Genomic DNA, 57,671 nt, shown 5'->3' with positions numbered 1-57,671 from the left:
ACTGTTGGTGTGACCTACGGCTGACGGGCAGCGCATCGACGTCGTGGGCGAATGTATTCGCGCGGCGCTGGCGGCTTGCGTCGGCGAGGTGCTCTTTGTGGCGCGGTTTGGCTGGCCAGCTGTTGTGCTCGTCGCCGCAGTGCGCGCGCAGCCTGTTGCGCATGCGGTCGGTGAACGCCGGCAGGCAGTAGCGATGCCACTCCTCGAGCGCGTCGCTGGTCAGCGCCAGGCCGGCCCTTCGGCGCTGGTCGGCCAGGACGGCGATCTCGTGGACCAGGTGCGGATGCACGGGCCAGCAGCTGGGAATGAGGCCGGAGACGTCCCAAGTGTACTCGCGGTTGAGCCAGATCACGACGTCCTCGAGCCACTCCCACAGGTCGTGACGCAACTCGGGGTCCAGGCAGGTGGCCGGCTCCCAGGGCCGCGGCAGCAGCGCGTGGTTCCCCAGCGCCTTCTTCTGTTCCTCGGTGCCGTTGATGGCGATGTGGAGCTCGCGGTAGGCGAGCCGGACGTGGTCGCCGGCGACGGGGAACGGTAAGACCATCAGTGTGGCCGCCGCCCGGCGGTCCTGCTGCTCGGTGGTCACAGTTCACTCCTTGTGTGGTCGTTCTCGTCGTCGACGAAGCCGAGGCGGCGGGCCTCGACGAGCGCGGCAGTGGCGCGGGCCTCGGGGGTGATGACCATGCGCCGGTCGTTGGTCAGGCGCTCTCGCAGCGCTCGCTGGTCGGCCAGGAGCCGTTCGCCGGCCTTGCCTTCTACGCAGCGGTGGAGCTTGGCGATGATCGGCTTGCCGTTCTCGGCGATCACCAGGGCTTGGCGCTCGGGCAGCTGGCGGACTTCCTCGGGCCGCATGATCGCGATGTCGTCGCCCTCGTAACCGCCGCCGCTGCCGCGGTGGGTGCGTCGACCGATCCGGACCTGGCCGAGGAGGTCGGAGATCTCCTGGTTGAAGGCGACGTCCTTGGAACCGCCGAACATCACCAGGGTGTTGGTGAGGCCGAGCAGCGCGCGAGCCTCGTGCTCGCCGAAGATGCTGGTCAGCTGGGGACGGGTCTGGGCGGCCCAGATGAACGAGAGCCCCAGGGCACGCTCGTTGGCCATCCGGGTGCGCAGCGTCGGAAGCGGTGCGGTCGAGGGCAGCTCGTCGAGCACCGAGACCAGGGGCGGGCACAGCCGGCCTCCCCACGGGGAGCTGTTGGCCAGCAGCAGCCCGGTGTCCAAGACGTGCTCTGCCACGGCGGTCATCAGCGGGCTGGCCGAGGCGTACGGGTCCTCGCGACCGAGCAGGTAGATGGTGCCGCGGCGGCGGATCACGTCGGCCAGGTCCGTGGCGGGATGGCCGGGGCTGGGGATGCACCGGCGACGGATGTCGGCTTGGAAGAACAGCGACACCGCCTGCTGCACCGTAGTGACGGTGTTGCCGGCGGTGCGGTCGTCGCCGTTCAGTGCCCCATGCAGGAGGCCGTGCCAGAAAGGCTCGGCATGCGGGTGTCGGCGCAGGATCTCCATCGGCTGGGTGGCTGCGGCGGGGTTCGCGACCCACAGCAGCACGTCCTCGAGTGTCTTGCCGGTCAGCGCCGCGGAGTGGAAGTAACCCTGCAGCACCTTTGCGGACTCGGCGGCGTAGAACCGTGCAGCGTCATCGCCGGCCCCGCCGGTGATCGCTCCCTTGACGGTGCCGGCGGTGAACGCCTTGGCGCGCCGCTCGGCCACCTTGGGGTCGACGCAGCCGGCGATCGGGTCCCAGATCAGCTCGTCGACGACGCCCTCGGCCAGGCCGAAGGGGTCGAGCACCACGCAGGGCCGGTTGTCGCGGGAGCGTTCGGTGAGGCTGAGCAGCAGGTCCTCGACCTTCGTCAGCGTCACCAGGGCGGCACCCGGGGCGCCGAGGAGCGCCGGGGTGAGCAGGTCGAGGGTCTTGCCGGATCCCTGCGGGCCGATCACGCCGGCGGTGCGGTCCCAGGGCACCCACAACTCGCCGCCTCGCGGCTCGTGCGCATTACCGATGCGCCAGCCCACGTCCCAGGTGTCGAACCGAAGCTTCATCGCGTCACCTCCGGGATCGTGTCCCCGCACGGAGCCAGGCACCGGCGGCAGATCACCTCGCGGCCCTGCCGCTCCTCCGCTCGCCGGCCGAGGACCGGGAAGGTGAGGTCGGACAGGAGGTCGCGCCCCTCCCCCACGAGCTCTACCGGTCCGGTGGACACGTAGTAGTGGCTCTCGACGAGGACGGGGTGGTGTCCGCGGCGGCGACAGATGATGCCGCCCAGCCGGCGGCGGCCGCGGCCTCGGAGGGTCGGGCGACCTCGCAGTGGGGTCTCGTTGCTCATCGGTGTTCCTTCGTTCGGCGGCCGTCCAGGAGCCACGGGCTGAGGCGGTGGCCCAGCTGCGGGCCGGGTTGTTCGGTGAGGTCGCAGGCTGCGCGCTGGACCGGTGCCGGTGCTCCGGGGGCGTGCTTGCCGTAGAGGTCCGGGCGGACGATGCCGGCGACCTTGCGGAGCCGGGTGACGCCGAGCAGCTTCTCTGCCTCGGCTGCGGTCGCCATGCCGCGCATGCGGCCCCGGCCCCAACGCTGGTAGGCCCAGACGCCGAGCCAGATCGTCGCCGCCAGCAGCGCGAGCTCGGTCAGAGCGAGGCTGCCCCAGACCAGGCCGCGGCCGGCCAGGTCGTCGGGAGCGGGGGTGGGCAGACCGGCTTCGGCGTTGCCGCCCAGAACGCCGGGCAGGCTGGTCCAGAAGGCGGTGCCGATGGGCGAGGGAAACGCGCCTGCGTTGGCGTCGGGCCAGGTCCATCCGGCTCCGGCGACCAGGTTGGCGACTGACCGGCCGAGCTGGATGCCGGCGACGATGACGAACAGGGTCGCCAGCGTCACCGCCAGGGGGACCTCCCAGGTCCACGGGTAGGGGTCTCGTCGTCGCTCGCGCTGCATCGGTCTGGCCACCTCCAGGCGGTCGTGGGTCGTAGGGCCTCGCTGGTCACCTATGTGCCGTCAAGGCTCCGGTGCGATCACACGGCCATCAGATTGGGCGGCTCGGGGGTGATGCGTTCTCTGTGAGCCAGGTCGAGGGGTCGACGTTGTCGGGGCCGTAGATGGAGCCGTTCTTGAGGTGGACCTCGAAGTGGAGGTGGCAGCCGGAGACGTTGCCCTCCTTGCCAACCTGCCCGATCGGCTCGCCGGCGGCGACCGTCTGGCCCCGGCTCACGGTGACGGTCTGCATGTGGGCGTACCAGGTGGCCAGGGACCCGGCGCCGGTGGTGACCTTGACCAGCTGAGGCCCAGCCCAGGAACGCTGAGTAGTGTCGATCTCGATGGTGCCGGCGTGGGCGGCGTAGACGGTGGTCCCGCAGGGTGCGGAGAAGTCGGTGCCGGTGTGCCACTTGGACCAGTAGGGACCGGTCTCGTGCCAGTTGTGGTTGTCGGTCCCGACGTACTGCGCGGGCACCGGATAGACGACCTCGTTGCAGGAGGCGCCCTCGAGGCCGACCGGCTGGACCGAGGCGCCGGGCTTGACGTTGATGTGGACGTGGTCGCGGTGGTTCTCGGTAGCGCTGCCGCGGTCCTCCATCGGCCGCCAGCCCTCGCCGGCGCGGGCAACCGACCAGATCCGCTGGTACCAGATGATGTAGTCGATGCCGAGCTTCTGGGCATTGGCCTTGGCGTAGGAGGCGAGACGGTCGCCCTGCGCGCGGCCCGCCGCGTTGAGCGGCACCATGAAGTCGGCCGCCAGACCGGCCGGGTGGCCGTTGGGGTCGGTAGCGCTCTCGCGGTAGCCGCCGACGGTCTTGATGTCGAACATGGGGCCGAGGATGTTGACCAGCTGGGTCAGCTGCGGCTTGACCGGGCCGAGGTTGTACTTGGCCTCAGCGGTGCCGGAGCCGACGGCGCACCCGGCGCTGCTGCCGGCGATGGTGGCGGTCACCAGCGGGTGGTCGGCGATCTTGCTGGCCTGGGTGCTGTTGTCGACCGCGGCGCTGGCCCAGGTGAGGTTCGCGCCGTAGACGTGGTCGATCGGCGCGTCCTTCTTCGGCTTCTTGCAGGGCTCGGCAGAACCGCCGAAGGCGTTGCTCAGCTCAGGGGTCAGTGCACAGTGCGAGGCGTTGCTGCCGTCCTCGCCGTCGTTGAAGTCGCCCAGGATCACCGCAGGGGTGCCCGTGCCGGCGAGTTCGGTCATCGTGGCCAGCTGGCGGCGCAGCGCCTCCTGGCGGTGCCCGGCGGCGTCACCTTGGGTGTTGGCCGGGTTGTGGACGCTCCAGACCCAGATCACCTGACCGGTGGTCGTCGAGGTCAGCTGCACCAGGGGCATGCGCACGTCCTTGCCGCCGAAGTAGGGGATGTCGACGAGGCGGGCATCGGTCTGCTCCCACTCGTTGCGGTCCCAGATGACCCGGTTCTGTGCCTTCCCGCTGGCCGGGTACATCCCCCACTTGGCCGCGTACTGGTTCTCCAGGGCCTTGGCCTGCGGGCCATGCACCTCCTGGAGGCCGGCGATGCTGACGCCGGCGTTCTCGATCGTGCGCATGGCCCCGGGCAGCCGCTTGTCCCAGGTGTCGTAGCCAGGCCGCTCCCCCGGCTTGTCGGTGTGGCCCGCGCCGAGCAGGTTGAGGGTGCCGACGGTGATCGGGTTGACGGTCTCGCCCTGGCAGTTGGCGGCGTTCGTGGTGGAGCCGTCAGCGCCGGCGTTGGGCAGGTCCGGCAGGTCGCCGCCGAGCAGATCGGTGATGTCGCCGGCGACGTCCTCCCACTGGGCGTAGGCGTCGGGGTAGCCCGAGATCTGGACGGCCTGCGCGGCCTGGGTGAGCGGCATGTCCTGCCAGCCGGGGATGTCGAGAAGGCCGGGGTTCCCGGTGTGCTGGGCCTGGCCAAAGAACGCTCGGGCCGCGAGGACGGGGTTGGTGATCTCGGCCCGGCTTCCCCAGCCGGCCGAGGGGCGCTGCTGGAACAGGCCGCCGGAGTCGCGGTCGCCGCCCGTGAGGTTGACCAGCTTGGACTCCTGGATCGCGGTGGCGATCGCGATCTGCAGCCCGTACCGGGGAATCTCGAGATCGCGGGCGACCTGGGCGATGGTGATCGCGTTGCGGGCCCGCTCGGCGGTCATGGTCGGGTAGTTGGACGCGAACCGTAGGCGCATCAGCTGGGCGAGCACGTCGCCGTCCGGCGGCTCGGCCTTCCGGGCGGTGTTCGCCGCGGGCACGATCCCGCCGGTCGTGGTGGTGGTCTCCGGGGTGGTCTCCGGGCCGGCGCCGTTCATCGCGATGCGAGCCGAGAGCCAGTGGTGGTCCGACACCATCGTGCCGTCCCAGCCCTGCTCGAGACGGGCGCCCTGGTGGTGCGGGAAGAAGATGAAGTCGACGCCGTGGTTGTGCCATCCGTAGCCGGCAGCCTTCATCTTCGCGGCCGCCGTCCAGGGGATGTCGGTGTAGGAGGCTTGAGTGTTCATGTCGCCGCCGATCAGCACCGGACCGTGGGCGGCGAGCGAGTTGCGCAGCTGCAGCAGGATGTCCATTCCGGCGCCGTACTGCTGGGGCCGGGTCAGCGGCGGGTTGCCGTGCTGCTTCGGCCAACGGTGCGGGTTGGTCATGTGGTGGGTGGAGACCACCGAGACCACGGAGCCGTCGGCGCGGCGCAGCATCACCCATGTCGCGAAGCGGTCCCACGTGACCGGGCGGCCGTCGTAGAAGGTCTTGTCGTCGTCGACGAGCTGGACCCGTCCGCCGTTCACCTTCGTCCAGGTCGAGCTCTTCCAGAGCACGACGTTGCCCATGGCCTGCTCGGCGCCGGTGCCGGCTGGTGCGGCCACCCGGAAGGCTGAGTAGCCCGGAGCGGCGGCTTCGATCTGCTCCAGGCTCCAGCCGCTGGCCTCGTTGAGGGTGACGAACTCGGGGTTCTTGGACAGGACCTTGGGCATGGAGGCCCGGAATCCGTCGAGGCCGGAGCGGCGCGGGATGTTGGCCTGGGCGAAGGTGATCTTGCCGTTGACCGGGCCGCCCACCGGGCCGTCGATGGCTCCGAGGTCACCGAGCTCGGTGGGCGCGGTGCCTTGGCTGCTCTGGGTGCGGCACTCGGCGGCCGCGGTGGTCGTCATCGCCACCATCAGCGTCACCAGGAACGGCAGCCCCATGAAGATGATCAGGACGGGCAGTCCCGCGAGGAGCAGCTTCTTCATGACAGGTCAGTCCCGAGATCGCGCGCGCTCAGGCGGCGGACTCGATGGCCTCGTTGGTGTAATAGAGCTTCTTCTCCAGCGGGTGGAGCGCCGTCTGGACCTTGTAGGTGGCGTCGCCGATGCACCACAGGGCGCGGCCCTTGTCCTGCATGGCCCACCCGGAGACGAGGTCCTGGGCGATCGGGCCGAGCCCGAGCATGGAGTCGAGCTCGCGGGCGACCCGGGGCTTCTGGGCGCCGAGGATCTTGATGTCGGCCAGCTCGAGGAGGTCCTTGGCGATCATCGCGGCCTGGGAGTCGGCGTCGCCGACCGAGAGCAGGTCGGAGGGCTTGTGGAGGTTGCAGAACTGGATGTCGCCGCCCTTGCCGGCCATGCCGCGTGAGAGCCGAAGGTCGGCGTCGAAGCTGGCCACCGCGGCGGTTCCGAGACGCATCTGCTTCCAGACCTCGTCACGGACCACGATGCGCAGGTCGCCGGGCTCGGCGATCTCCCTCAGACCGCGCCCCCAAGAGTTCATGCACAGCAGCGCGATGCCCACGGCCTCATCGCCGAGGCCGTCGAGCCGGGAGAGGCTGAACGACTGGATCGGGGCCTGCCAGTCGACCTCGATGTTGGTGAAGTCGTCGAACAGGCCAGCGAGGGTGCCGGTGACCAGCTCGCCGAGCGCGTTGCGCAGCAGCCGGGTATCGTCGAGGAACACGCGGGTGTTCGCGTACTCGCAGGCCCGGACGAGTTCCTCGGTGGGGTTGCGCAGCAGGTCCCACAGCCGCGGGATGGTGGTCTCGGCCAGGACGCTGTTGCCGGCGGCGTAGCCGGTGAGGATGGCCAGTGCGTTGCGCACGACGTCGCTCTCGTCGGGGCCGAACGGCACCCGGCGCTCGTCGTCGATCTTCATGCTGCCGACCAGGCCGCGGACGAGGACCAGCCACCGCTTGAAGATGATCGTGGCGCGACGCTGCGCCTCTTCGGCCGAGAGCTTCTCCCACCCGTCGCCGAGCGGCCCCTTGTCCAGCGGGTTGACCCGGGCCCAGAAGCCGGGGGCGATGACGAAGGGTTCGACACCGAGAGCGTGGCACAGCGACTCGTACTCGTCCTTGACGTCTCCGGTGACCAGGGTGCGGTAGCCGAACGGCATCATGCGGGTGCAGAACGCCTTGGTGGTGCCGGACTTGCCACTTCCCGGCTTGGCGAACTGGAAGATGTTGGGGTTGGTCGCAGGTACGTCGTCGCGCAGCACCCACCCGAACGGGTCGCAGTAGAAGCTGCCGCCGGAGAGCTGGTCGACGCCCATCTGGGCGCCTGTCGGGGGCAGGGCGGGAGCGGAGACGAAGGGCCAGAACACCGGGGCCTGGTCGCTGGTCATCCGCCAGGCCATCGCCGGGGCGGTGGCGGCGGCCCAGCCTCGGCCGCGGCGGGTGGCACCGCGGCGCGGCGCGTAGCGGAAGAGCCGGGGCTCCTTGGCCTCCGGGGCGAGCGTGGGGATCGTGGGCAGGTCGTGCCCGAAGTCGGAGAGAAGGGCAGCCATGTCGCGGCCGCCACGGCGGTTCCGGCGGGTGGTGGTCATCAGGCGTCTCCGCTCCGGGTCAGGCTCGTGCCGAGGGGGATGGTGGACGCGGCGAACCCGACGTCCTGGGCGAGGTCGAGGCGCAGCGGCGCGAACCCGGCGCGGCGGACCGAGGCGTCCAGGCGGCGTCCGAACTCGGTGATCCGCATCGACTTTGGGACGGTGACCGTGCATACGCCGTAGGGGCGGGTCAGCGAGTTGCCGCGGGCCAGCTTGGCGTCCAGGCCGCGGGCCTTGTGCGCTTCGTCGCGCTGCTTGGCGCGGGTCTTGCGGCCGAGCTTCTCGTTCATCCCCTCGGCCAGGTCGGCGGCCCATTCGGCGTTGCCGGACTGTCGGTCGGCCTTGGTCTGGGACACGATCGGGTACGCGACGACGAACGAACGCCGCTCGCCGAACTCGCTGGGGGTGAGGATGGGTGCCAGGGCGCCCATCGCGACGCCGCGGGTCGGGAGCTTGATGGTGGCGCTGACCGAGTTCCAGGCGTCGTGGCTGTAGTGCCGCACCGTGGCGTCGGCACCTGAGGGGCCGGCCATCGCCCACGGGACGTCGGCGTTGACGCTTGGGTCCTTCTCCCGCAGCGAGAGGGCCTCGACGATGCCGGCGCGGTCGCCGGGCGCGAATCCGGTCCGGCAGGCCAGCGCGAGCTCGGGGCTGGTGAGCCAGCGGACCTGAGTCATCCCCATCGGGCCGCGCAGCTGGGCCTCGATCTCGCCCATGAGCAGGTAGAGCTCGCGGCAGCGGCCCTCGAAGCCGCCCCCGGACTCTTTGGCCGACCGAGCGATCCTGGTCTCCGGGACGACGATCGTCACGAACGTCTCGGTGCGCACCGATGCCTGGGTGAGGCCGTGGGCCAGGTCGCTGTTGACGACCTCCGACAGCTCCGGGGCGTTGGGGCGGCGGTGGCGGTTGACCCACAGGTCGCGCTCGGCGCCGTCCTCGGGGACGGTGCGGACCATGAAGAGGATCTCGTCGACCTTCTCGGTGCGGCCGGCGACGTCGAGCAGTCCTGCCAGCGCGTCGCCGTAGCGGGCGCGCTCTTCGGTGTCCTTCATGCCGATGCCGGGGTGGACGACCGATGCAGTGACCGCCCAGGTCTTCATGGCGTGGTCCTCGATGATCGCGACGCGCTGCAGCTGCGAACCGTGCGGCGGGCCGTCGTGGATCTGGACGCCCTGGAGGACGCCGGGCAGGTCGGGGGTGTCGAGGTCCTCGGCGCGGCCCTGGGTGGCCTTGTTGCGGAACGAGGTCCAGCCGAACAGGCCGCCGACGGCGTACATCGTCGAGGCGAACACCCAGCCGGTGGCCGAGCGGCCGCGCACCGGGATCACGGTGATGGTCAGCAGGAACACCCAGACCAGGGCGAACAGGAACGCGGAGAACCACGCGGTACGGCTGATCGCCCAGAACGCCGGCAGGCTGGCTAGCGCCAGGAACATCAGCTGGCCTCCGGAGAGGCCGAAGAACCAGCCGATGCGGTCTCGCTGGTAGTCGGCGTAGGTGGTCATCGTCGGCTTCCTTCCTGGTCAATCGCGATGTCTTGGCGATCGGTGGGTGTCGGTCGGTGCTGGAGGTGGCGAGGTCGGCGCATCGGCTACACCGCCACCGGTGGGATGCCGCCAGCTGCCGCACCGGCGCCGCCGGCACCTCCGGCCGCCCCCCCACCACCCGCGGCCGGGGTCTTGGGAGCTGCGCCCGCTCCCCCGCCGCCGGAGCCACCACCCGAGCCGCCAGCGGGTCCGCCGCCAGTGGGCAGCGTCGGCGGGGTGGGCGGCACAGGAGGCGTGGGCGGGGTCGGCATCGACGAGTCGTCGTCCCCGCTGTTCTGCGAGCCGGGGTGCGTTCCGCCCAGGCCGCCGGACTGGTCGCCGCCGGACTGCCGGCCACCCATGCCGCTGAAGTCGGGGCCATAGGTGCTCTGGCCGACACCGGCCTGGTTGGTCTCGTCCGACATCAAGGAGGTCGCCTTGGCACCGGCGGAGTTGATCCAGCCCATGCCGGTCGACAGCGCCTGGCCGACCGGGCCGAAGCTGCCCAGGACGCCCTGTGTCGACTTGTTGAACCGGTCGCCGGTCGAGGCCTCGGCGCTCTGCTCGCCCGAGGAGCGACCGTTGGAGTCGGTGGTCGACGCGGCGGACGAGCCGCCGCCCGCGCCACCGCCGCCGAGCAGGCCCTGGAGGCCGCCCTGAATTGCCATGCCCTGGCGGAACGATGCGCCGCTGGGGGTGCCGGGGTCGACGAAGGCCAGGAGCTTGAACAGGGCCAGCGGGGCGACGACGCTGATCAGGATCGTCATCACGGCCGGCAGCGCGGTGCCGAAGGCCTTGGCCGTGTCCTCGGCCAGGTGCGCCGCGACGCCGTCGGCGAACTGCACGCCGATGCCCAGCACCATCACCATCAGCACCGGAGTGAACGCAGCGGCGTGGAACCATCGCAGCGACTTCCAGAACCAGGAGCGGGTGAACTCCGAGACCAGTCCGGCCGCTGAGAGTGGCCCCGTGGCGGTGAGCACCAGGAGCGAGGCCGCCCGGGCGAGGTAGACCAGGACGTGGCCGATGGCGGCCAGCCACAGGAAGATGCCGAGGAAGGCCAGCGCGGTGGCCACGCCGGCGTCGGTGATGTCGTCGACGCCGAGTCCCCCGAGCGGGTCCCAGTCGGGCCAGGTCTGCACCTTGAGCAGCGCCTTCATCAGCTCCTTGGTGAGGGCCCCGCAGGCGGCGACGATCATGACGCAGTAGCCGAACCAGCAGGCGCAGACGATGACGAACTGGCCGGCGCCGATGAAGGCCCGAGCAAGGCTCTTGCCCTCGCGTTTGAAGGCCGCGGCGCCGAGCTGGATCATCGCCAAGATGACCACCAGTGACAGCGCCAGCCACAGGGTGAAGGCGTAGACGTCCTTGCCCGGGCCGTCGGCGCTCAGGTCCGGGGTCAAGAACAGCTCGCTGAATGTGAGCACGATGCGCAGCACGAACAGGCCGGAGTTCCAGATCGCGAGCATGGCCGCGGTCCAGGCGTCGGCCGCGGCCTTGGCGATGACGTCGCCGATGGCCTCGAAAGGGTTGGGAATGTCGCCCAGACCGGGGATGCCACCGCCGAAGAGGTCGCCGACGTTGGGCAGCCCGGGGATTCCGGGCAGGCCGGGGACGCCCGGCAGCCCTGGCAACCCGCCGATGTTGCCGCAGATCGCGTCGAGGATCCCGCAGCCGTCCGGGAGCAGATCGCCGGCGCCGTCGACCACGTTGCCCGCGCCGTCGAGCACATTGCCAGCGCCGTTCTTGACGTCGTCGGCGGCGTCCTTGCCGCACTCGATCGGGTCCTTGCCGCAGTCGACGGCGTCGCCGCCGAGGTCGCACAGGGCGTCGGGCCCGGGGCAGCCCATCTTGACGTTGCGGGCCGGCAGCTTGCCGGTCGTCGCGACCGGGGCGAGGTTCGCCGAGCTGGCGGCCGGCTCGCTGGCCGCGGCGGCCGGCGACTGGAGGGTCAATGCAGCTCCGAGGAGCGTGGTGAGCACCAGGACCGCCAGGGCGACGATGCCCAATCGGCTCGCCCGGCCCACGGTGGTGCTCACTGGGGCGCTCCGTTGATCCGGATCCAGCCGGCCTTGTCGAACTCGGGGGTGCCGGGAGCCACGGCCTGCGCCTGGCCCGCCGAGACCAGGTGCTCGATGTCCGCCTCGCTGCCCTGGACCAGTCGCCAGTCACCGTCGAGCCACCGCATCAGCTGAGTGCCGGCGTAGAGGCTGTCCTTGACCTTGCCGTCGGCGGTGGTGAGTGTGACGTAGCTGAGCAGGTTCACCGCGTAGTAGCCGGTGTCCAGCTGCTCGAGGGTGTAGGCGACCGGGGTGACGGCGTAGGACGCGGGTGCGGGCACGTCGCCCTCCTTCGGGACGCCGGCCTGCTGGCGGCGCAGTGCGACCGCGGCGCGGGCGCGCTCCTCGAAGACAGCCTTATCCTCGGGGTTGGCGTAGAGGCCGGCGACGGTGACCGCCTGGTCGTAGTCGAACCCAAGCTGGGCCTTGGCCACTTCGACCTGCAGCGCCACGGCGCCCAGGTCTGTGGCCGGGAACCCGGTCGGGTAGCCGTCGATCTGGTCGGCGGCGGTGGGGATCACCACGCCGTCGGCCGGCGCGGCCTCCGGTGCGACCTGCTCGACCGAGGTGTTCTCGACCGTCTGGCTCGAGTTGTCGCCGCCGGTCGTGTCCGAGGTGCCGGAGTCGTCGGCCCGGCTGCGGGCACCGAGCCAGACGACGGTGGCCACCATGGAGGCGATCGCCACTAGGATGCCGATGCGCACCAGGGGGCTGCGCGAGTCGTCGTTGCCGGTCGTCAGGTTGTTCATCAGTGGTCCCCCTCGATGTGGTCAGGGTCAGTGGTGTCGTCGGTCGACCAGGTGCGCCAGCCGGCCTCGTGGGCCAGCTGGGTGCCGGGCCAGGTCGCGGGGGCAGGTGCGGGCGGGGCGCCGGGGGCGACCATCCAGCGGGCGCCGACCCACTGCATGCGCTCGCAGTGCGCGAAGGCGATCTGGCCTTCCTGCTTGTAGGAGGCGGTGACCTTCATCAGCACGCAGACGGTGGTCCAGTCGGGCCCGTCGGTTCCCTTCACGAGCGCGGCGGCCGGCTCGAGGGAGACCGAGGAGCTGGGGTCCTTGACCTCGCCCATTCCGGTGCTGGTCAGGAACGCCCGGACGCTGGCGGTGATCCACCATTCCTCCGCGCGGACCCCGCCCGGCAGTGCCCACGCGTTGTAGACCTCTGCGGCCGTGGTCAGGCTCATCGACTGCAGCACCGCGAGTTCGATCTGGGCGAGCTGGCCGATCGCGCCCTCGGGGGTGTGCGGGAACCCGGTCATCACGAACGCGGGTCCGTTCACGCCGCTACCGGCAGGGATCTTGATCGCGGGCGCCTCGGAGCTGATGGTCTCGGCCGGGAAGGCGGCGCTCTCGGGAACCGACAGCATCGGCTCGGCGGCGATCTCGTCGCGGTGCGCAGCACCCTGGGCCACCGTCGAGCGGTCGGTCTCGCCGGTGGCCACACCGATGTTCGCGCTGGCTTCCCCGCCGATGCCGGCGATGGCCAGGTAGACCGCGCAGCCGAGGCCACCGAGCAGGAGCGCAGCCACGACGACGGCGGCGACCAGGATCCCGAGCAGGCGGCGCCGGCCCCACTCCGTGGCGCCTTCGGCCTTCCTGGTGACTGCGCGCCGCATCAGATGCAGCCCTTGCCGAGGATCCCATTGAGCATGCCGGGCAGGACCAGGTAGGCGATCGCGCACGCGAACACCACCACCACCGAGATCACGCCGACCTTGGAGGCGTGCGGCAGGGAGAACACCCGGCCGGCGATGATCGCGCCGATGGCGATGATGATGCCGAGACCGAACAGGACGATCACGCCCCACAGCACGTAGCTGGTGATCTCGTTGGTGGGTCCGACGGCACCCGGCGGCGCCTTCGGGCAGACCTGGGCGGCCATCGGGAGGAGTGCGGTCATGACGTCCACGGGTGGACTTCCTTTCTGGGTTGCTGACCCCGGTTCGGGTCAGGAGCTTTCGCTGGTGTCGGCGGGCAGGTGTGCGGGCTCGAGCAGCTGGCGGGCTGCCGAGATCAGGGGGGCCGGGACGGGCCGGGAGTCCAGGCCGTTGACCGCGAGCTCGCGGTCCTCGGGGATCTCCACGCACCGGTCCGCATCCAGGGCACGACGTACGGCGGGTCCGCCGGCGTGCTCGAGGCCCCGGGCCCACTTCTTGCGGCGCGGCCCGCGCACGGCGAGGGCGACCTGCTCGGGCGGCCAGTGGTTCGCCAGCAGCTCCAGCGCGACCGAGGCGCGCCGCATCCCGGGGACGGTGGCGGTAGTGACCAGGACGACATGGTCGGCGGTGCGGACGGCCTCGGCGAGCCAGCAGTCGGTGGCCAGCAACTGGCCAGCCTCCCAGCCGACGTCGAGGATGGTCAGCTGGGTCTGGTTCTCGGCTGCGATCGGCAGCGGGACCTTGTCGACGCCGGCGAGGACCTCGCTGGCCCGCTCGAGCAGGACGTGGTCGCGCTTGCCCTGACGCCAGTCGGTCGGGTGCAGGCCGAGCTCGGCGGTGCTTGCTGCGGCGAGACCGGAGGCGGTGACCGAGCAGCACTCGATCACCCGGACCGGGCCGGCGGCGGCCAAGCCAGCAGCCAGAGCGACGGTGCTGGCTCCCACCGACCCGGCGCATCCGATCACGGCGATGGTGTGCTCGTCGTCGGCCGGTGACCAGTCGTCCGCGGCGGCGGTTCCGCGGCCGCGGGGTCCCTTGCCGACACCGACGCCCGCGCGGAACTCGCCAGCGTTCAGCGCGTTCCAGGCCCGCTTAAGCTCGTCGACGCCGACCGGGCGGCTCGAGGTCTGGGTACTCACTGGGCCTCCCCGATGCCGCCGCGGCGGAACTCGAGCGCGGCGCGGACCTCAGCCGGGGTCAGGCTGACCAGCTGCGCCTTGGCGGCCTGAACCTCGTGCAACTGGGCGACGCAGCCGGTGAGCTGCTCGATCGCCTCGACCTCGCGGCCGGCGATCGCGAACAGTTCGGCGATCTTCTCCGGCGTCCGGCTCTCGCCGTCGTCCTGGGTGTTTGTCATGGGCTTCACCACCTCCAGTCGCCTATGTGTCGTGGGGCGGTGGGAGCGATCACGGTTGCGCTCATTCGTCATGGCCGAACTTCCTCGGGGCGGCCGCGGCAAGGGCGCGCACGCTGCGCGAGCCGTGGCGACGGACGGTTGCCTCAGAGACCCCGACCCGGGGTGCGACCCGGCTGGACACCTCGTTACTGAGGAGGCCGCCGTAGCCGCGGGCGAGGTTGCGGGTCTCGACCCGGTCGGCCTCGTCGACCAGGCACAGCAGCAGGTAGCGGTCGGCCGGGCTGATCACCTGGTTCTCACACGCCCACGCCAGCAGCTCCAGCAGCTCCTCGGTGGCCGACGGCTCCTCCTGCTCCGGGCCGGCGTCGGCGAAGATCTCGGGTCGGTGGAACAGTGCGCCGGCAACCCGCTCGGTCGGCATCGCCGCGGCGCTCCACGCTCCCGCGTCACCGTCCGCCAAGTCGCCGGACGAGAAGGACTCCACGAGGGTGGTGTTCGCCCACGTGCGGTCGGCCCGGGAGACGTAGAAGAAGTCCCCGACCTCACGCAGGACACCGACGCGGGTGTTGATCAGGATGTTCGCGGCGACCTTGCGCAGCCGGCGCCACTTGAAGGTCCGGACCTCGATCCACAGCTGGGAGGCCACAAGCTCGTCGATCCGCTCCACGGCCGACCAGGAACCGGCCGCGACGGGCTGGCTGTCACGGAAGACCTCACGGGGTGGCAGGGTGCTCAGCCATCCGGCCAGCCGGCACGCACCGGGCAGCAGGCACTTGGCGAGCGCGGCCGCGGCGGCGATCTCGTCGCCCCCATCGGGAGCCGCCAACATGGCCAGCGCCAGGAGGACCTCGTCAGAGGCTGCGCTGTCCACCGAGGGCAGCCAAGCCCGGAGGTCGTCGAACTCCTCGACGACTCTAAGCCGTCGATCCGCGGCCACCCAGGCCGGCCACTTCTGGCGGGCCTGGTCGAGCAATTCGCTGTTGTCGTCGAGGCCGAGCTGGTCGCCCACACTCATCGCACTCGCTCCTTTCGTCCGTGGCTGTGCACGGCAGAAAGGTCGCGAGCCGGCGTCCCCGCATCCGTCCCCCCTAACCCCCGATTTGGAGGGGGGGACGCAGAGGGGGGACGCGCGTTTCCGCAGGTCAGAGGGCGTCCCCCCGAAAGTTGCAGGAACTTCTTGGCCACGGTGGCGCGAGGCCTATGTTGTCGAGATGCAGCGAACTTTGAACGAACGCAACGTTGTTCAAAGAACACCGGGCCGCTGGACTTAGGGCGGCACCAGCTACCGCGCGTGGCCGCGATGAAAGACCCGCATAGGGCCACGGTTGTCCGTGCTCACGTCTAGGATCCGGACGTACCGACGGGAGCCTGCGAGGAGTACGTCGAAGCCAATGGCACCACGCGAGACGGCGTCATCGAGCCGGTACCTCTACGAGCGGCTGACTGACAAACGATTCCAGGAGCTGTGCGGGGCACTCCTTGCGCACCTCTTCCCAAACGTCACCTGCTACCCGGTGGGTCAGGCCGATGGAGGTCGAGACGCCGTCCACAAGGACCCGACGACCGGCGATGCCATCTACCAGGTGAAGTGGACAAGTAAGCCCCTGCGCGATCCGGTCGCGTGGCTCGACTCCGCCATCAATCAGGAAGCGGAGAACATCAAGCAGCTCGTAAAGGACGGCGCCACCCGGTACTACCTCTTGACGTCGATCGCCGGGACCTCGGCGCGTAGCCGCGGCACGATGGACAAGCTCGACCAGCGGCTGGTCGCCCACAGCAAGACGTTCGGGGTCCCGATGCAGTGCTGGTGGCGTGCAGACATCGACGCCCGCGTCGACAGCGCGCCAACCAGTCTCAAGTGGACCTACCAAGAGATGCTCGCCGGCGTCGATGCCGTCCGGTACGTCATCGAAGCCGACGACATTGAGGCCAAGGACCAGGAACTGCGAGCACTGCTTCTCAAGCTGCTTAGCACCCAGTGGGTCGACGATGCCAAGGTGAAGTTCAAGCAGGTCGAGCTGGACTCCCACTTCTTGGCCGACCTCTTCATCGACGTCGAGGCGCTTCGCAGCGGCGAGGCTCGCCGCACCGCGGATCTCAACCCCGTCTCCCCGCCGGCTGAGGCACTCGGCGGAGCCGCCGCCTACCTGCTGGCGGCCAGACGTCCGCTGACGCTCGTCAGAGGCGAACCGGGCCAGGGCAAGTCGACCCTGGGCCAGTACCTCTGCCAGGTGCACCGGGCCGCATTCCTTCCCGAGGGCGAGTACCGACCCGGCCCCGCACCGGAGTTGACCACCGATAGCCCGCGTCTGCCGATCCGGGCAGATCTGCGCGACTACTCGACCTGGCTCTCAGGACGGGATCCATTCAGCGAGGGCAACAAGAAGGGCAAGGCGCCTCGCCCGGGCTCGATCGAGCAGTTCCTAGCAGACCTCATCACGACAAAGAGCGGGGGCCACAAGGCGACCCAAGCCGACGTCGACGACATCCTCCACCGGTTTCCGACGCTCGTAGTCCTGGACGGACTCGACGAGGTGGCGAGCCCGACGACGAGGGACCGGGTGGTGGCCGAGATCGACCGGTTTGCCTCACGCCTCGGCAACAGCGTCACCCCACCGCAACTCGTCGTCACGACGCGTCCTAATGCATCCGGCATGGCCGAGCCCACCCAGGACATGTTCGAGACCATCACCTTGTCGCGCCTATCCCCAAAGTTGCGGACGGCGTACCTCCGCCGATGGGCCGACGCCCAGAAGATCCGCGGACGGGACCGTCACGACCTGGAGCGGAACTTTCGCGAGCGCTCGGCAGAGCCCCACATCCTGCAGCTGGCCGACAACCCGATGCAGCTCTCGATCCTCTTGTACCTGATGCACATCCGCGGCAGTTCAGTGCCCGTAGGCCGCACAAATCTCTATCGGTCCTACATGGAGAAGTTCCTCGACCGCGAAGCAGCCAAGACTCCGGCCGTCGAGGAGTTCCGCGACGACCTTGAGGAAGTCACCTCGTTCCTCGGGTGGCGCCTGCAGAGCCAGGCGGAGGCCACCAAGTCCAACGGCCAGGTCGCGACGAAAGACCTGAAGAAGGGGATCCTCGACTACCTCTTCGGCGTCGAGAAGGACACAAGCCTGGTCGACGCGCTCTTCACCACTGTGACCGATCGCGTCTGGGCACTGACGAGCAAGGTGCAGGGGACGTTCGAGTTCGACGTCCAGCCCCTGCGTGAGTTCTTCGCAGCCCGCTTCCTGAACGAGTTCGCGGGCGCCGGGCTGCACGGCTTCGACCCCTCCGCGGTCCTACGGGAACTCGTGCGGCGCGCCTACTGGCTCAACACCGCACGGTTCTACGCGGGCTTCGCCAGGCCCAACGAGCTGGCAGGACTGGTCGAAGGCATCGCGGAGGAACTCGAATCGCAGACGACCCGGCACCGGCAGGTGCGGCTCGCGACGTGGACGCTCCTATCCGATGGCGTGTTCAGCGCCAAGCCACGAACGCAGCGCCAGGCGGTCGAACTCCTCAGCGACGACCTCAGCATCCGGCTCCTCACCTCGATCGCAAAGGCACCAGACGGACCGGCGCTATCAGCGGCGTGGGGCGGCGATGCGTACGCTTCGATCCTCAAGTCCCAAATCGAGAACGACCCCCACTCCCCTATCGCCGGGGACCGAGCGACGCTGATAGGGCAACTCGTCCCGCGGCATGACTTCGATGATTGGTGGCAGCCGCTTCTTCAAGCAGCTGCGACGCCGGAAGACCAACTGGCATGGTTGCGAATCGGTCGCGCCGCAGACGCACCCTCGCGGCTTCGCGCCCAACACATTGAGCGACTCGTTCTGCCTGATGACCATGCCGTGGTGACTGCCGCATACGCCGGAGTCGCGCCTCCAGACGCCAGCGACCTCGGGAAGCGTATGACCCAAGTTGTCCTGGATGGCCTGGCCCTCGACTACGCGATCCCGACCACCACCGAGGCCGGCGACCTTCTTCGCGCCGCCTCTCCGCATTCCCACCTCTACCGCATCCGAGAGTTCAACACCGACTACGGAGCCGGGCGAGCGCTACACCAGAATCACGAGACCGACAGCCAGCGTCAGGCGTCCTTTAAGCGACTTCGGGCACGCGACGCACGCTTCGGCAAGGTTCAGGCGGCCCGCCGGTTCAACAAGGGACAGGCCGGGTCCGTCGCGCCCTGGGGCAACACAGCCCGGGCACTGGCCGACATCTACGGCCCGTGCTGGTTGGCGGCAGAAATCGCGGTCATCGGGTCTGGGCTGCCGGACATGTTCACGGGAGCTGTTGACCAGACGAAAGGCACCGATCCCCTCGGGACGGCCGCTGACTATGGGCGGCTGGTGTGGGAAGTTCGGCGCAACCGAAGCAACGCAGACTGGTGGAAGACGGTCGTCGAGTCCTTCGACGACGACCTCTCTCGAGCGACCTGGGCACTGGCCCTCGTCGTGGCCGCCGACCAGACGGTCGTCCAGTCATCGCTCGCACTCCTTCATTCAGTCGTGACGACGCTGCCCGACGCGCGGCTTCATGCGCTGGTGTCCGGCTCGTCGAGGATCGGCGCGACCGGCCTCCTCCGCCGGCTCAACTCCGAACTCGTTCAGGCTGGCGCCGCTCTCTCCCCCCTCGTCGGCCTGCTGCTCGCGCAGCACTCCACCACGTTCGAGCAGCTCGACGAGCTGCCCATGTTCACGAACGAGGAGCTGTCCGACCTGGCCCGATTCGGCATTGGCGCCTGGCCTGCGCTCAATGCGAGCGCAGCACGCCTACGAACGAACCCGTCTGACGAGCTGCTTGACTGCCTGCGCCGGTTCGGAGCGTCCGCGCCCTTGTTGACGATGACCTTGCGGCGCGGAGATGAGGAGTACGCACGTTCGATCCTGGCGGACTCGAGCCACTTCCCTCAGTCGCTCGTACTGGCCGCCGAGCAGCTCGTCACAGCGTCACTGAGCGACGGACCGCTCGCAGATGTCGCCGCAAGCAAACACTGGTTCGAGCTATAGCGCATCGTGCCGCGAACTTGCTCGAGAGGCAGGACTTGCCCGGCTGAACCTTGAGACCAGGCGCGCCGATGAGGGGCGTTCGTCAGAATTCCGCGCCGGTACTTGGTCAATGTTCGCTGCATGTGCGCACTACGTCAGCGCCCCGCCTCCTCTTCCGTTCTCGCCGCGCCTGCCGCAGGCGTACGACTAATCGAGCGCCTCAAGTCGGACGGTTTTTCCGTACGGTTCGCGACCCTGCTGGCCTACCGTCGGGACCATGACCGAGAACGCCACCGATCACTTGCGCGACGACCATCTCGATGTCCGCGACCTGTCCTACGACTTCACGCGGACGCGCCAGATGTACGACCTGTTCAAGCAGTCTCTTTTCGATCCCGGCTTTGACTCTCCCGGCGACGCGCCGCTGCCGGATCGCCTCGAGCTCTACATGAAGAGCCGCGCGCGCGGCGCTGGCTACGTGGCGGACTTCGTCTACACGTCGCGAGACCTCCCGGTCCGGGTCTACGGGATCCTGGTCAACCGCGGCCGCGGACTGGAGATTGCCGAACTCGAGCTCTTCAAACTGACCTGGCGATACGAGGACGGCGGCGACGAGGAACGCGCCCCAACCGACCGCGATCCCGGCGCTGAGCCTGGCCAGCTCATCACGAGCGATCTCCTTCGCCGCATCCCGCTCGGCAAGATCGTCGCTCGCGCTCAGGCGACTCTCGCCCAAGACGACTGGCGTAGCGAGGGCGTCACCCAACTCGGCCTCGACGGCCGGCGAGACATCTCGGTAGAGGACCTCCTGCCCGAGGAACTCAGCGCATTGGAGACTGCGATGAGCTCCGCGGCAGGCAAGCGCCGCGGCCGACCAGCGCTACCGGACACGCTGCTCGAGGACGTAGCGCGCGCGTACCTTCAGGAAGCCGCCAACGGGCCGGGGCTAACGGGTCGGCTCGCCACGAAGTTCGGTCGTCCCAAGCCGACCGTGCGGGACTGGATCGGCACCGCACGACGGCGCGGCTTCCTCTCGCCGGGACAGCCAGGTCGGCGCGGCGCTGGCCCGGGTCCCCGCCTCGTCGACCGCCAGGAGGGCGGCACCCAGGTCACGTGACGGGCCAGCTGGCACCTCGAAGGCCACCGTCTAGGGCCGCGCGACTTCTTCCCATCCGTCTGCGCAGGCGAGCCACCCATGCTCTACTACTCGCGAGCCCCAGGTGACCCGAGACGCCTGGGGCGCTTTCACGTCCAGCAGCCGCAGCACGAGCATCGCAGCTCGGCGGGCCCGGTGCCTCCGGGCCGCGCTCGGGCAGCGAACGACACAGGTCCCCGTCCTGTTGTGAGGACGGGGACCTGTGTCGGTGATCCGCCCGGCTAGTACTGGGTCACTGGGTCAGCACCTGGGCCTCCCCGATGCGGATCGGGAGCGGCTCGGTGGCCAGGTCGAACTCGATGGTTCCGGACTGCCCGCCACCGGTCCACTCGACCACCCAGTGACTGGTCGCGGTGACCAGGTACGCACCCTCGGGCTGGTCGGTCGACATCTTCGCGTAGCGGTGCCCGCAGGTCGGGGAGTCCTGCTTGCCGTAGTGATCGGCGTACGGCGTCCCCTTGCCGGTGCAGGTCACCTTGGTGCCGTCGCCCATGTTCCACACGATGCTGGAGACGCTGGCGGTGGCGCTGACTGAGACCGGCCCTTCGCTGGCGGACGCGGTGATCGGTCCGAACGTGTCATCGGTCGGGCTATCGACCCACATCCACACCGGCAGACCAACCAGTCCGACCCGGTTGGGGCCGGGCTCGGGAACGATGCCGATCCTGATCGGATCCAGGTCCATCGACGCGATCGCGCGGTTGGCGAGAACCACCGGGTCGATCGTGACCGTGCCGTTCTGTATCCAGACCGGATCCCAGGAGGAGCCTGGGGGCGGCCAGTAGCAGATGTGCCACGCACCGTCCTCGTTGGTTTGTCCAGGGGGCGGCAGTGGGCCCTCCCCGCCCGGATCCCAGACGTCGCCGACCCAGCACTGATGGCTGCTGCTCCACACCGACCCGCCGGGGCCAGTGCACGGGATCTCCCTACCATCCGAGGTCGAGCAAGTCGACGAGCCGCCTGTGTCACCGCCGCCGCCGTCGTTGCCGCCATCCTCGTCGTCACAGACAACTTCGCCGGTCACCGGGTCGGCTGTGCAGTCAGCGCTCGCGGCGGAAGCGGTGACGAACACGATGACGAGCGACCCTGCCAACGCCACCACGAGAGCAATAAGTCTCCTCAGCATGGCTGATCCCAAAGCAGGTCCGAGTCGGAGACCTTCCACGCACCCTTGTCCTTGACGAGCGTGTACTCAACCGGGGCGGGGTTGCGGAGCGGGTTTCCGTTGGGGTCGGTGAAGTCCGGTTGCCGGATCGCCCCGTCGTTCTTCCAGGTGACCTTGGTCCGGTCCTCGCAGTCGATGATCAGAATCGAAGTCCCGCGATTCCGCGGCTCGTCGAGCGTGTGCGCGTACTCCCCGGTCACCGTGACGTTTTCATTCATCATGCTCGCGACGGTGTGCTGCAACTGCAGAAACGCCTCACCGGTCGCGACCGGATTGAGTGTCTTGAAGTTGATGTCCCGCTTCCGGTAAGCGAGGTCGCGTACCTCGAGGTACATCGCCAGCTGGGCCGCCGCTTTCTCCTCGGGAGTCTTCGGCGCCGGCGCAGTGCTCGTCGGGCTCGAGCTCGGCGTAGCGGTCGGCGTGTCCTCGGCCTCTGGGTCGGTGCCGTCGTCCGAGCAGCCCGTGAGGGTGAGGGCGAGGGCGAGGGCCACTCCCCCGAGTACGGAGTGGTGCTTCCTCATGTGGTGTCTCCTCCTGTGGTGGGCGGCGCCATGACTGATCGCTGGCTGACGTCGGTGGCGATGTGCTCGAGGTGTTCCTCGGCGGCGTCGACGAGCTCGGCGATAGGGCCGTTGTCGGCCGGGTCGATCCCGAACTTCTGGTCGGCGTTGAAGAGGGTGCGGATGGTGTCGCGCACGAACACGGCCCGGGCGACGCGGCGGGCATCGAGGTCGGGGCGGTTGCCGCCGGCCGCGACGTAGCGGCCGGTGAGTTCCTGGTCGAACGTTGTCATGTGCTGGTGCTCCCTTCCCGAGTCAGCTCGCCAGCCAGCCGTGGGTACTGATGATGGTCTTCGTACGCTCCGACAGTTCCAGCGGGGCGTCGCCGTCGTCGGACCGGTTGCAGATCTCCTCGCGGAGGATCCGGTCCGCCTCGAGCTGGTCGCCCTCGGCCCTCATGACGTGTGCCAGACACAGGCGAGTGCTCTCGCCGTCGGGGTCGGCCCGGTTGGCGACGTACGCCGCGGAGCGGGCCTTGACCAGGTCGCCGGCGGCGAGGGCCTCGGTGACGACGATGAGGGCGACATCGGCGATCCAGCCCGACGCCATGAGGTCGACGCGGTCGGGCTCGTTGACGAGCCAAGACCATCCCTCTTCCCGCAGCTGGCTGAACGGCTTCGCCTCGCCCACGAGCTCGAGCGCGGTGCAGAGGTCGGCGACGCCTTCCGCGCCGCCCCGGGCCTGCCCGCGCTTGCGCAGTCGGAGGAAGAGGTGGAGGTCGACCAGGAGGCCGTCGTCGACCTGGTAGACGTTGACGCCGCGGAGCTTGGTGGCAGGGGCCTTGTCGGCGTGGGGCAGGTGGGGCTCTCCAGTTGTGGGGTTGGTGCCCAACCATTCGCGGACGGTGTTGGTGTAGTCGCGCACCTTGCCGGGGGTGATCCCGAATGCCTCGCCGATCTCCTCTCGGGTGGCTCCGTGCTTGCGGTGCAGGGCCAAGTACGCGAGGAGCTCGGTGAAGTAGGGCTTGCGCTTGGCCAGGGCCTTGCCGTGGGTGCGCGCGGTGACCGGACCGAGCAGGCTGAGCCGTGGACGGTCGCAGTCGGTCGAGAACCAGTCGGCGATGTCCTGGTCGAGTGTGGGGTCGCTCTGCTCGACCTCGGCTCGGACGTGCTCGGGCACCTTCGGCGCCAGCGTCTCGAGGTCCTCCTGCACGATCGCGCTCTGCCGGATGTAGTCCTCGTCGTCGCCATCCAAGAGGGAGGACAGCGGCTCGTCGACGGTGTCCGCGGGGGTGTTGCGCGGCAGGGTGTACTCGCGGCGCAGTGCCCCGGACTGGTCGGTGTAGGCCTCCCAGCCGTCGGTGACGGTCTCGTCGACCGGCACGGGGACGTCCTCGGCGACCTCGCTCTGTGCGTAGACCAGGGCGCAGCCGCGGGCTTCGTCGCTGGTGAGGCCGACGGCGATGAGGTTGAGGCCGGCGTGCTCGAGGACGACGCGGCCGGTGTTCGTCATGTGCAGGACGGCGCCCGGTGTGTTGGGGCGTTCGCCGGCGACGACGATGGAGGTGGCGGACTGCCCGACGTGGTTGGTGACCAGCTGCAGCAGCTGCTCAAGGTCCTCGGGGTCTCCGGCCGCCGCGTCGAGCAACAGCATCCGGGCGGGCCAGGTGTCGTCGTCGACGCGGCCGGTGCGCGCCGTGGACGCGTCGGTGTCGTGTCGCTTCGCCCGGTCGACCGTGGTGACGGCGGCCGCTAGGGCTTCCGCGGTCGCGGGTGACCCGGCTGCTCCGGTCGGGTAGTAGCTGATCCGCTCGTCCATGGCGACGGCTTCCTCAGCCACGCCGATGCAGTCGACCTGCACGCGGCGCGACCACGGGTTGACGGCCAGCTGCGCGGCGAGGTGGCGGGCGAAGTCCCGGCCGTAGGTCGGGTCGCCGCTGATGGTGAGGGTGGACAGCTCCTCGCAGTTGAGCAACCACGTCTCGCCGGTGTCGCTCATGCCGATGGTGGCCAGGAGCGGGTAGGGCGGCTCGACGTTCCCTGTGTCGGGGCCGAGCTCGTCGACGGCGGTGTCCGTGCTGACGTGCCAGTGGGTCTGGTCCGGGCTGCCCACCCAGGGCGCCGGAACGGCGGCCGGCGCGCTCAGGTGCAGGGTCAGCTTGCCGTGCCCGAGCTCCACGGCGGCGAGCGGCGGCATCGTGGTGCCCTGCGCGCCGACGGCGGCCGCGAGGCGGCGCAGCGCCTCGTCCGCGAACTCCACGGTCGCCGCGGCCGCGGCACCGGTGGCGTTCAGGGTCATCTCGACCGGCGCGAGCTCCGGAGGCGGCGCGGCGATCGCGCGGCCGGGCGTCCGGTTCCGGTAGCCGGCGCGGCGGCGGGACCGCAGGGCCATGAGCAGCGCCCCGGACAGCAGGACGCCCCCGCCGGTCAGACCGGCGAGGACCCACGGCGCGTCGAGGATCGAGTCGTCAGCGTCGTCGACCTGGTCGACGTCGGCGGACGGCGCCGCCGGCTCCTCGGCTTGGGGCGGCGCGTCGGGCACGGCCGTCTCGGGTACCTCGGGCACCTCAGGCTCGTGGGCGACCGGCGGCTCCTCCTCGGCCAGCGGGTCGACGGGCCGCTGGTCCTCGGGGCTGGCGGGCGTCTCGGGCTCGACGTCGCGCGGCTGCTGGTGCCGGGTGTCGTCGTGACTGCCCCCCTGCTCGGCGCCGGGGATGTTGAGCTTCCAGCCGACGTCGATGACGTCGGGGTCGGTCAGCTGGGCCCCGCTGGGCTGGGTGATGCCGGTGGAGGCCTGGTAGATCTCGGGCCAGCGGTCGGCGTCGCCGAGCTGCTCTTGGGCGATCTCGCTGAGGGTGTCGGTGGGCTGCACCGTGTAGTCGTGCGCCGGTGCCCCGCCGTTGACCGCGGGCAGTTTGAGTACCCAACCGGGCTCGAGGAAGCTCGGCTGCGCGCCGAGGAGGTCGCGGTTGAGTTCGACGAGCTCCTTGTAGCGGGCACCGTCGCCGAAGTGGTCCTCGGCGATCGACCACAGGCTCTCCCCCGGCTTCACAGCGTGGTCGACGGTCTTGCGCTGGCGCTCCTGCTTCGTCTCGACCTTGACGTCCTGCTGGGCGGGTGCCTGGTCGGCGGCACCGGCGTTGACATGTCCCACCGTCACCGGCGCCGCGGCGGCCGTGGTGATCGTGGCTGTCTGGGCGGCGATGGGCGCGGCGATGAACAGCAGAGCGGCGAGGCCGATGAGTCCGCTTGCTGCAGCCTGCGGCCGGCCCAGGCCCGGCAGCCGGGGCGCCTGGACCTTGCGGAGCCGTGCGATGGCCTCCACGACCAGGCTCAGCGCCATGAAGGCCCACGCGACCCAGCCGATCACCTTGAACAGGCCGAGGACGAGGGTGCCGTCGTCGGGCGCCATGAGCGCATTCTTGATGCCGTCCAGGGTCGGGACGTGGTCCGGGATTGGGCTGGCACTGATCGCGAGGAATAGTGCGGGCAGCCCGAGGACGATGCCGAGTACGGCGACCAAGGCTGCGAGGCCGGTGAGCCGCTGGCCCAGGGTGGGATGGGTGGGCGTGGTCATCTCTCGATGCCTCCTTCGGCGCGGATGAGCCGCGCGGACGCCTCCCCGGTGACCTGCATCGTGTCCAGGCCGATGATCCCGAGGAACTTGCTGGTGTATGTGTCGGTGGTGGTGACGATCAGGGTGTCGCCGTCGACGACGCGGACGGTTCCCTCCACGCCGGCGGCGCGGAGATAGTCCATGGCGGCCGTCTTGGCGGCGGTGAGGTCGACGCGGAGGTCCTCGCCGCGGACTGCGGTCGAGCCCTGAACCTCCTGGGCGCCGGTGCGGGCGGCCTGGGCGGCAGCGCTGCGGGCTTGCTGCTGGGTGTGGACCTTGCCGCCGAGGTCGACGGCCATCCCGACGAGGATGATCATCGCCAGTGCTGCGGTAGCGAACCAGACGCTGATGGAGCCGCGCTCATCACGCGAGCGCCGCGTCGTGAGACTGCGGATGCGGGCGGTCATCATCGGCGCTCCCGGTAGGCGTCGACGGGGCTGCTGGCGGTGGCGGTGATCGTCCGGGTGCCGGGCAGGCCGGGGATGCTCAGGTCCGCCACGTCGACCTTGCAGGTCACGGTGGCGGTGACCTGGGCGGTGGTTCCCAGCGGGGCGTTGAAGGCCGCAGCGTTGATCGTGATGTTGGTGGTCGTGCACTGCAGGCCCTGGTCGTGCAGGCTGCTGGTGGCCGCGGACTTGCCGGAGGTGATGGCCTCGCTCTGGGTCCGCTCGATGGAGGCCGCTCGTGCCGCCTCGTAGGCGGCTGCGTCCACGGACTGCTTGGCGATCTCCACGCGGCCGCCGAGGATGATCATCGCCACGAACAGGCCGAAGGCCGGGACGCCGATCGCGGCCTCGATGGCCACCGACCCGCGCTCGTCCCGGCGCCGGCGGCGTGCGCTGGTCCGCCTCGTCTGCCTGGTCATTCGGTGAGCCTCTCGACCGGGACGCTGGCGCTCTGGGTGACGGTCACGTGCCAGCCGGGGATGACGCTCATGGACTTGCCCGTGACGGTGATCGTGGCGGTGGTCGTGGTCCGTGATCCGGAGACGCTGGTGGAGGTCATCACGTCGGAGCCTCCGGCGTCGTGGAGGAACGTGTTCGCCGTGGCCACACCGGCGTCGCGGGTGCCGGTCTCGCTGCCTGCCTCACGGGCGCCCTCCTGCGCGGCCGCGAGCGCTACCTGCTTCGCGTGGTAGTAAAGGGCGCCTTGGAGGCCGAGGAACATCAGCAGGAACAGCGCGGGCATCAGGAAGACCATCTGGATGGTCACTGACCCGCGCTCGTCCCGGCTGCGGCGGTGGAGGCTGGCGAACATGGCGGCCTACTTGATCTTGGCGGACTCGCTGGTCACGAAGAACTTGATGGCCGCGACGACGATGCCGACGATGACGATCACGGCGCCGGCCCACAGGACCTGCTCGATCGTGACGGAGCCGCGCTCGTTGCGCTGCCGGGTGACGCGGTCCTCGAGGGAGGCGAGCGAGGTCAGCGCCGCCATCTGGAGGGCGATGAAGAGCTTCAACATCGGGGTTCTTCCTTTCCTTGTTGTTCGGTTTGCGGTCTGGGTGACCCTGGTTCTTTGGGGTCGGTGTTAGGTCGGTCAGGTGGTGAAACGGAGCAGGGAGGGGGTGACGAGGATCGCCATGAAGACGATGCCGAGCAGGCTGGCTGGGATGTACATGCGCTCGGAGGTGGCGTTGGCCTTGCCGACCTCGGCGCTGAGCATCGCCGACCGGAGTGCGGCGGCGCGGGCCCGGAGGTTGTTGTAGATCTGGGCCCCGTCCTGGCCGGACTGCTGCATGATGTCGGCGAGGTCATCGAGCTCGGGGACGGCGAGCTCGTCGGCCAGGCTGTGCAGGGAGTCCCACGGTGCGCGGGTCATGTAGCGGGCGCGGCGCAGCTCGCTCTCGATGCGCTTGAAGACCCACTTGTCGCCGACCTCGGCTGCCGAGCGCAGCGCCTGCTGGCCGCTGGATCCGTCGCGGACACCGGTGGCGACCATGTCGATGTAGGCGCCGAGGGCCCGGTTGAACTCGATGCGGGCCTTCTTGGCGTCGTCGGTGGCGTTGTAGTTGGGCATGAACCAGAACAGGGCAGCCAGGGCCAGCGACCCGAGCGTGGAGATCGCGAACGGCAGGGGCAGCCCGATCAGCGAGAAGAAGGTGGCCAGCAGGGGCGGCATGACGAGGCCAAGGAGGGCCCAGACGACCTTCTCGCCGTGGAACCGGGTCTCGCTGATCTGCAGGATGGCCAGGTCCTTGCGGGGCGTGTGTGCCCACGCGCCGCCCGGGAGGTTCTTCATCGCCCACAGGCCGATCCGGTCGACGGCGGAGCCGGTGTCGGTGCCGGCCTCGTCGACGCCGGGGATGCCGCGGCGGGGCGCGACGCGGTCGGGCGAGAGCCGGTCCAGCGCGTCGACCAGGTCGGGGTCAGACGGCGCGAGGCGCCATACGAGCAGGGCGAGGGCCAGTCCGATGAGGGTGCCGCTGGCGAGCGCGAGCTGCAGGCCGGTCATGCCAGTGCTCCTTCCTTCTCGCCCGGTGCTGTGCGCTGGGCGGCGCGGTGGGCGTTGCGGGCCTGGAGGTCGAGGAACCGCGGGAGCGGCTTGGCAACCGCCATCCGGCGCATCCAGAGCAGAGTGGCTACGTACGCGGTGAGCAGGACGCCGAGGACCACCTGGCCCAGCGGGGTGCCGTAGGGCTCGATGTAGTCGCCGGTGAAGGCGAGGATGCCGAGCACACCAAGGGTGATGACGGTGACGGTGCGGGCGGTGGTGCGGGGCTTGGCCTGGTCGGCGGCGATCTGGCGTCGGGCGCGGACGTCGGCCGCGACGGTCTCGGCGAGGGCATCCAGTGCCTTCGACAGTCCGGCCTGTCCTCGCCCGCTGGCGGCCAGGATCAGCTGGCTGGCCACGACGTCGCCGGTGGAGTCGTTGAGGTCCTCGGCGAACGCGCGCAGAACGTCCTCGGTAGAGGAGGTGTTGTTCCACAGCCGCGAGACCATCAGCCCGACCTCGCGCCCGATCGGCTCCGGTGTCGACTGCAGCGACTTGATGAGCGCCGAGCGCAGCGACTGCCCGGCGGTCAGCTTGCCCGACAGCGACCGGGTCCACTCCTCGAGCGCCTCGAGCTTCTCGATGCTCGCGGCCGCCGGCGGGGGCGTCAGCAACAGCGGGATACCGACGATCCCGGCCGGGACGAGCACGATCGCGATCACCCAGCCGGTCACCAGCGCGACCAGGAGGCCAGCCACCGCCCCGCCGATCATCAGCATCCGGGTACGACGGTCGAGCCGGACGAACCAGCTGCCGAGCCATCCGAACGGGGTGGTGGTCCGGGCCGGCTTCGGCGGCTTGGGCGGCGCCGGGATCATCGCGTAGACCATGCCGATCAGGCCGATGACGATGAGGGCGCCGAACACGGCGGGCAGGAACCCCGATGACATTGGGCTCATGAGGTGGCCACACCCGGGTTGGCCTGGGACTCGGCCTTGTACACCTCGAGGTCGAACCCATGCCGCGCCAGCTCCTGGGCGAGGAAGTTGTCGAGCTTGCCGGTCGCGACGGCCTGGCCGAGCTGGTTAGGGGCGAAGATCGGGGTGGTGGCGTATCCCCTGGCGGCGTCGATGCTGGGCTGGACGACCAGGACCTCCTCGACCCAGCGCTGCTTGCGGAAGGTGCCGTCGGGATTGGCGACGACCTCCGAGCGCAGGTACATCACGATGTCGATCGCGGCGGCCAGCTTGCTGATTGCCAGCTCGCGGGTGACCTGGGGGCCTTTCTCCATGGCGCAGGAGACGAGCTTCTCGATCGTGTGCTCGGCACTGCGGGCGTGGGTGGTGCTGATCGAGCCCGGCCCGGACTCCATGGCCTTGAGCATGTTCCAGACCTCCGGGCCGCGGACCTCACCGACGATCTGGCGGGCGAGGTTGAACCGGAAGGAGTGGTGGATGGCCTCCTCGAGGCTGAACTCACCGGCCTGGCGGCCGTCGATGCCGACCTCGCCGGATCCGGGGCGGTGCTCCCACGCGTGGACGATCTTGTGGCGGTCGACGAGCTCGTGCAGGTGCAGCTCGAACTCGGTCTCGAAGGTGCCGATCATCTCCCAGGGCGGGATGCACGAGCACAGGGCCCGGACCCAAGTGGTCTTGCCGCTGCCTTGGACCCCGGAGACGACGATGCTCTTGCCCGCGCGCACGCAGGTTGCGACGAAGTCGGCCAGGACCGCGCTGCACGCCTTGCGGTCGTAGACCATCTCGTCCATCGACACCTCGCGCATGCTGTGGCGACGGATCACGACGGAGGTGTAGGCCATCACCCAGGAGCCGGCCGCGAGCCGCGCTCCCCCGGGCAGCCGGAGGTCCAGGTGCGGCCGGGCCTCGGTGAAGGGCCGGTTCTGCCGTGCGCCTAGGTCGGAGAGGAACTCGCGCAGTTCGTCCTCGGAGTCGGCGATCGGGGCGGCCTCCACAAGGGTGCCGTCGACCAGCTCCAGCCACACCGAGCAGACCGGGCCGCGGGCGATGACGATGATGTTCTCGACGTCCTCGCGCTCGACCAGGGGCTGCAGGCGGCCGAGCCCGAACAGGTCGGCGTGGAGGGCGGACTTGAGCGCCTTCTCCTGGTGCTTCGTCCACGGAGGCCGGCCGGTGGAGACCAGCGTCTCGGCCTCGGATTTGATGAGCTCCTCGATGACGTCGAGGCCCATCTGCTGGCGGTCTTCCTCGGTGACCCGGCCACCTTCCTTGTCGAGCCGGGCGGTCAGTCGCGACGAGATCTCAGCGCGGTATTGCGCGACCAGCTCCCAGTCCAGCTCGACTTCGCCGTCCGTGCCGCGGGTGTCGTGGTGCTCCTCCGGTGCGGGCGCCACAAGCGGGCGAAGGCTGAACTCCGAGCGGGCGCGGCCAGGCAGCTGGCCCTCGCCTTCGCTGGTCCAGGCGCCGGCGAAGATCGGCAGCGAGGTCGGGTCGTCGTCCTCGACGACCGGCGGGGGCGGCGGGGTGCCGTTGGAACCGCGTCCTCGGGCGAACGGCGAGGTCTGCTCACGGTTCGCGGCATGGCGGGCCTCAAGCCACTCGTCTGCGCGCAGCGGGTCGCGGCCGTTGGTCTCCGGGTGGTGTCCGTTGCTGCTCATGCGTTGCCTCCGTTCGTGGGAGCGAGGGCGGCCTGGTTGGCGCCGAGGATGGACTGGATTGCGGCGGTGCTGCCCCGGTAGCCGCGCCGCAGTCCGGAGGACTCGAACTTGCGTGGCTTGCGGGCGCCGTGGGAGTACACCTCAGCCACTTCGGGCTCCCAGTCCACGGAGGAGACCACGGGGATCTGGAGGGCCTTGGCGATGTGGCGGGGGGTGTAGGGGCGGACGCGGGCACCGGTGGGTACCGCGGGCCAGCGGCGCTCCTCGTTAACGAGCAGGACCCCGAGACGGGACAGCCCACCGACTGCGGCGAACTGTGCCCGCAGGGTCTTGGCCCAGCTGGTGGCGCCGGCCAGGGCCGGCAGCGAGCTGCGGGTAACGAGCAGCGTCAGCTCGGAGGCAGCGATCAGCGGCTGGGGCCAGCCGGCGAGGCCGAGTCGTCCGGCGTCGACGATGACGTCCTGGCCGTTGCGGTCGAGGGCGCGCAGTTGCTCGGTGAGCGGTTCCCACAGGGGCAGCAGGCTGGGTGCCTGCTCGTGGGCGCGGATGCCGGGTAGGAACCAGGCCGACCGCTCGGCCGGCGCCTCGGGGTCCAGCAGCAGCGTCTCACGGGGCAGTGCGTCCGCCAGCGTTCCCTCGCGCAGGGAGAGAGCGAGGTTGATCAGCCCGCCGGTGGGTTCCTGGGTTCCGTGGAAGTAGCCGGCGAAGACCGAGGAGGATCCGGTCGGGTCTGCGTCGACCAGGAGCACGGGTCGGTGCCAGTTGAGGGTGAGCCCGAGCGCCGTGGTGGACACGCCGGGCGAACCGCTCGCGGAGGCCAGGACGATCACCGCCATGCTTCAGCGCTCCCGGGCGTCCAGGACGAGTGCGACCCGTCCGGTGGCAGCCCGGGCAGCCAGGTCGGCCGCCTCGGCTTCGGGCACCGAGACGTCGACGACGGTCTCCCCCGTCTCCTCGACCCGGTTAACACCAATGACGGTGGCCTCGATGGTCACCGGCTCCCTGTCGGTGATCTCGCCCTGGTCGCCGGGCGTGGTGACGATCCGGACGAGGTCGCCGCCGTAGAGCGGCTCTGACGGCATCTGCGCGGGCGTGAGGCTGATGCCCACCAGGGACTCTCCCTCCCCCGGCACCAGGTTGTCGGCGACCGCCTGTTCGGTGAGCAGGGTGCCGGCCCACAGGTCGACGGCGGCGCGGGTGCCCTCGAGCTCGGCCTTCTGGCTGCCGGGGACCGGGGTCAACGCCGGGTCGACGCTGAGCCGCACGACGGCGAGGTCGCCGGCCTTGATGGTCTCGCCACGCTTGATGTCGTTGCTGACGACCAGGACCTCTTGGGTGTCGTTAACCGAGGTGAACGCGAACGCGGTCCCCAGGCCGCCGGCAGCGACAAGAGCCGCGCAGAGTGCGAGGACCCAACGCCTGCGACGGCGCCTCAGCCGTGGGAAGTGGTTGTGGTCGGGAGGTGCCTTGATGCTGGCGCCAACCTCGTCCCGTGCTTGTTGAGCAGTGTTCATCGACATGGATCCCCGAGTCCTCTCTTGTCTCGATCACCTACGTGTCAAGACGTGCCGGGAGCGGTCATCGCGAGCCCGACTCGATCGAAACACACTAGTGCATTTCTATCGAAAGAATCGTTATCCACAGCTGACCGATTCCGAGATGTCATCGCCCGAGTCCTGACCGGAAGTGGTTGCGTGGCCCAATCCCCCGTTGGGACTGAGCGCTCGCACGCACCGAACGTCCAGGTCCATGGGACCACAGATCATGCGGACTTTTCGGTAGGAATTTTCCCTTGTGGATTACGGACAAACTCAGGAGCCACCCGCTCGCGTGGGGCGCTAGACCTGCCCGCGCCGCAGGCGCTGCTGCCGGGCTTCTTGGAAGGCCGCGGCGACGACGTCAACTGTGTCCGCTAACCCACGCGCGAGGCTCTCAAGCTGCGTGGCTGCCGGGAGTCGGGTCCAACGGCCTTGCTCCCAGGCGTAGTAGGTCGGCACCGCCACGTTGACGGCCGCAGCCAGCTCGGCCACCGTCAGCCCGGCCTTCAAACGCAGTGCCCTGAGATCAGGAACCTCACCATCTATGTGAATGAGACGAAGGGTCGGGATGTCGAGGGTTCTAGCAAGCTTGACCAAGAAATCAGGCCTAGGAACCGACGCGCCCAACTCCCAACGAGATATGCGCTCCCCACCGGCCGCACCAACGAGACGCGCCAACTCATGCTGGGTCAGGCCCGCCTTCTCGCGGGCGGCGCGCAGCACTGAGGGGTCGAGTCCGGAAACCATCGCTGACAGACACTAGTCGCAGCATGCGGGGAGCCGCCGCCGCGAATCTCCTCATCATTGAACGACCCCCGATTCCGCCCGTCTCCGCAAGCCGTGTCGTCATGCGAATCATCGGGGTCGGCTGCAGGACGTGCGTCCCTGAAGGCGCAGAAGCACCGGGGTCAAGTCCGGGACCTCTTGGCTCGCCCTCGAGGAGTTCTCAACAGAGCACATACTCCCCCGTTGCTATACGCCACTTCTGACCTGCCCGCGAAGTCGATGGGCAAGGCGAAAGGTTTCGGTCCTCATGGGACGGTGAGCAAACTGTCGTTGTCGATCGCGAGCCCGACACTTTGGGCGAGGTCGCTCATGACCAACCAAACTTGGTGGGCGATACGGGTGACGACCTCATCCTGGGACTCGTCGTGGTGGTCGAGCCACCAAATGATGCCCGCATCGACCATGCCCATCAGCCCCGCCATGACGCCGTCGGGTGGTTCAACCTGGACGTCAGGGGTGCGCAAGTACGCCGAAGCTGCGGCCACCACCTCTCCCAGGAATCGCGTGCGCCCCAGCCGAGCCCGATGAGTTGCCTTGGTCTGCTGGCGGGCGGCCATGAATCGATACAGGTTCGGATTCTCTGCAGCCCACCTCACAGCGGCCGCGATCACACCTTCAATGATCGCTGGCGCGGTGCCGCTGTGCCGCATCGCGGGACGCACGGTCTCGATTAGCTGGGTAGCGGCAAATCGCAGCACCTCGCTCTCGAGGTCGTCCTTGCTGTCGAAGTGGCGATAGACGTGAGGTCTCGCCACTCCGGCTCGCTCGGCGATCTGGGCGGTGCCTACCCCAGCGCCATATTGCTCGATCGCACCAGCCGCGGCGACCACGATCTGCTCGCGTCGTGGGGCCCGGTGGGAGTCGTGCGCAGTCGATCGACGCACGACCGCCGTGTCCACCCACCTCGCGAGATCCACGGCCGCAATCTAACCCATCGCACTAGCGCGGGTACAACCTGTACCCGTAGGGTGGTACAGGTTGTACCCGGCACCCACGACCCCCTTTGGAGGAGCCATGCCCGGCCGCCGCTCGCCCTGGATGACCCAGGACCTCGACGACTTCCGCGATCTCGCCCGAACCTTCTGCGAGAAGGAGATCAAGCCCAACATCGACCGCTTCATCAAGAACAGGCGCGTCGACCGCGAGCTCTGGACACAGGCGGGCAAGCTCGGTCTGCTGTGCACGTCCATTCCGGAGGAGTACGGCGGCGGCGGCGGCAACTTCCATCACGAAGCGATCCTGATCGAGGAGCAGGCGCGCGTCGGCGACAGCAGTTGGGGTGCATCTCTGCACAGTGGCATCGTCGCGCACTACCTGCTGCACTACGGCACCGAGGAGCAGAAGCAGGAGTGGCTCCCCAAGATGGCATCCGGCGAGGTCGTCACCGCTATCGCGATGACCGAGCCCGGCACTGGGTCGGATCTGCAGGGAATCAAGACCCGTGCCATTCGCGATGGCGATGACTACGTCATCAATGGCGCCAAGACCTTCATTACCAACGGCTACCACGCGGATATGGTTCTGCTGGCCTGCAAGACCAATCCCGACGAAGCCGCGGCCGGCGTCTCACTGGTCATCGTGCCGACCAGCTCCGAGGGCTTCCGGCGCGGCCGGGTGCTCGACAAGATTGGCCTCAAGGGACAAGACACCTGCGAGCTGTTCTTCGACGACGTGCGCGTCCCCGCCAGCAACCTGCTCGGCGACGAGGAGGGTCAGGGCTTCATTCAGCTCATGATGCAGCTCCCGCAGGAGCGCCTTCTCGTCGCCATCAGTTGCGCCGCATCGATGGATCTGATGCTCGACCTCACGCATGAGTACACGTTGTCGCGCGAGGCGTTCGGCAAGCCGATCTTCGGGTTTCAAAACACGAAGTTCAAACTCGCCGAGGTTGCCACCGAGGCCCGCGTGACGCGCGCCTTCGTCGACGAATGCATCTTCCTGCATGTGGAGGGCAGGCTCGACATCCCGACCGCTGCAATGGCGAAGTATTGGGCTTCGGAGCGCGCTCAACAGGTGGCCGACACGTGCCTGCAACTCCACGGCGGCTACGGCTACATGGAGGAGTACCCGATTGCGCGGGCGTGGACCGACCTGCGGATCAGTCAGATCTACGCCGGCACCACCGAGATCATGAAGGAGATCATCGCCCGGTCTCTGCCCAAGCCCAGTTGACTTGGGTCTTGACTCGCGCGTTCGCAACGCCTCACCTGGGATCGGACGGTGTTTGCCGCGTCGGTGGCCGCAAGAGAATGGTGAGTGGAGGCCGTGCGGGGGTGTTTGCCAGCCTCCATCGGCCAGCGAAAGCCCGAGTTTTCGGGCCTCAAGCGCAGCGCACCCACCACAGTTGATGGACCCCGGACAGGCCCTTGAGGTCGGTCCGCGGTCCCGGCTTGAGGTCGAACTCCGATTCGGAATCCGCGACCTCGCCCAGGCAGCGGCGCAAGTCGTCCGACACGACGACTTGGCCGCCTGCGGCGTGTCCCGCCACCCGGGCAGCCATCGCCACGTTGCGGCCGAAATAGTCGCCGCCCCTGGCCACTACCGCGCCGACGTGGAGGCCGATTCGGTCCTTGACCTGCGTATGCCGCAGTTCGCTCGCGGTCAACGAGTCGAGCCTGCGCTGGATGTCGATCGCTGCTCGCACACCGTCGACCGGTTCGCGGAAGACGACCATGAAGCCGTCGCCCTGCGTCTTGACAACGTGGCCACGGTGACGACGTATCTGCTCGCGAACGATGCGGTCGTGATCCCCGAGCAGCCGCACCCACTCATCGTCGCCAAGCCGCTCGTTGTGAATGGTCGAGTCCTCGACGTCGGAGAAGAATATCGTGACGGTGCCGTCGGGTGCCGCGTTACGCAGGATCGTCGCACGGTCCTCGGTCACCCACCGGGTGATGTCCTCGATTGAGGAGACGAGAAGACCGCTGATTCCGCCTTCGCGGACACGGGTCGCAGTCTCAACCACCGCCTTCACCGCCATCCCTGTGACCCGGCGGCTGCGTGACCCGGTGCTCCCTACGAGTTCGCTCTCAAGGGCGGCAACCCGGCCTCGGGCCCTTCGCAGTTGTAGCCGCGATACGACTAGGGCGAGGAGTGTCAGCGTTAGCAGCCCGGTTAGACCGACGATGGCGGCAAGCTCGACGGGCACGGTACTCACCGATCCCAACGGGGGTGGCTGTGCCCGGCCAGGATCGTGACCCGAAGCCCGGCCGCGGCTGGCGTTCGCACTGACCGACTGCCGGTCGGCTCGACGAAGAGGCGGCCAACCACGCCCGTGTCGCATCCTGATTCCGCAACTGCTGCCCGCGCCGAGTTGTCCCGCGCTCGTCGGTACCTCATGACCCATTGCGCCGAAACCGACGCCTGGCGATCAGTCCGCACGCTGCCCGCCTTCCAGCTCCTCAACCATCTGCACCAGAGTGTCGGCGAGTCGTCGTGTTCCATCGCGGACCGCCTCCGGCTCAAGTCCGCGCTGTCTGAGGTCAGTCAGGTTTAGGGGGCGACCGACGTCGATGGTGACAATGGGCCGCTTGAGCAGCCGCGGGCGTCGGCTATAGGCGGGCAGGATGTCCTGAGCACCTCGCTGCGCCACCGGAATGAGGGGTGCGCCGGACTCGAGCGCCAGCCGCACAGCGCCTGTCTTCAGATTCAGCAGGCGGCCGTCAGGGTCTTTCGTGATCGATCCTTCGGGATAGACCACGAGAAGTGCACCGCCCCGAAGCGCCGTCAAGGCGGCGCCGAATCCGTCCCCGCCATGCGAGCGATCCACCTCCACGTGCCCGGCTCGGAACCACCGCCCCACGATCCCTTCTCCGAAGAGACTGCTCTTGGCCAGAAATGCTGGCGTCCGGCCTTGCGCGAGCACCATTTCGGCGATGAGCAGCGGGTCCACATGAGAGACGTGGTTCGCGGCAAGCACCACCCCGCCGCTTGAGGGGATCTGGTCAAGTCCACGCCAGTCCCGACGTCGCACCAGGATGAGCGCGGGCTTGCAGACCAAGAAGGCCACCCACCACGCCACGCCCCACTCAGGTCGCGTTCCGGGCAACATCACCGGATTCCCGCCGTGGGCTGGGCACTCAGGTAGTCGGTGCTCACGTCGGCGGCGGTCATGTCCTTCTCGTCGATGTCGCCGCCGCGCGGCGCAACGCAAAGCCTGCACATGACCGCGCTCTCGGGAATGGGTGCAGGTAGGAGGAGGTCAGCCCCCCGCTCCCCGATGCCCATCCAGGCCGCAGTAGCCGTTCGGTACGGGCGGCGCTCTCCCAGTCGCATCCGCCAGCCGTCCTCCGCGAACTCCCGGTGGCGTTCGCGATCGCTCCTCAGAGCAGATGACCCGCCAGCGTAGCCCCGCGAACCTCGGGATGTCGCGTCAACGATTCTCAATCGCCCCGACCCATCCCTTGTTCGGCGCCCGCGGCAAAATGTCCCGGATCGACCACCACGAAGGTGGCCGCGGCCGACCCCGCCTTCTGGCCGGCGTCGTCCCAGGCGTCAGCATGGAGTAGCAGTCGACGTCCTTCGCGCTGGGCCACCTGGGCGGAGAATGTGTAGGGACGGTGCAGCCGGAACGGGGCGTGGTACTCGATGGTGAGGCTGCGCGTGACGGCGAGCGAACCGACCGTGTTGAGGGCGAATCCGAAGAGGTCGTCGAAGGCGAGGGCGACCGCTCCGCCGTGCGCAATGCCAGGGGCACCCACTTGAGCATCGGAGAAGCGGTGGACCGCCTCGACGCCCGTCGCGGTGCGCACGACCTGCAGATCCAGGCCGGCGGGATTGCGGGGCCCGCACCCGGCGCAGTCCGGGGAATGGGGTGGCAGCCTTTGGCCGATCTCCACCGTGTCCTGACCCGCGAGGTGCTCCGTCCACCGGGAGATCACTCCCCCATCACCGGGCAGATTCACTGCGCCGCCGCCGGCGGGCACCCGCGGGTCGCCTTGGTCACATACTGCCGCCACGCAAATCAGTCCTCCTCTGGCCGTCCAGTCTCGCGCTCTCCGAATGGGGCAAGGTTTCTCAGACTTCGATGACAGCCAGCTCGCCCTGGGCGTGCAGGGAGCGCAGGCGCCTCTTGTCGAACTTGCCGACCGAGGTCTTGGGCACCTCGGCGACGAAGCACCAGCGTTCAGGCAGCCACCACTTGGCCACCTTGCCCTCGAGGAACTCGCGGAGCTGGCTCGGCGTGAGCTCCCTGCCCTCGCGCACGACGACCACAGCCAGGGGCCGTTCTTGCCACTTCACGTCCGGGACCCCGATCACGGAGGCCTCCAGAACGTCGGGGTGGCCGGCAAGCAGCAACTCGAGCTCCACGGAGGAGATCCACTCTCCGCCGGACTTGATCACGTCCTTGGTGCGGTCGGTCAGGGTGACGTAGCTCCGTGAATCGATGCGACCCACGTCACCGGTGCGGAGCCAGCCGTCGTGGAACTTCTCCCCGTCGTCCTCCTCACCAAGATAGGCGCCGGCGATCCAGGGCCCGCGCACCTGCAGCTCCCCCACCGCCTCACCGTCGTGAGGAAGCTCATGGCCGGCGTCGTCGACGATCCTCAACTCCACCCCAGCCACCGGACGGCCCTGGGTGGCACGCAGCCGCCACCGCTCCGGCTCGTCGAGGGACACAGGAGGTCGCGCAACGGCGGCCAACGGCGACGTCTCGGTCATCCCCCACGCCTGGAGGATCTGCATGCCGTACTTCTCCTCGAAGGTCTGCATCAGGTGCAGAGGCACCGCTGAGCCACCGCAGGCGACAAGACCGAGCGAGGAAACGTCGTGGCCCGGGTTCGATTCCAGGTAGTTCAAGACGTCGTTCCAGATCGTCGGGACCGCACCGGCGATCGTCGGCCGCTCTGCACCGATCAGTCGCACCAGCGGTTCGGCCTGCAAGAATCGCTCGGGCATAAGCAGGTCGGCACCTGACATGAATGCCGCGTAAACCAGGCCCCAAGCGTTGGCGTGGAACATTGGCACGATCGCGAGAATCCGGTCACCACAGCCGATTCCGAGGCCGTCGGCGGCGCAGGCCGCCATAGAGTGCAGATAGGTCGACCGGTGGCTGTAGGCCACACCCTTGGGGTTGCCGGTGGTGCCGGATGTATAGCACATAGCCGCTGCCGAATGCTCATCGAGGTCTGGCCAGTCAAAGGCCTCGGGCTGACCAGCGATGAACTCCTCGTAGCCCACGACTGTTACCCCGTCGCGGCGCAGAGGGGCAAGATCGGCGCCACCGGTCACCACTACCGTGTGCGCGCTGCTGATCTGCGGCAACACGGGAGCCAGCAGAGGCACCAGACTGCCATCGACGATCACGACTTGATCCTGGGCGTGGTTGCCGATATAGACGAGCTGCTCCGAGGTGAGGCGAAGGTTCAGGGTGTGCAGCACCGCGCCCATGGAGGGCACCGCCAAGTAGGCCTCCGCGTGCTCCTGGTTGTTCCACATGAAGGTCGCGATGCGCTCATCGCCCGTGATCCCACAGCCTCGCAACGCGTTGGCCAACTGAGCAGCCCTGCGGCCGACCTCAGCGAACGTGCTCACCCTCACGGACCCATCGGGCTGCAGGGTCCGCACGGTTGCTGAGCCATGGACGCTCGAGCCGTGGCGCAGAATCGCCGTGGTCGTCAACGGGACATTCATCATCGTGCTCTGCATGACATTCCTTCATCGTGAGTACATTCGAACAGACAGCGATTCGGAGCGTTCGCCACGCGTCCGGAGACAGCGCCCATCAGCGATCTGTGGAGTTCAAGGAGCCTGCGGCACGCTCCAGGGACTCGACCAGACGCAATTCGACCTCCGGCAGCCGACTCGCCATCGAGGCCACCGCGGCGACCCGAGCTCGAATATGAGCTTCGCGTTGGATCGCGACGCGTGCGGTGGCGGTCCAGGTCTGCGCACAACGCGCGGCGGCGACCGCAAGCTCTGCGGTCGCGGGGTCGCCGGTCAGCCGTGCGACCTCCGCGCACCCATCGGCGAGCAGGCGTCGGAAGAGCCCGCCACCGGTGCCTGCCTTCTCGATGAACGCGCCGAGGCTGAACAGGAGGATCTCAAGTTCGTCGTCGGGAAGGTCGGCCCAGGTCTCGACGTCGTCGGCCAGCTCAGCGACCGCTGCCAAACCTTCGCCGCCGACCGTCGCCGTCGTCGGATCGGCGATGCCGTGCTGCGCGGGATCGCGCATGCTGACCGCAGACTGACTGAACGCGCTAGCGGCCACACCTCCGATTGTGGGGAGCGCGCGGGGCCAGGTGATGCGGTACGTGCAGTGGCGCGTCGGCTGCGGGAAAGCCAGCGAGGCCCGTGCACGAGCCAACGCTTCGAGTGGAACCTCCTGCACCTCGGCGCGGTCGTTGTCGACGACGAAAGCGATATTCTTGGCCTCGTCGTAGCCGATCACCACGATGTCGTGGCGGCTCATTTGCAGCTGAACCCGCAGGTACGGCAGCTCGGAGATGTCACCCCACACGAGGCTGGGTCGGCCGGCGTCGACTTCGTCGCGAACCCACGACCATCCCTCGTCGGGATCGTCGGTGGTGAGGACCTGCACCAGCCCGCCAAGGCGGAGAGGCAACTCGACTTCGAAGTCGGCGCCTCGTCCCACCAGATACAGCGGAGGAACGAGTTCGCTCGATCGGAGGTAGGACAGCCCCAAGGCGCCACCGAGCGCGAACACCAGGCCCTCATCGGGCGGTCCGTCCCACCCCAGACCGTGCCAGTGCAGAAGATCCCGCATCGCACCCGAACCGCAGTGCCCGCCCATCCGATGGGGGTAGTCCTGAATCAGGGTCCCTTGGTGCACGTGACGTCCTTCTCGTGTGGCCGGATGGTTCAGAGATGGGGTTAGTTGTTCCGGATTCGATCCAGGTAGGCCTGGCGAGCACCCATGTCGACGTCGTCGAGGAACACCGAGTCCGTGCCCAGAGCCGAACCCAGCCCGGCGGCCACCCGTCCGGGCACGAACTTCATCGCCGCGACCATGCCGCCGGCGAAGCGAGTGACGCGTACGAACGGACGGGGGCGCTCGATCAGGTCGGCCGTCGCCCGAGCGATCTCCTGGGGTTCGGCGTTGCGCAGTCCCTTGGCTCCGGCCGTTCCGGACACGAGCTCGGTGTTGGTAAAGGTCGGTCGAACGGTGGACAGCTGGACCCCGGACTTGCGATATTCCTGCCGGGCTGCCTCGGTGAACCCGATGACGGCGAACTTGGTGCCACAGTAGGTGGCAAGACCCGGCACCGCGAGTTCACCGGCCAGCGACGCGGTGTTGATGATGTGTCCGGTACGGCGCGGCAGCATCCGCTGCAAGGCGAGCTTGGTCCCGAAGATCACTCCGAGGACGTTGATCTCAACCTGCCGGCGAGTCACGGCGTCATCCTCCTCGTGAGCGTGTCCGGTGGGCATGATGCCCGCGTTGTTGATCAGCACGTCGAGAGGACCGAGCTGCTTCTCGACCATGTCGAGGAAGGCTCGAAAGGAGTCGGGGTCGGTGACGTCGAGGCGAGTGACGACAGTCACCCCGAGCTCGTCGGCGGCCTCCTTGGCACGTGTCTCGTCGACGTCACCGATCGCGACACGGTGGCCTCGTCGGATCAGCTCCTTCGCGGTCTGGTACCCAATGCCGCGGGCGCCGCCGGTGATCGCGATCGTCTTGGCCGCCATAGTTGTTGTGGTGGGCGTCGTCACTTGCTGTGCTCCTTGTTCAGGCCGAGGCGCTGGCGCAAGCCGCGCCCGGCGGCCGCGCGCAGCACCTTTGCGGCGATGGCCGTACGCCGGGAGGAGTACGGGTACCACGTGAGTTCTCGTGGCAGCACGGGGAGCCGCGGCTCGGTCACCGCTCGGACCCGGCAATACTTGTGCAGCCCGTAGGCTCCTCCGAGCCGGGCGCCGATCCCCGAGGCCTTCCAGCCACTGTGGGGCAGCGTCATGGCGAAGAGGTTGCTGAAGACGTCGTTGATGTTGACCGCACCCGCATCCAAGCGTCGTGCGACGCGCTGCCCACGGGCGTGGTCGCGCGTCCACACCGTCGCCGACAATCCGTAGGGCGAGTCGTTGGCCAGTCGGATGGCTTCGTCTTCGTCGGCGACGCGCATCACCGGGATCGTGGGGCCGAAGGTCTCCTCGGTCATGCACGCCATCGTGTGATCCACGTCGACCAGGACGGTCGGCGCGTAGTAGTTCCCGGCCGCGCCCCGGATGCCGCCGGCCAGGACCTTGGCACCGGCCGCGACTGCCTCGCTGACGTGGCGATCCGCGATGTCGACCTGCCTCGCGGTGACCATTGCGCCGACGTCGTCTCCTGGCGCCGCACCTTGGGTCAGGGCTTGCACCCGCTGGGCCAGACGAGACACGAACTCGTCGTAGATCCCTGCCACCACGTACACCCGCTCGACGGAGATGCAGACCTGCCCTGCGTTGAACAGGCCACCCCACGCGACGCCCTCGACCGCACGAGCAAGGTCGGCGTCCTCGAGCACGATCGCGGGGTCCTTGCCGCCCAACTCCAGACTCAGCGGCTTCAACTGCTCAGCACAGCGAATGGCGACCGCGCGACCCGTGACGGTGGAGCCGGTGAACTGCACGAAGTCAGCAGCGTCGACCACCGCTGCACCGGTGTCGCCGGCTCCCACGACGTGTGCCAGAACGGGAGGGGCGCCGATCTCATGCCAGCCGTCGATGACCCGCGCGCAGGTCAGCGGGGTCTCTTCCGAGGACTTAGCCAGGACCGCGCAGCCGGCAGCCAAGGCGGGCGCCGCGTCCATGAGGAAGAGGGTGATCGGAAAGTTCCAGGGCGTGATGAGTCCGACGAGTGGGTAGGGCTGGTAGGTCTTGGACAGTCGCTTCGGCAGACTTAGCAGACCCGAGGACCCGACCTTCTCGTCGGCGAGAAAGCCCTCGGCATGGTCGGCGTAGTAGGTGATGAATTCGCACGACGCAGTCGTCTCCACGAGTGCGTCAGGGCGCACCTTGCCCGTCTCGGCCTGCAGCAGGTCGGTGAGCTCATCGGTGTGAGCCAGGATCCAGTCGCGCCACCGACGCATCCACCGCGCCCGCTGCCGCGGGCCAGCCTCGGCCCATGCGCGTTGGGCGAGGCGGAGTTCGGCCGCGATGCGGTTCACGGACTCGCGATCGTCCACGGGGACGGTTTGGACCAGCCGGCCGTCGGATGGGTTCCGCACCTCCAGGGTGGCTGCTGTGGTCGTCGTCCTCATCATCGGGCCTCCTGGGGGGAGTGGGACCCGCGGGAAGCTCCATCGGGCCCGGTCTGGCTTGTGGGTTGCTTGGTAAAGGCGTCGTCTACCGGATGCGCGGAGGTATGGACCATCGGTCCATACGTGTCCCGAAGTTCGGCCAGGATGGCGGCCAAGGGCAGGTCGTGGAAGACACCACGCTCGCGGATGTACTCCATGTGCTGGGTTCCGTCCGCGGCGAAGGCGTGCATCAGCGCGTCGTGCTCGCCGTCGAACTCCACTGGAGGAACACCGAAACGCGCACACAGCTCGGTGTTGAACGCCGGGGTCGCCTTGAGCCACCTGCCGTCGATATAGAGACTGCTGTATCCGTGGAAGACGAAGAGGTCGGTGCCGCCCATGCGCGCTCGCAATGCTTCGGTCTGCAAATGATTGCGGACGTCGGCGAACCCCAGCCGCGCCGGAATCCCTGCCGAACGGCAAACCGCGGTCAGTAGCACCGCCTTCGGAACGCAGTAGGCGCGGCCGGCCTGGAGGACGAAGCTCGCCCGGTAATGGGCCGGATCGTCCGAAACGGAGTACGGGTCGTACCAGACTTGGTCGCGTACGGCGGTGAAGAGCCGTATCGCCTTCTCCTTGTCGGTACTCGCATCACCGATCGCGGCCGCGGCGAACGTGCGGACGGCATCATGCTCGATGTCGAGGAACTCGGTCGCCTCCAGGAACGACACCGGCGCCTGACTCACCTGCGCTCCAATAGATCGGCAGACCATCGACCGCTGGCCTTGGCGGAGGTAGAAGCAGGTGAAGTCGCGGTCCCGGCTCGGATCGCCGCTGAGGACCACTTCGTCATGCCCTGTGTTGAGTCCGGCGATCTGGAGCTTGAGGTCGTGCTCCTGGTTGTTCCACATCAGCGTCGCGACCTGCTCGTCGCTGTTGATCCCGCACGCGCGCAGCGCGTATGCCAACCGAACCGTCTGGCTGCAGAGTGCGCACACCGGCCGTCGGGTGCGCCCGCTCACCGTGCCTGAGGATCGCTGCGGTCGTGAAGGGGACGGTCATCATGGTGCTGCGCATAGAGCTTCCTTCGACTGGGTGGTCGGCAACGGTGAGGAGGGAGGATTCGCTCACACGACGCGTGTGGTGCGAGACGGATCAGGGCGCAACGAGATCTTCAAGCTGCTCTCGGTCGACCTCGAGCCCCTTGCTGAGCGCTTGCTTGGCCCACACGAAGTCTCGAGGGCGGTTCACGCAGTCCGCGGCGATCAACCGGCCCCGCTGGAGGTAGTAGCAGGAGAAGTCGCGGTCACCGGCTGGGTCGCCGTTGATCACGACCTCGTCGTACCCGGTGTTCAAGCCGGCGGTCTGCAACTTGAGATCGTACTGGTCGGACCAGAACCAGGGCAGGGCCGCGATGGGTCGTTCTCGGCCACACAGCGTGGCCGCCGCAGTTTTCGCCTGCTCGGCGGCGCTCGGCACGGATTCCAGCCTGACGAGTCGGTCGTAGCGAGCCATCCGATGGCTGGCACAGTCCCCCGCGGCCACGATCCGGCCGTCGCTGGTGCGAGCGTGGTCGTCGATGACGATCCCGTCCTCCACCTCCAGGCCCGCGTCGACAGCGAGCTCGGTGCTGGGGACCAGTCCGACGCCCACGATCACGAGATCGGTCGGGATCCGCTCACCCCCGGCCAGGATCGCCTGTCTGACGCGCAGGTCGCCGACCAGACTCTCCACGAGAGCACGCGTCCGGATGACTACACCTGCCTCTCTGTGCACCCGCTCGTAGAAGGTCGACACCTCGGGTGCAGTGACCCTCTCGAGCACGCGTTCGGCAGCCTCCAGGACTGTCACTTCCAGGCCCAGCGCCCGCAGGGACGCGGCCGTCTCCAGACCGATGTAGCCGCCGCCGATGATGACGGCGTGGCGACCGGGCAAGGCCGATTCGCGGATCGTCTCGACGTCGGCAAAGGTCCGGAGGTAGTGAATCCCCGGAAGGTCGCTGCCGGGCAGGGACAGCCTGCGTGCGCGGCCGCCCGTGCACAGCGCTAGACCGTCGTACGCCAGTGTCTCGCCCTCGCTCGTCACGACGCATCCGGCGGCACGATCGATGCTGGTGACGGTTGCTCGCACCAGTCGGATCTCCTGCTTGGCGTAGAACTCCGTCTTGCGAATCGCGAGCTCCTCCCGGCTGCTCCTGCCTACGAGGTACGCCTTGGAGAGCGGAGGGCGCTGGTAGGGCAGCGCCGCTTCGTCCCCGACCAGGACGACCTCTCCGTCCCAGCCCTCCTGCCGCAGGCTGGCCGCCACCTGGGCGCCCGCGTGACTGGCTCCCACGACGAGAGCCCTGCCCCGGGTCACCCGACGGTCTTGGGCGTCAGCTCGACCATCAACTTGCTGATCCCGCGCACGAAGTTGGACTGGACGTACTCAGGCTCGCCAACGACCTCGATCTTCTCGAAGCGAGGGAGCAGCTCCTCCCAGAGGATGCGCAGCTGCATCTCTGCGAGCCGATTCCCCATGCACCGGTGGACACCGAATCCGAAGGAGATGTGGTTGCGCGCGTTGCTGCGGTCGATGATGAGGTCATCGGGTCGGTCGAAGACGCGCTCATCCCGGTTGCCCGAGGCGTACCACATGACCACCTTGTCCCCCTTGCGGATGAACTGGCCGTTGAGGATCGTGTCCTTCTTGGCCACTCGGCGCATGTAGGCCAACGGGGTCTGCCACCGGATGATCTCCGAGACCATGTTGGGGATGAGGCTCGGGTTCGCCTTGAGCTTCTCGAACTGGTCCGGGAACTGGTTCAGCGCGAGCACCCCGCCGCTCATGGAGTTCCTCGTGGTGTCATTGCCTCCCACGATCAGCAGGACGAGGTTGCCTAAGAACTCCATCGGGCGGTCGATCAAGTCCTTGGTGTCCTCGTTGCTCTGCAGCATCGTGATGAGGTCGAAGCCGGGCTCCTCACCCGCCGCGAGGCGCGCCTCCTTGTCGCGCCACAGGGCACTGAGCCCCCGCGCCGCATCGACGAATCCTCGGAAGACCTCGTCGTTGTCAGAGGGGCCACCATTGGCCTGCTCCATGGAGCTGGCCAGGTCCGACCACTCCACCAGCTTGCGACGCTGGTCGTAGGGGAAGTCCAGCAGCGTCGCCAGCATGCGCGCCGTCAGCTCGATGGAGACGAGATCGACCCAGTTGAAGGGCTCACCGACCGGGAGGCCGTCGAGCACCTCTTGGACGCGCGAGCGGATCAGCGCCTCCATCTCCCGCAGGTTCTTGGGAGCCACGACGCCTTGGACGGCCGCGCGCTGCCGGTCGTGCTTCGGCGGATCCATGGCGATGAACATGGCGACATCCATGAACCGCGGAGGCTCGCCGATGATGATGAACGGCTCGGCCGAGAAGGTCTCGTGGTCCTTGTCGACCGCGATGATGTCGGCGTGTCGGGTCACTGACCAGAACGGACCGAATGGGCTGTTGGCCTGGAAGTGGACGGGCGCCTCGTTCCGCACCCGCTCGAAGTACGACTGCCACTTGCCCTGCCGGTATAGGAACGGGTTGCTCAGGTCGATGTCGGCGAGAGCGACCTCCTCCACGGGCGAGATGGGCCGCTCGACGAAGATCTTCTGCCCGTTGGTCCGCGTCACGAAGCGGCGGGCCCTGTCGTACAGGTGGGCGCCGCGGATCTGTAGCTCCATCGGGACCAATGATTGCGCTCGCTCGGTCAGGGCGTCGGTCACGACCGTCAGTGTCGTCATGGTGTCGATGTCCTTTCGCTGATCACATCTGGAACTCTGGGAGCCGGACCACCAAGCCGTCACAGTTCTCGCTCATCGTCATCTGGCAGGACAGCCGCGAGGTCGGCTCGCGCTCAGGGTTCATCGCCAGCATCTCCTCCTCGACGGAGGTCGACCGTCCGACCGCGTCGGCCCACGAGTCGTCAACGATCACGTGGCAGGTGCCGCATGCCGCCTCCCCGCCGCAGTCGCCGTCGATGCCGGGGACCATGTTGCTCACGGCGATCTGCATGAGGGACTCGCCATCCTCCAGCGGGGCCTCGTGCTTCTCTCCGTCGTGAGAGATGAAGGTGACTACTGACATCGCGTAACTCCTCACTCGAAACTCGGTCCCGAGTGTTGTCGTCTCACTCGAAACTCGGTCCCGAGTGTTGTCGTCGATTCGGCCCAGTGGCTATGGTCACCCGCGTCAACCTTTTGTGAATTCGGCTCAGGAGACGTAGTTGAGGCAAGAGGAAGCCGGTGTCCCTCCCCTCGCGTTTGTCCAACTGCTGAACAGCGAAGCCCTCCAACCCGATGCGGTCGCGCACTTCCGACGTCTCGTGCGCCGCGAGGGCTGGTCGGAACTCGAACTGGTCAGGCGCGACCGGCAGGTGCCGATCCGATGGTTTCGCGAGGTGTTCGCCGACCTCGATCCCGACAGCGCGACCCGCTTCGGGCTCGCCTTCGCCGATCAGGCGCAGCTGACGTCCTTCGGCCCCCTGAGCCTGCCCCTGATCAGTGCCGCTTCCGTGGCTGAGGTCTTCGACCTCCTCGGCTATCTACCGGTCATCTCGGGAAGCCTTCGGCCTCACTTCCACCAGAGTCCGACAAGCTTGACAGTGGGTCTCACCGGGCAGACCGACGACCCCGCTCTCAACTGCCTCGTCATCGCATACGGTGGAGCAGCACTGCTACGGCTGCTCGACATGCTGGCCGGAGAACTACCCGCCGTGACGCTGCATCTCGCCTGGGAGGCCCCCAGGACTCCGGCGCTGGGGCCCGACGCCGTGGCCGGACGCTTGGTCTTCGGCGCACACACGTCGTTCATCGATGTGCCCGTCGAGTCCCTCTCAGCACCTTGCCGATTCCCGGACCCGGTCGCCTATCGCCTCGCCATCACTGAGCTGCGCCGCACGCTCGAGCGAGATAGGGAACCCACCAGCATCTCCGAGACCATCAGGCGGGCGATCGAGGAGAACCCTGCTCACAGTGGCCGCGACGAGGTCGCGGCCATGCTGGGCATGTCGGTCAGCACAGTGAAGCGGCGCCTCGACGCCGAGGGCACGACTTTTCGCGAGTTGCGAGAGGCGGTTCTCCGCGAACGTGCCATCGTGCGCCTCCTTGACCCGTCGCTTCCCATCAGCCAGATCGCCACCGACCTCGGTTACAGCGACTTGGCCAACTTCTCTCATGCCTTCAAACGCTGGACAGGGCAGTCACCGGTCGCCTTCCGCCGAGCGGGTAGCCGCATCCGGACGGATGCGGAGGCGAGTGGTCACCCACCTCTGACGCACGCCAGTGGCACCCGCAACCTTTAAGACCTTGGACAGCGTCGACCTCATCGCAACGCAGCCCGGCGTCGCGCTGGACACCCGTGGCAACTGAAGCCATGGACGGCCGACAATCGCTGAGCTGTTACACACGGGAACAGCCAGACCGAATCGGAGTTCGCGCAGGTCGGCACGGGTAGTCAGTCAACACTACGACCTGTAGTCACCTCTCACGTAGAGCTCGAACCCGACTGCAAGTGCGAGGGCCCGGCACGAGCCGGGGCCCTTGTTTCCGGACGGCCCGCTCCCCTCCCCAAGCCTGGACGGAGCAGGCAACGCCGCATTGAGGGCGGCGGTCCCGAAGTTCCGCCCCGACTTTCCCGGCCAGGGATCCGCGTCCTGTGCCGACGCTGATACGCGACAAAGCCTTCTGAGGTCTTCCAGCGTCAGGACGTTGTTCCGGCATGGCTAGTTCTTGGGAGGGTGTGCTAAGGATCGGCCCCTCGCAGCCCCTGCTTGACATCGGGGTTTAGACTGGGAGTCTAAACTTCAAAGGCAAGCCCGTGAAGGTGGTCTCCATGCGTCACGTCCCCGCCCAGATCGCCGCTCGATTACCAGCCGCGGCCGAGTTGTTTGCTGATCGCGGCCTTGAGGACACCAAGGTCGAGGACGTTGCGACCGCAACTGGGGTGCCGAAGGCGACGCTGTACTACTACTTCGCCGGGAAGGAGCAGATCCTGAGGCAGTGCCCCGCTGGGTGGTGGGCTTTGAGGTGATCCTCGGTGCCTATTCGCCGCTCTCGATGGCGGCGGTGCCTCCATTGTCGCTGAGGTCGTAGAGCTTGGCCATGGAGCCCTCGGACAGGTAGCGGCGATCGCCGGCGATCCACTCGTCATGCATGTCGATCAGGATGGCGCCGACCAGCCGGATCACCGCCGCGGAGTTCGGGAAGATCCCGACCACGCGGGAACGGCGCTTGATCTCCTTGTTGACCCGTTCGAGCGGGTTGGTGGACCAGATCTTGCGCCAGTGCGCTCTCGGGAACGCGGTGAAGGCCAGCACCTCGGCCTTCGTCTGGTCCATCAGCGGGCCGAGCTTGGGGAACCGGGCGGCGAACTCCTCGCGGGTCTTCTCCCAGGCCGCCTCGACCTCCTCTCGGGTGGCGTGGGCGAAGATCGCGCGGAACGCGGCGGCGACGTAGTCGGCCTGGGCCTTGGGGACGTGGGCGAGCAGGTTGCGGGCGAAGTGGACCCGGCACCGCTGGTGTCCGGTGCCGTGGAAGCAACGCCGCAGCGCCTTGACCAGCCCGGCGTGCTGGTCTGAGATGACCAGCCGCACCCCGGCCAGGCCGCGCTGCTTCAGGCTGGTCATGAAGCCCTTCCAGAACACCTCGTCCTCGCTGTCGCCGACGTCCAGGCCGAGGATCTCCCGCTCTACGGTAGGCACTCACACCGGTGGCCACGACCACGGCCATGGACACCACCTGGCTGGCCTGGTTGCGCACGTGCAGGTAGGTCGCGTCCAGATAGACGTAGGGGAACTCGGCGTGATCGAGGCTGCGGGTGCGGAACGCTCCGACGACCTCGTCCAGCCCGGCGCAGATCCGGGAGACCTCGGACTTGCTGATCCCGGAATCAGCGCCCATCGCCTCGACCAAGTCACCTACGCTGCGGGTCGAGACCCCGTGCACGTAGGCCTCCATCACCACCGCGTACAGCGCCTGGTCGATCCGGCGGCGAGGCTCGAGGATCGCGGGGAAGAACGACCCCTTCCGCAGCTTCGGGATCCGCAGCTGCACATCGCCGGCCTTCGTGGTCACCAGCCGCAGCCGGTGCCCGTTGCGTTCGGTCGTGCCGGTCTCGGTGCGCTCGTAGCGATCGGCGCCGATCCGCTCGGCGGCATCGGCTTCGATCAGCTCCTGCATCACCATCCGGACCGACTCACGGACCAGATCCACGCCATCACCGGCACGGAACGCATCGAGCAGCTCGGACAGGGCAGACTGGGACAAGGCCATCGGCTGGGTCTCCTTCAGTGTGTCTCTTCGCGGTTTCACACCGAAGATCCCGCCGATGGCCGCCTACGTCACGCAGCCCCGCCGTCGACCCTCAAACCCCACCACCCCAGGGGACGCACCTTCGCGGATCCCGCCCGCCTGCAGCCACGAACACCGAAATGAAGAACACCCGGACCCACGTTTCCGTGGGTCCCGGTGTCCGCGATGTCCTGAGACATCACATTTGTAGCGGGGGGCAGGATTTGCACCTGCGACCTCTGGACGAGATCGGGGCACCTGCGACAACTACGGAGTCCGGCCGAAAGCTACCGATTCGATCGGTGTAGTGAGGGATTCGCCCTCGCTTCCGGTCTCAGGATACCCGTCCAGTGACGAGTGGGACGGCCTCAATCTGGCCACTAGATGGACCCTGATCGAATCTGGCTTGGACCGGGCAGCCGCATCACTCGCGGTGGATCCTTCAGTGCGGCCTCCCCCCTGACGGGTGCCGCCATGCGGTACGCGGACCGGCTTCCAGACGGACGCACGCGACGCGTGAGCGGTATCAGTGAGGGCGGTCCGCCGGGGCGCGGAGTCGCAGCCAGCCTCGATCAGGTGTGTGGGAGGGTGCGAGGCTCCCGCAGCGCTCGCCGCCAACGCCGTTCCCTGACCGCTCGTATCTTCAGTCGAGGTCGACCGGGGCCGGCGGCGCGCCGCGATCGAAGTGGGCTATGTCCACTTTGAGGAACAGCGCTGACGCCGTGGCGACCGTAGTGCCGCCGACTTCTGACATCTCGGCTTCGACGAACAGCTTGCGGCCGTCGTCGCGTACGACGCGCGCTGCAAGCTCATAGCTGGTGCCGAGGATGACGGGGGCGTCGTAGCGCACCTCCAGCTGCCGGGTCACCGCCGGCGTCCCGGTCAGGTAGAGAAGGAAGCCGAACAGGTCGTCGAGGACGGTGGCCACGGCGCCGCCGTGTGCGATGCCCGGAGCGCCCATGTGGCGTTCGCTGAACCGGTGTACCGCGTGCACCTCCTCGCCGCGGCGTTGGACCACGAGGTGGTGTCCGTGGGGGTTGTCGGGTCCGCAGCCGAGGCAGTGGCCGTGGTGTGGTGGAAGCTGGGTGCCGTCCGGGTGCGGCCGGAACTTCTCCGCCCAGTTCCCAAGGATGCTGTTCAACGGTCCCCCTCCGGGTTCGCGGGGGTCGTGGCGAGGCCGTTGAGCATGAGGTCGCAGATGGAAGCAGCGATGCGCGCAGCGTCCTTGGCCGAGTCGTTCGACGATCCGTCGACCGCGGCGCTGAGACCGGTCACGGTGATCGCACCGAAGATGCTCAGCGCGACTGCGCCTGGGTCCTCCACCTGCCGCAGGGTGCCGTCGCTGACGCCTTCGGCAAGCAGGCTCGCGATGGGCCGGTGGAATGCCTCCTGTAACGCTGCGGCGAGTTCCGGAAGGCGCGTGGCGCGACCCAGGTCGCCGACGAGGGCCCGGCAGACGGCCGGATGATCGAGCATCACTGCAAGCTGTGCCTCGACCGCCGACTCCAGGCGGTCCCGAGCGCTGCCGGGGGCCGACGCCGCAGTGCCGACTTCGCCGGCGATCAGCTCGAGCATGTCGGCCAGCAGGAACGCCAGGACCTCGTCCTTGCCGCTGAAGTAGTAGTACAGCGTGGCCTTCGGGATGCCGGCTGCGTCGGCGATCTCGTCGACCTTGGCGTCAGCCAGGCCGCGCTCGGCGATGAGCTCCGCCGCCCCGTAGAGCTTGCTGGCCAGCTTGGCAGGTACCTGTCGCACTTCGCTTTCCCCTTCCCTCGGCCCCTGAGACCCACGGTTGACGTCGTTCCCCTACTGGATCAGAATCCTATCTTGAACTGCCAGTACAAACTTTGAGTCCGCCCGCTGGGCGCACGACCCACGATGTCTGGAGCTGCTCGATGAACGCGTTGCTCACCCCCTTGGGCGGACCCTTGCGGCGCCGTACTTCCTCGGTCGTGCTGACTCGACTGCCCGGTCGGGTGGACCAGGGGCTGCGCACGCTGAGTCGGTCCTGGCCGGTCCGGCCGCTGGCCGAGCCGCCGGCCGGCAGCGGTCTGGCAGCGGTGCGGGGCGACCAGGGTCTGCCGTTGCTGGGCCACACGCTCGACTACATCCGGTTCGGGTCCGATCTGGGTCGCGAGCGGTACGCGCGATTGGGTCCGGTCTCGTGGATGGGTGCCTTCGGGACCCAGGTCGTCGTGGTGGCCGGTCCCGATGCGACGCAGGCGGTGCTGGCCAACAAGGAGAAGGCGTTCTCCCAGGACGGGTGGACCTTTCTGATCGACGCGTTCTTCCATCGCGGCCTGATGCTGATGAGCTTCGGTGAGCACCTGATGCACCGGCGGATCATGCAGGAGGCGTTCACGCGTGACCGGCTCGCCGAGTACGTCTCCCAGGTGGCCCCCCGGGCACGCAGCGGTGTCGGCGCCTGGTCGACCGAGCACCCGGTGCTGCTCTACCCCCTGCTCAAGGAACTCACCTTGGACATCGCCACCGAGGTGTTCATGGGCGGCCGTGGAGGCGAAGACACCCGCGCCATCAATGACGCCTTCGTCGCAACGGTCCGAGCGGCCAGCTCCATGGTGCGCTTCCCGCTTCCCGGAACCCGCTTTCGGGCCGGCGTAAGAGGCCGTAGGGTGCTGGAGACCTACTTCTACGAGCACCTGCCGGCCGCCCGTTCGGGCGCCGGGAGAGACCTGTTCGCCGGGCTCTGTCAGGCCCGGACCACGGATGGCGACAAGTTCAGCGACCAAGACGTCGTCAACCACATGATCTTCTTGATGATGGCCGCACACGACACCTCGACCATCACCACAGCAGCGGTCACCTACTTCCTGGCCAAGCACCCCGAGTGGCAGGACCGCGCCCGCCAGGAGTCCCTCGCCCTGGGAGCAGAACCGGTCGACATCGACGCCCTCGACCGGTTGAACACCCTTGACCTGGTGATCAAGGAATCTCTGCGTCTGGTCGCGCCGGTGCCGCTGGTGATGCGCAAGACCGTCAAGCCCGCCGAGGTCGAGGGACACTTCATCCCCAACAACACGCTCGTCGCAGTGGCTCCGGCGGTGAACCACTTCGACCGCGCGTGCTGGAGCGATCCTGACGACTTCGACCCCGACCGGTTCGGGCCCGACCGCGCAGAGGACACGTCCCATCGCTACGCGTGGGTCCCGTTCGGTGGCGGTGCGCACAAGTGCATCGGCATGCACTTCGGCGTCCTGGAGGTCAAGGCGATCCTGCACGAGATGCTTCGCACCCACACCTGGACGGTGGCCGATGGCTACCGGGTGCGGTGGGACAACACCTCGTTGCCCGTACCCGTCGACGGCCTTCCCGTCCAGTTCCACAGCCTGGCCGACGCCCCGGCATGAGCAGGCTCAGGCGCCGGGCCCCGCGAAGCAGCGAGCGGCGAACCGCCCGCCGGCTCGAGTCGGGGATGCGCACGGTCCTCGCGGTGGGCCTGAGGGTCCCGGTCCTGGTCGTGGTCGCCTGGGTGATTGCCGCCGCCACGCTGTCACTGTTCGTGACGCCGCTGGCAACCGTCGTGGAGCGCAGCAGTACCGCGTTCCTGCCCGAGGACTCACCGACCCTGAAGGGTCTGCGGGTGATGGACTCCGAGTTCGGGTCCGGCCGCACCGAGTCCTACGTGTTCATCGTCATCGCCGACGAGGAGGGCCTGGGCGCCGCTGACCAACGCCTCTACCGGACCCTGGTGAACCGGTTGCAGGACGAGCCCGAGCGGGTCGCGGAGGTACAGGACTACCTCGGCAGGCCACAGGCACGGAAGGTGCTGACCAGCACCGACGGCAAGGCCACCTACATCGTGGTCGGCCTTGCATCCGCGGTCGGCTCCCCGGAGTCCGACCAGGACGTCCACTGGCTGCGCGACCTGGTCGCGGAGGTGCGGACCCCGGCGAACACGAAGGTCCACGTGACCGGGGATCCCGCGATGATCTCGGACCTGACCACGGCGGTGAACGAGGCGTCGATGAAGGTCACGGTCGTCTCGTTGCTTCTGCTCGTCAGCATCTTGTGGCTCATCTACCGCCGCGTGGCCACGGTCTTCGTCCCGTTGGCCACCATCGGGGTCGCCCTGCTGTGCACTCGCGGGGTCCTGTCCCTGGCCGGGCAGCACGGCCTGCCGCTGTCGACGTACACCGACGCTTTCGTGGTGGCCATCACCCTGGGGGCGGGAACCGACTACTGCGTGTTCCTGATCAGCCGCTTCCGCGAGGAGTACGCGGCTGGGCACGCGGCCCTCGATGCGGTCGGCACTGCCGTCTCCCGGGTCGGTCCGGCGCTGCTGGCCTCTGCGGCCACGGTCATCCTGGGCGCGATCAGCCTGGGGTTCACCAAGCTCGCGATCTTTGCCACGACCGGCCCGCCGATGGCGATCTGCGTCGCGGTCACGGTCGCGGTCAGCCTGACCTTCACCCCGGCGCTGATGCACTGGCTCGGGCCTCGCATCGGCCCCGCCCCTGCCCCGTCACCGGACTCGCGGTGGGCGCGGACCGGGGGCCTGCTGGCGCGTCAACCCGCCCGGGTTCTCGCCCTCGGTGTCGCGTTGCTGCTAGTCCTCGCGCTGATGTTGCCCACGATGCAGTTGTCGTTCGACGAGCGCAGCGCTCAGCCGCCCGACACCCCCAGCAACCTGGGTCTGGCCGCCCTGAACGACCACTTCCCGGTCAACGAGACGTTGCCGGACTACCTGCTGATCCGCGCCGACCACGACATGGCCAACGCTCGCGACCTCGCCGTACTGAACGCGGTCAGCACCGCGGTGGCCAAGGTCGACGGTGTCGCGTCGGTCAGCTCCATCACCCAGCCCGACGGCAGGCGCCTCGCGCCCGCCTCGATCGCGGGGCAGCTTGGCCGCCTCGCCAGGGGCCTGAACTCCGCTGACCGAAAGCTGCAGGAGGGCGAGCCCGGCCTGGAGAGACTCGCCACGGGCAGCGACCAGCTCGGCTCCGGCATCGGCAAGGTCGCCGACGGCGCCGACAAGGCGCAGGACGGGGCGGCCAAGCTGAGCCAAGGCAGCCGCCGACTCACCGGAGGACTCGACCAGGCAGCCGACGGAACACAGCGGGCCGCAAGCGGATCCCGCGACCTCCGCGACGGAGCCGCCAGCCTTGCCGCCGGACTTCGCACCGCCCACGACCAGGTCTCTGCCGCAGTCGACGCCATGGGCCAGATCGTGACCGCGCTCACCGCCGACCCGGTGTGCACCGCCGACCCGATCTGCAAGCGTTCCCGAGAGGGCCTCGACAGGATCTACCGAGGACAACGCGACCAGCTGCTGCCCGGGCTCGCGCGAGCCGCCGACGGGGCAACCCGCATCGCTGAGGGCAACGGTCAACTGGCAGCAGGCCTCGACAAGCTCACCAGCGGGCTCCGGCAGGCCCAACGTGGCAGCGCCCGCATCGCCAGCGGCCAGCAACTGCTCGGCGCCAAGCTCGGACAGCTCGCCGACGGCACCGACCAGCTGGCACAGGGAGCCCAGCGCATCTCCCCCGCGATCAGTCAGCTGCAGGCCCAGACCGCCCGACTGCAGACCGGCCTCGACCAGTCCGGGAACTATCTCCAGGCCGTGCACCAGCGCGCCAGCACCCCCGAGGCCGGCGGCTTCTACCTACCCTCCTCGGCGCTCAACCGGCCCGACTTCGCGCTGGCTCGACGATCGTTCCTCTCCGAGGACGGCCGGCTGGCCCGCATCCAGGTCACCGGCGACACCGACCCGCTGAGTCCTTCCGGGCTCAAGCGCTACAACGAGGTCCATGACGCCGCCGAGCAGTCGATGAACAACACCCGCCTGAGCGACGCGACCGTCCTGACCACCGGAGCAGCGGGCCTCGGCGCCGACCTGGGCCACTACCTCGCCCGCGACTCCGTCCTCGTCCTCATCGTGGTCCTGGCCGCCGTGCTCCTCATCCTCATCCTCACCCTGCGTGCCCTCGTGGCCCCGCTGTACCTGCTCGCCTCGGTCGTCATGTCCTGCGCTGCGGCGCTCGGCCTGACCACGTTGGTCTTCCAGCACCTCCTCGGGCAGCACATCCACTTCACCGTGCCGGTCATCACCTTCGTCCTGCTGGTCGCGGTGGGGGCCGACTACAACATCCTGCTGATGAGCCGGATGCGGGAAAGCGGGCTGGCGCTGACCCGTTGCGAGGTCGCCCGCGCAGTCACCGCCACCGGTCCCGTCATCACCGCCGCCGGCGTCATCTTCGCCTCCACCTTCGTGGCGCTGCTGTTCTCACCGGTCGAGGCGCTCACCCAGACCGGGTTCGCCGTCGCCTCAGGACTGCTGCTGGACACCTTCATCGTCCGCACCCTGGTCGTCCCCGCCTGCGCCGCCCTGGTCGAGGAACGCAGCTGGTGGCCACACCGCTACCCGACACCAGACACCTCAGGACCGCAACCAGCCACCTTGGCCGACCCGCCGACACGGAGCTCAACCCTCGAGGGGACCCCCCGATGAACCAGCAACAGCTGACCTACAGCCCCTTCGACCCAGCGGTGATCGACGACCCCTACCCCGTCTACCGTCAACTGCGCGACAACGCTCCCCTCTACTGGTCGCCGGAGACGAGCACCTGGGTGCTCAGCCGCTACGACGACGTCTCCGCGGCCCTGCTCGACCCGGAGACATACTCCTCGGCGTCCGGGATCTTCCCCACCCCACCCGGGGTCGACATGACCGAGCTGTTCCTGCCGATGCTCATCATGAGCGACCCACCCCGGCACACCCAGCTTCGCCACCTCATCAGCAAGGCCTTCACCCCGCGCCGCATCGCCGGACTCGAGACGCGCATCCAAGCCCTTGTCGACGAGCTGCTCGACCAGGCTCCCGACGTCGGGACCTGGGACTTCGTCTCCGGGTTCGCCGGGCCCCTGCCGGCCATCGTCATCGCCGACATGCTCGGTGTGCCGCGCAACGACCGCGGCCGGTTCCGGACATGGTCCAGCACGCTCATCCAGTCCAACCCCATCCGCGGAGAGTTCGGCCCCGGGCTGGACGCCGCCGCCGCGCTCTACGAGTACTTCGCGG

Annotated in this window: 50 protein-coding genes and 2 pseudogenes (2 of these 52 cut by a window edge); 8 read left to right on the top strand and 44 right to left on the bottom strand. The window is 68.5% G+C overall.

The genetic code is table 11. The features are described from left to right. The 14 genes from ABD086_RS15300 to ABD086_RS15235 form a co-directional block, all read right to left on the bottom strand. A protein-coding gene (locus tag ABD086_RS15300; protein WP_343908429.1) for a hypothetical protein crosses the window boundary here: on the bottom strand, positions 1-586 show its 5' portion. The gene continues 122 nt to the left of window position 1, outside the view; the window shows 586 of its 708 coding nt (coding positions 1-586); it begins with the start codon at positions 584-586; its stop codon lies beyond the left edge, outside the window. After that, on the bottom strand, positions 583-2,046 hold the full coding sequence (locus tag ABD086_RS15295) for a type IV secretory system conjugative DNA transfer family protein (protein WP_343908427.1): 1,464 nt from the start codon (positions 2,044-2,046) through the stop codon (positions 583-585). The genes ABD086_RS15300 and ABD086_RS15295 overlap by 4 nt, the downstream gene beginning before the upstream one ends. Then, entirely contained in the window at positions 2,043-2,330 is a 288-nt protein-coding gene (locus ABD086_RS15290) for a hypothetical protein (RefSeq protein WP_343908426.1), read from the bottom strand. The genes ABD086_RS15295 and ABD086_RS15290 overlap by 4 nt, the downstream gene beginning before the upstream one ends. Next, positions 2,327-2,929 carry a hypothetical protein gene (locus ABD086_RS15285; RefSeq protein ID WP_343908425.1) on the bottom strand — a complete coding sequence of 201 codons (603 nt, stop codon included), beginning with the start codon at positions 2,927-2,929 and terminating at the stop codon, positions 2,327-2,329. The genes ABD086_RS15290 and ABD086_RS15285 overlap by 4 nt, the downstream gene beginning before the upstream one ends. A gap of 88 nt (positions 2,930-3,017) precedes the next feature. Further along, a complete protein-coding gene (locus ABD086_RS15280) occupies positions 3,018-6,164 on the bottom strand; it encodes a VldE C-terminal domain-containing protein (protein WP_343908424.1) in 3,147 nt (1,048 codons plus the stop codon). Between the two features lie 28 nt (positions 6,165-6,192). Beyond that, positions 6,193-7,728, bottom strand: a complete 1,536-nt coding sequence (locus tag ABD086_RS15275; RefSeq protein ID WP_343908423.1) for an ATP-binding protein — start codon at positions 7,726-7,728, stop codon at positions 6,193-6,195. Continuing rightward, positions 7,728-9,233, bottom strand: a complete 1,506-nt coding sequence (locus tag ABD086_RS15270) for an SCO6880 family protein (RefSeq protein ID WP_343908422.1) — start codon at positions 9,231-9,233, stop codon at positions 7,728-7,730. Before ABD086_RS15270 ends, ABD086_RS15275 begins: the two co-directional genes overlap by 1 nt. 86 nt (positions 9,234-9,319) lie before the next feature. Beyond that, positions 9,320-11,293 carry a type IV secretion system protein gene (locus ABD086_RS15265; RefSeq protein ID WP_343908421.1) on the bottom strand — a complete coding sequence of 658 codons (1,974 nt, stop codon included), beginning with the start codon at positions 11,291-11,293 and terminating at the stop codon, positions 9,320-9,322. Further along, a complete protein-coding gene (locus ABD086_RS15260; RefSeq protein ID WP_343908420.1) occupies positions 11,290-12,063 on the bottom strand; it encodes a hypothetical protein in 774 nt (257 codons plus the stop codon). Before ABD086_RS15260 ends, ABD086_RS15265 begins: the two co-directional genes overlap by 4 nt. Further along, positions 12,063-12,929: a hypothetical protein gene (locus ABD086_RS15255; RefSeq protein ID WP_343908419.1), complete on the bottom strand. Its 867-nt coding sequence runs from the start codon at positions 12,927-12,929 to the stop codon at positions 12,063-12,065. The genes ABD086_RS15260 and ABD086_RS15255 overlap by 1 nt, the downstream gene beginning before the upstream one ends. Then, complete coding sequence (locus ABD086_RS15250; RefSeq protein ID WP_343908509.1) at positions 12,929-13,213, bottom strand: hypothetical protein; 285 nt, start codon at positions 13,211-13,213, stop codon at positions 12,929-12,931. The genes ABD086_RS15255 and ABD086_RS15250 overlap by 1 nt, the downstream gene beginning before the upstream one ends. Before the next feature lie 48 nt (positions 13,214-13,261). Next, positions 13,262-14,110: a hypothetical protein gene (locus ABD086_RS15245; RefSeq protein ID WP_343908418.1), complete on the bottom strand. Its 849-nt coding sequence runs from the start codon at positions 14,108-14,110 to the stop codon at positions 13,262-13,264. Then, on the bottom strand, positions 14,107-14,328 hold the full coding sequence (locus ABD086_RS15240; RefSeq protein WP_343908417.1) for a hypothetical protein: 222 nt from the start codon (positions 14,326-14,328) through the stop codon (positions 14,107-14,109). The genes ABD086_RS15245 and ABD086_RS15240 overlap by 4 nt, the downstream gene beginning before the upstream one ends. A gap of 61 nt (positions 14,329-14,389) precedes the next feature. Continuing rightward, positions 14,390-15,343: a hypothetical protein gene (locus ABD086_RS15235; protein WP_343908416.1), complete on the bottom strand. Its 954-nt coding sequence runs from the start codon at positions 15,341-15,343 to the stop codon at positions 14,390-14,392. 376 nt (positions 15,344-15,719) lie between these two features. Between ABD086_RS15235 and ABD086_RS15230 the strand changes: the two genes are divergently transcribed. Then, positions 15,720-19,340 carry an NACHT domain-containing protein gene (locus tag ABD086_RS15230; protein WP_343908415.1) on the top strand — a complete coding sequence of 1,207 codons (3,621 nt, stop codon included), beginning with the start codon at positions 15,720-15,722 and terminating at the stop codon, positions 19,338-19,340. 256 nt (positions 19,341-19,596) lie between these two features. After that, a complete protein-coding gene (locus ABD086_RS15225; protein WP_343908414.1) occupies positions 19,597-20,436 on the top strand; it encodes a hypothetical protein in 840 nt (279 codons plus the stop codon). A gap of 271 nt (positions 20,437-20,707) precedes the next feature. Here ABD086_RS15225 and ABD086_RS15220 read toward each other — a convergent pair whose 3' ends face one another. The 15 genes from ABD086_RS15220 to ABD086_RS15150 form a co-directional block, all read right to left on the bottom strand. Beyond that, the gene (locus ABD086_RS15220) at positions 20,708-21,601 is read right to left on the bottom strand and encodes a hypothetical protein (RefSeq protein ID WP_343908413.1); all 894 of its coding nucleotides are present in this window, start codon (positions 21,599-21,601) and stop codon (positions 20,708-20,710) included. Further along, positions 21,595-22,161, bottom strand: coding sequence for a hypothetical protein (locus ABD086_RS15215; RefSeq protein WP_343908412.1), 567 nt, complete (start codon positions 22,159-22,161; stop codon positions 21,595-21,597). The genes ABD086_RS15220 and ABD086_RS15215 overlap by 7 nt, the downstream gene beginning before the upstream one ends. Beyond that, a complete protein-coding gene (locus ABD086_RS15210) occupies positions 22,158-22,433 on the bottom strand; it encodes a hypothetical protein (RefSeq protein WP_343908411.1) in 276 nt (91 codons plus the stop codon). Before ABD086_RS15210 ends, ABD086_RS15215 begins: the two co-directional genes overlap by 4 nt. A gap of 22 nt (positions 22,434-22,455) precedes the next feature. Next, complete coding sequence (locus tag ABD086_RS15205; RefSeq protein ID WP_343908410.1) at positions 22,456-25,716, bottom strand: LysM peptidoglycan-binding domain-containing protein; 3,261 nt, start codon at positions 25,714-25,716, stop codon at positions 22,456-22,458. Then, the gene (locus ABD086_RS15200; RefSeq protein ID WP_041547542.1) at positions 25,713-26,162 is read right to left on the bottom strand and encodes a TadE/TadG family type IV pilus assembly protein; all 450 of its coding nucleotides are present in this window, start codon (positions 26,160-26,162) and stop codon (positions 25,713-25,715) included. The genes ABD086_RS15205 and ABD086_RS15200 overlap by 4 nt, the downstream gene beginning before the upstream one ends. Then, on the bottom strand, positions 26,162-26,620 hold the full coding sequence (locus ABD086_RS15195) for a TadE/TadG family type IV pilus assembly protein (protein WP_166196732.1): 459 nt from the start codon (positions 26,618-26,620) through the stop codon (positions 26,162-26,164). Before ABD086_RS15195 ends, ABD086_RS15200 begins: the two co-directional genes overlap by 1 nt. Then, on the bottom strand, positions 26,617-27,012 hold the full coding sequence (locus ABD086_RS15190; protein WP_056680593.1) for a TadE/TadG family type IV pilus assembly protein: 396 nt from the start codon (positions 27,010-27,012) through the stop codon (positions 26,617-26,619). Before ABD086_RS15190 ends, ABD086_RS15195 begins: the two co-directional genes overlap by 4 nt. Before the next feature lie 6 nt (positions 27,013-27,018). Continuing rightward, entirely contained in the window at positions 27,019-27,222 is a 204-nt protein-coding gene (locus tag ABD086_RS15185) for a hypothetical protein (RefSeq protein WP_343908409.1), read from the bottom strand. A gap of 75 nt (positions 27,223-27,297) precedes the next feature. After that, on the bottom strand, positions 27,298-28,212 hold the full coding sequence (locus tag ABD086_RS15180; protein ID WP_343908408.1) for a type II secretion system F family protein: 915 nt from the start codon (positions 28,210-28,212) through the stop codon (positions 27,298-27,300). Then, on the bottom strand, positions 28,209-29,141 hold the full coding sequence (locus ABD086_RS15175) for a type II secretion system F family protein (protein WP_343908407.1): 933 nt from the start codon (positions 29,139-29,141) through the stop codon (positions 28,209-28,211). Before ABD086_RS15175 ends, ABD086_RS15180 begins: the two co-directional genes overlap by 4 nt. Positions 29,142-29,146: 5 nt before the next feature. Then, entirely contained in the window at positions 29,147-30,826 is a 1,680-nt protein-coding gene (locus ABD086_RS15170; RefSeq protein ID WP_343908406.1) for a TadA family conjugal transfer-associated ATPase, read from the bottom strand. Continuing rightward, positions 30,823-31,662: a MinD/ParA family ATP-binding protein gene (locus ABD086_RS15165; protein WP_343908405.1), complete on the bottom strand. Its 840-nt coding sequence runs from the start codon at positions 31,660-31,662 to the stop codon at positions 30,823-30,825. Before ABD086_RS15165 ends, ABD086_RS15170 begins: the two co-directional genes overlap by 4 nt. A gap of 3 nt (positions 31,663-31,665) precedes the next feature. Next, a complete protein-coding gene (locus ABD086_RS15160; RefSeq protein ID WP_343908404.1) occupies positions 31,666-32,340 on the bottom strand; it encodes an SAF domain-containing protein in 675 nt (224 codons plus the stop codon). A 324-nt stretch (positions 32,341-32,664) separates the two neighbouring features. After that, positions 32,665-33,111 carry a helix-turn-helix domain-containing protein gene (locus ABD086_RS15155; RefSeq protein ID WP_343908403.1) on the bottom strand — a complete coding sequence of 149 codons (447 nt, stop codon included), beginning with the start codon at positions 33,109-33,111 and terminating at the stop codon, positions 32,665-32,667. Between the two features lie 284 nt (positions 33,112-33,395). Continuing rightward, entirely contained in the window at positions 33,396-34,067 is a 672-nt protein-coding gene (locus tag ABD086_RS15150; protein ID WP_343908402.1) for a TetR/AcrR family transcriptional regulator, read from the bottom strand. A 97-nt stretch (positions 34,068-34,164) separates the two neighbouring features. On the opposite strand from ABD086_RS15150, the gene ABD086_RS15145 reads away from it, so the two are divergent. Continuing rightward, positions 34,165-35,322, top strand: a complete 1,158-nt coding sequence (locus ABD086_RS15145; RefSeq protein WP_343908401.1) for an acyl-CoA dehydrogenase family protein — start codon at positions 34,165-34,167, stop codon at positions 35,320-35,322. Positions 35,323-35,470: 148 nt separating this feature from the next. Here the strand turns inward: ABD086_RS15145 and ABD086_RS15140 are convergent, their stop codons facing one another. From ABD086_RS15140 to ABD086_RS15085, 12 genes and pseudogenes are all read right to left on the bottom strand, one after another. After that, complete coding sequence (locus ABD086_RS15140; RefSeq protein ID WP_343908400.1) at positions 35,471-36,130, bottom strand: adenylate/guanylate cyclase domain-containing protein; 660 nt, start codon at positions 36,128-36,130, stop codon at positions 35,471-35,473. Positions 36,131-36,520: 390 nt separating this feature from the next. Next, the gene (locus tag ABD086_RS15135) at positions 36,521-37,159 is read right to left on the bottom strand and encodes a lysophospholipid acyltransferase family protein (RefSeq protein WP_343908399.1); all 639 of its coding nucleotides are present in this window, start codon (positions 37,157-37,159) and stop codon (positions 36,521-36,523) included. Between the two features lie 41 nt (positions 37,160-37,200). Further along, on the bottom strand, positions 37,201-37,377 hold the full coding sequence (locus ABD086_RS15130; RefSeq protein WP_343908398.1) for a hypothetical protein: 177 nt from the start codon (positions 37,375-37,377) through the stop codon (positions 37,201-37,203). 155 nt (positions 37,378-37,532) lie between these two features. Further along, a complete protein-coding gene (locus tag ABD086_RS15125; RefSeq protein WP_343908397.1) occupies positions 37,533-38,075 on the bottom strand; it encodes a PaaI family thioesterase in 543 nt (180 codons plus the stop codon). A 91-nt stretch (positions 38,076-38,166) separates the two neighbouring features. Beyond that, positions 38,167-39,798, bottom strand: coding sequence for a long-chain fatty acid--CoA ligase (locus ABD086_RS15120; RefSeq protein WP_343908396.1), 1,632 nt, complete (start codon positions 39,796-39,798; stop codon positions 38,167-38,169). Between the two features lie 76 nt (positions 39,799-39,874). Beyond that, complete coding sequence (locus tag ABD086_RS15115; RefSeq protein WP_343908394.1) at positions 39,875-40,942, bottom strand: BtrH N-terminal domain-containing protein; 1,068 nt, start codon at positions 40,940-40,942, stop codon at positions 39,875-39,877. 41 nt (positions 40,943-40,983) lie between these two features. Next, positions 40,984-41,823: an SDR family oxidoreductase gene (locus tag ABD086_RS15110; protein WP_343908393.1), complete on the bottom strand. Its 840-nt coding sequence runs from the start codon at positions 41,821-41,823 to the stop codon at positions 40,984-40,986. Further along, entirely contained in the window at positions 41,820-43,349 is a 1,530-nt protein-coding gene (locus ABD086_RS15105) for an aldehyde dehydrogenase family protein (RefSeq protein ID WP_343908392.1), read from the bottom strand. The genes ABD086_RS15110 and ABD086_RS15105 overlap by 4 nt, the downstream gene beginning before the upstream one ends. Further along, positions 43,349-44,350 carry a transglutaminase domain-containing protein gene (locus ABD086_RS15100; protein WP_343908391.1) on the bottom strand — a complete coding sequence of 334 codons (1,002 nt, stop codon included), beginning with the start codon at positions 44,348-44,350 and terminating at the stop codon, positions 43,349-43,351. Before ABD086_RS15100 ends, ABD086_RS15105 begins: the two co-directional genes overlap by 1 nt. A gap of 133 nt (positions 44,351-44,483) precedes the next feature. Next, positions 44,484-45,662, bottom strand: a complete 1,179-nt coding sequence (locus ABD086_RS15095) for an NAD(P)/FAD-dependent oxidoreductase (RefSeq protein WP_343908508.1) — start codon at positions 45,660-45,662, stop codon at positions 44,484-44,486. 35 nt (positions 45,663-45,697) lie between these two features. Next, positions 45,698-47,083, bottom strand: a pseudogene (locus tag ABD086_RS15090) (cytochrome P450); the annotation flags it as partial. A gap of 22 nt (positions 47,084-47,105) precedes the next feature. After that, on the bottom strand, positions 47,106-47,441 hold the full coding sequence (locus tag ABD086_RS15085; RefSeq protein ID WP_343908388.1) for a 2Fe-2S iron-sulfur cluster-binding protein: 336 nt from the start codon (positions 47,439-47,441) through the stop codon (positions 47,106-47,108). Positions 47,442-47,565: 124 nt separating this feature from the next. On the opposite strand from ABD086_RS15085, the gene ABD086_RS15080 reads away from it, so the two are divergent. Then, entirely contained in the window at positions 47,566-48,642 is a 1,077-nt protein-coding gene (locus ABD086_RS15080; protein ID WP_343908387.1) for a helix-turn-helix domain-containing protein, read from the top strand. 515 nt (positions 48,643-49,157) lie between these two features. Next, positions 49,158-49,370, top strand: coding sequence for a helix-turn-helix domain-containing protein (locus tag ABD086_RS15075; RefSeq protein WP_343908386.1), 213 nt, complete (start codon positions 49,158-49,160; stop codon positions 49,368-49,370). Between the two features lie 10 nt (positions 49,371-49,380). Here the strand turns inward: ABD086_RS15075 and ABD086_RS15070 are convergent. From ABD086_RS15070 to ABD086_RS15060, 3 genes and pseudogenes are all read right to left on the bottom strand, one after another. Next, positions 49,381-50,611: pseudogene (locus ABD086_RS15070) on the bottom strand (IS256 family transposase). A 661-nt stretch (positions 50,612-51,272) separates the two neighbouring features. Further along, the gene (locus ABD086_RS15065; RefSeq protein ID WP_425571635.1) at positions 51,273-51,557 is read right to left on the bottom strand and encodes a PaaI family thioesterase; all 285 of its coding nucleotides are present in this window, start codon (positions 51,555-51,557) and stop codon (positions 51,273-51,275) included. Between the two features lie 209 nt (positions 51,558-51,766). Further along, positions 51,767-52,384, bottom strand: a complete 618-nt coding sequence (locus tag ABD086_RS15060) for a TetR/AcrR family transcriptional regulator (protein ID WP_343908385.1) — start codon at positions 52,382-52,384, stop codon at positions 51,767-51,769. A gap of 197 nt (positions 52,385-52,581) precedes the next feature. On the opposite strand from ABD086_RS15060, the gene ABD086_RS15055 reads away from it, so the two are divergent. The 3 genes from ABD086_RS15055 to ABD086_RS15045 form a co-directional block, all read left to right on the top strand. Next, on the top strand, positions 52,582-53,997 hold the full coding sequence (locus ABD086_RS15055; RefSeq protein WP_343908384.1) for a cytochrome P450: 1,416 nt from the start codon (positions 52,582-52,584) through the stop codon (positions 53,995-53,997). Between the two features lie 65 nt (positions 53,998-54,062). Then, complete coding sequence (locus ABD086_RS15050) at positions 54,063-57,101, top strand: MMPL family transporter (protein ID WP_343908383.1); 3,039 nt, start codon at positions 54,063-54,065, stop codon at positions 57,099-57,101. Further along, a protein-coding gene (locus ABD086_RS15045) for a cytochrome P450 (protein WP_343908382.1) crosses the window boundary here: on the top strand, positions 57,098-57,671 show its beginning. 632 nt of this gene lie beyond the right edge of the window; only the first 574 of its 1,206 coding nucleotides appear in the window; it begins with the start codon at positions 57,098-57,100; its stop codon lies off the right edge, out of view. The genes ABD086_RS15050 and ABD086_RS15045 overlap by 4 nt, the downstream gene beginning before the upstream one ends.

This window comes from Nocardioides aquiterrae (assembly GCF_039526625.1).
Classification (GTDB): Bacteria; Actinomycetota; Actinomycetes; order Propionibacteriales; family Nocardioidaceae; genus Nocardioides; species Nocardioides aquiterrae.
Note: the sequence above shows the minus strand (reverse complement) of the source record. Positions and strands in the feature narration are given on the sequence as shown.

What these genes read in the sequence shown, in the direction of transcription:
- ABD086_RS15295 (WP_343908427.1), bottom strand. Translation starts at nt 2,046, where the DNA reads ATGAAGCTTCGGTTCGACACCTGGGACGTGGGCTGGCGCATCGGTAAT.
- ABD086_RS15290 (WP_343908426.1), bottom strand. Translation starts at nt 2,330, where the DNA reads ATGAGCAACGAGACCCCACTGCGAGGTCGCCCGACCCTCCGAGGCCGC.
- ABD086_RS15285 (WP_343908425.1), bottom strand. Translation starts at nt 2,929, where the DNA reads ATGCAGCGCGAGCGACGACGAGACCCCTACCCGTGGACCTGGGAGGTC.
- ABD086_RS15280 (WP_343908424.1), bottom strand. Translation starts at nt 6,164, where the DNA reads ATGAAGAAGCTGCTCCTCGCGGGACTGCCCGTCCTGATCATCTTCATG.
- ABD086_RS15275 (WP_343908423.1), bottom strand. Translation starts at nt 7,728, where the DNA reads ATGACCACCACCCGCCGGAACCGCCGTGGCGGCCGCGACATGGCTGCC.
- ABD086_RS15270 (WP_343908422.1), bottom strand. Translation starts at nt 9,233, where the DNA reads ATGACCACCTACGCCGACTACCAGCGAGACCGCATCGGCTGGTTCTTC.
- ABD086_RS15260 (WP_343908420.1), bottom strand. Translation starts at nt 12,063, where the DNA reads ATGAACAACCTGACGACCGGCAACGACGACTCGCGCAGCCCCCTGGTG.
- ABD086_RS15255 (WP_343908419.1), bottom strand. Translation starts at nt 12,929, where the DNA reads ATGCGGCGCGCAGTCACCAGGAAGGCCGAAGGCGCCACGGAGTGGGGC.
- ABD086_RS15250 (WP_343908509.1), bottom strand. Translation starts at nt 13,213, where the DNA reads ATGACCGCACTCCTCCCGATGGCCGCCCAGGTCTGCCCGAAGGCGCCG.
- ABD086_RS15240 (WP_343908417.1), bottom strand. Translation starts at nt 14,328, where the DNA reads ATGACAAACACCCAGGACGACGGCGAGAGCCGGACGCCGGAGAAGATC.
- ABD086_RS15235 (WP_343908416.1), bottom strand. Translation starts at nt 15,343, where the DNA reads ATGAGTGTGGGCGACCAGCTCGGCCTCGACGACAACAGCGAATTGCTC.
- ABD086_RS15230 (WP_343908415.1), top strand. Translation starts at nt 15,720, where the DNA reads ATGGCACCACGCGAGACGGCGTCATCGAGCCGGTACCTCTACGAGCGG.
- ABD086_RS15225 (WP_343908414.1), top strand. Translation starts at nt 19,597, where the DNA reads ATGACCGAGAACGCCACCGATCACTTGCGCGACGACCATCTCGATGTC.
- ABD086_RS15220 (WP_343908413.1), bottom strand. Translation starts at nt 21,601, where the DNA reads ATGCTGAGGAGACTTATTGCTCTCGTGGTGGCGTTGGCAGGGTCGCTC.
- ABD086_RS15215 (WP_343908412.1), bottom strand. Translation starts at nt 22,161, where the DNA reads ATGAGGAAGCACCACTCCGTACTCGGGGGAGTGGCCCTCGCCCTCGCC.
- ABD086_RS15210 (WP_343908411.1), bottom strand. Translation starts at nt 22,433, where the DNA reads ATGACAACGTTCGACCAGGAACTCACCGGCCGCTACGTCGCGGCCGGC.
- ABD086_RS15205 (WP_343908410.1), bottom strand. Translation starts at nt 25,716, where the DNA reads ATGACCACGCCCACCCATCCCACCCTGGGCCAGCGGCTCACCGGCCTC.
- ABD086_RS15200 (WP_041547542.1), bottom strand. Translation starts at nt 26,162, where the DNA reads ATGACCGCCCGCATCCGCAGTCTCACGACGCGGCGCTCGCGTGATGAG.
- ABD086_RS15195 (WP_166196732.1), bottom strand. Translation starts at nt 26,620, where the DNA reads ATGACCAGGCAGACGAGGCGGACCAGCGCACGCCGCCGGCGCCGGGAC.
- ABD086_RS15190 (WP_056680593.1), bottom strand. Translation starts at nt 27,012, where the DNA reads ATGTTCGCCAGCCTCCACCGCCGCAGCCGGGACGAGCGCGGGTCAGTG.
- ABD086_RS15185 (WP_343908409.1), bottom strand. Translation starts at nt 27,222, where the DNA reads ATGTTGAAGCTCTTCATCGCCCTCCAGATGGCGGCGCTGACCTCGCTC.
- ABD086_RS15180 (WP_343908408.1), bottom strand. Translation starts at nt 28,212, where the DNA reads ATGACCGGCCTGCAGCTCGCGCTCGCCAGCGGCACCCTCATCGGACTG.
- ABD086_RS15175 (WP_343908407.1), bottom strand. Translation starts at nt 29,141, where the DNA reads ATGTCATCGGGGTTCCTGCCCGCCGTGTTCGGCGCCCTCATCGTCATC.
- ABD086_RS15170 (WP_343908406.1), bottom strand. Translation starts at nt 30,826, where the DNA reads ATGAGCAGCAACGGACACCACCCGGAGACCAACGGCCGCGACCCGCTG.
- ABD086_RS15165 (WP_343908405.1), bottom strand. Translation starts at nt 31,662, where the DNA reads ATGGCGGTGATCGTCCTGGCCTCCGCGAGCGGTTCGCCCGGCGTGTCC.
- ABD086_RS15160 (WP_343908404.1), bottom strand. Translation starts at nt 32,340, where the DNA reads ATGAACACTGCTCAACAAGCACGGGACGAGGTTGGCGCCAGCATCAAG.
- ABD086_RS15155 (WP_343908403.1), bottom strand. Translation starts at nt 33,111, where the DNA reads ATGGTTTCCGGACTCGACCCCTCAGTGCTGCGCGCCGCCCGCGAGAAG.
- ABD086_RS15145 (WP_343908401.1), top strand. Translation starts at nt 34,165, where the DNA reads ATGCCCGGCCGCCGCTCGCCCTGGATGACCCAGGACCTCGACGACTTC.
- ABD086_RS15140 (WP_343908400.1), bottom strand. Translation starts at nt 36,130, where the DNA reads ATGGCGGTGAAGGCGGTGGTTGAGACTGCGACCCGTGTCCGCGAAGGC.
- ABD086_RS15130 (WP_343908398.1), bottom strand. Translation starts at nt 37,377, where the DNA reads ATGGGCATCGGGGAGCGGGGGGCTGACCTCCTCCTACCTGCACCCATT.
- ABD086_RS15120 (WP_343908396.1), bottom strand. Translation starts at nt 39,798, where the DNA reads ATGCAGAGCACGATGATGAATGTCCCGTTGACGACCACGGCGATTCTG.
- ABD086_RS15105 (WP_343908392.1), bottom strand. Translation starts at nt 43,349, where the DNA reads ATGAGGACGACGACCACAGCAGCCACCCTGGAGGTGCGGAACCCATCC.
- ABD086_RS15050 (WP_343908383.1), top strand. Translation starts at nt 54,063, where the DNA reads ATGCGCACGGTCCTCGCGGTGGGCCTGAGGGTCCCGGTCCTGGTCGTG.